Origin of the sequence: Cytobacillus sp. Hz8 (assembly GCF_042263505.1) — a bacterium.
GTDB lineage: Bacteria > Bacillota > Bacilli > Bacillales > Cytobacillaceae > Bacillus_BE.
The window spans coordinates 1-57,671 of the sequence record NZ_JBHKFI010000009.1 but is presented as its reverse complement, the minus strand read 5'-3'; the positions used below and the strand labels follow the sequence as shown (position 1 = coordinate 57,671).

56 protein-coding genes, 16 tRNA genes, 1 riboswitch and 1 other annotated feature (1 of these 74 running past the window's edge) are annotated in these 57,671 nt (G+C 37.6%); of the genes, 21 read left to right on the top strand and 51 right to left on the bottom strand.

What is annotated here, in order from left to right:
• The 4 genes from ACE38V_RS12590 to pepV form a co-directional block, all read right to left on the bottom strand.
• Positions 1-575, bottom strand: partial view of a diacylglycerol/lipid kinase family protein gene (locus ACE38V_RS12590; protein ID WP_375841589.1) — the 5' portion only. The gene continues 358 nt to the left of window position 1, outside the view; the window shows 575 of its 933 coding nt (coding positions 1-575); its start codon is at positions 573-575; its stop codon lies beyond the left edge, outside the window.
• Positions 576-589: 14 nt separating this feature from the next.
• A complete protein-coding gene (locus ACE38V_RS12585; protein WP_375841588.1) occupies positions 590-1,588 on the bottom strand; it encodes a nuclease-related domain-containing protein in 999 nt (332 codons plus the stop codon).
• 80 nt (positions 1,589-1,668) lie between these two features.
• On the bottom strand, positions 1,669-2,250 hold the full coding sequence (gene thpR / locus ACE38V_RS12580; protein ID WP_375841587.1) for an RNA 2',3'-cyclic phosphodiesterase: 582 nt from the start codon (positions 2,248-2,250) through the stop codon (positions 1,669-1,671).
• Between the two features lie 384 nt (positions 2,251-2,634).
• Positions 2,635-4,047, bottom strand: a complete 1,413-nt coding sequence (gene pepV / locus ACE38V_RS12575; protein ID WP_375841586.1) for a dipeptidase PepV — start codon at positions 4,045-4,047, stop codon at positions 2,635-2,637.
• A 511-nt stretch (positions 4,048-4,558) separates the two neighbouring features.
• Between pepV and ACE38V_RS12570 the strand changes: the two genes are divergently transcribed.
• Positions 4,559-4,780, top strand: a complete 222-nt coding sequence (locus ACE38V_RS12570; RefSeq protein WP_375841585.1) for a DeoR family transcriptional regulator — start codon at positions 4,559-4,561, stop codon at positions 4,778-4,780.
• Between the two features lie 145 nt (positions 4,781-4,925).
• On the opposite strand, the gene ACE38V_RS12565 is transcribed toward ACE38V_RS12570, so the two are convergent.
• The gene (locus ACE38V_RS12565; protein WP_375841584.1) at positions 4,926-5,642 is read right to left on the bottom strand and encodes a pseudouridine synthase; all 717 of its coding nucleotides are present in this window, start codon (positions 5,640-5,642) and stop codon (positions 4,926-4,928) included.
• A 111-nt stretch (positions 5,643-5,753) separates the two neighbouring features.
• Between ACE38V_RS12565 and ACE38V_RS12560 the strand changes: the two genes are divergently transcribed.
• Positions 5,754-5,990, top strand: a complete 237-nt coding sequence (locus ACE38V_RS12560; RefSeq protein ID WP_375841583.1) for a hypothetical protein — start codon at positions 5,754-5,756, stop codon at positions 5,988-5,990.
• A 62-nt stretch (positions 5,991-6,052) separates the two neighbouring features.
• On the opposite strand, the gene ACE38V_RS12555 is transcribed toward ACE38V_RS12560, so the two are convergent.
• Positions 6,053-7,669 carry a putative polysaccharide biosynthesis protein gene (locus ACE38V_RS12555; protein ID WP_375841582.1) on the bottom strand — a complete coding sequence of 539 codons (1,617 nt, stop codon included), beginning with the start codon at positions 7,667-7,669 and terminating at the stop codon, positions 6,053-6,055.
• A gap of 567 nt (positions 7,670-8,236) precedes the next feature.
• On the opposite strand from ACE38V_RS12555, the gene ACE38V_RS12550 reads away from it, so the two are divergent.
• Positions 8,237-9,496 carry a BaiN/RdsA family NAD(P)/FAD-dependent oxidoreductase gene (locus ACE38V_RS12550; RefSeq protein ID WP_375841581.1) on the top strand — a complete coding sequence of 420 codons (1,260 nt, stop codon included), beginning with the start codon at positions 8,237-8,239 and terminating at the stop codon, positions 9,494-9,496.
• Between the two features lie 50 nt (positions 9,497-9,546).
• On the opposite strand, the gene ACE38V_RS12545 is transcribed toward ACE38V_RS12550, so the two are convergent.
• The 7 genes from ACE38V_RS12545 to ACE38V_RS12515 form a co-directional block, all read right to left on the bottom strand.
• Positions 9,547-9,729, bottom strand: a complete 183-nt coding sequence (locus tag ACE38V_RS12545; RefSeq protein ID WP_375841580.1) for a sporulation protein Cse60 — start codon at positions 9,727-9,729, stop codon at positions 9,547-9,549.
• A gap of 74 nt (positions 9,730-9,803) precedes the next feature.
• On the bottom strand, positions 9,804-12,221 hold the full coding sequence (gene leuS / locus ACE38V_RS12540; RefSeq protein ID WP_375841579.1) for a leucine--tRNA ligase: 2,418 nt from the start codon (positions 12,219-12,221) through the stop codon (positions 9,804-9,806).
• Between the two features lie 84 nt (positions 12,222-12,305).
• Positions 12,306-12,536, bottom strand: a binding site (T-box leader).
• Between the two features lie 137 nt (positions 12,537-12,673).
• Positions 12,674-13,591: an NAD-dependent epimerase/dehydratase family protein gene (locus ACE38V_RS12535; protein ID WP_375841578.1), complete on the bottom strand. Its 918-nt coding sequence runs from the start codon at positions 13,589-13,591 to the stop codon at positions 12,674-12,676.
• 329 nt (positions 13,592-13,920) lie between these two features.
• Positions 13,921-14,841 (bottom strand): NAD-dependent epimerase/dehydratase family protein, encoded by a 921-nt coding sequence (locus ACE38V_RS12530; protein ID WP_375841577.1) that lies wholly within the window; start codon positions 14,839-14,841, stop codon positions 13,921-13,923.
• Between the two features lie 111 nt (positions 14,842-14,952).
• Entirely contained in the window at positions 14,953-15,852 is a 900-nt protein-coding gene (locus ACE38V_RS12525; protein WP_375841576.1) for a hypothetical protein, read from the bottom strand.
• Positions 15,827-17,080: a glycosyltransferase family 4 protein gene (locus ACE38V_RS12520; RefSeq protein WP_375841575.1), complete on the bottom strand. Its 1,254-nt coding sequence runs from the start codon at positions 17,078-17,080 to the stop codon at positions 15,827-15,829. The genes ACE38V_RS12525 and ACE38V_RS12520 overlap by 26 nt, the downstream gene beginning before the upstream one ends.
• A gap of 126 nt (positions 17,081-17,206) precedes the next feature.
• Complete coding sequence (locus ACE38V_RS12515; protein WP_375841574.1) at positions 17,207-17,569, bottom strand: DUF4183 domain-containing protein; 363 nt, start codon at positions 17,567-17,569, stop codon at positions 17,207-17,209.
• Positions 17,570-17,771: 202 nt separating this feature from the next.
• On the opposite strand from ACE38V_RS12515, the gene ACE38V_RS12510 reads away from it, so the two are divergent.
• The 3 genes from ACE38V_RS12510 (at position 17,772) to ACE38V_RS12500 (ending at position 20,036) form a co-directional block, all read left to right on the top strand.
• Complete coding sequence (locus tag ACE38V_RS12510) at positions 17,772-18,152, top strand: DUF4183 domain-containing protein (RefSeq protein ID WP_375841573.1); 381 nt, start codon at positions 17,772-17,774, stop codon at positions 18,150-18,152.
• Positions 18,153-18,384: 232 nt separating this feature from the next.
• Complete coding sequence (locus ACE38V_RS12505) at positions 18,385-19,011, top strand: DUF1796 family putative cysteine peptidase (protein ID WP_375841572.1); 627 nt, start codon at positions 18,385-18,387, stop codon at positions 19,009-19,011.
• A 59-nt stretch (positions 19,012-19,070) separates the two neighbouring features.
• Complete coding sequence (locus ACE38V_RS12500; protein ID WP_375841571.1) at positions 19,071-20,036, top strand: polysaccharide biosynthesis protein; 966 nt, start codon at positions 19,071-19,073, stop codon at positions 20,034-20,036.
• Positions 20,037-20,128: 92 nt separating this feature from the next.
• Here the strand turns inward: ACE38V_RS12500 and ACE38V_RS12495 are convergent, their stop codons facing one another.
• The 3 genes from ACE38V_RS12495 to ACE38V_RS12485 all read right to left on the bottom strand — a co-directional run bounded on the left by ACE38V_RS12495 (position 20,129) and on the right by ACE38V_RS12485 (position 21,972).
• Positions 20,129-21,316, bottom strand: coding sequence for an MDR family MFS transporter (locus ACE38V_RS12495; RefSeq protein ID WP_375841570.1), 1,188 nt, complete (start codon positions 21,314-21,316; stop codon positions 20,129-20,131).
• Between the two features lie 195 nt (positions 21,317-21,511).
• Positions 21,512-21,694, bottom strand: a complete 183-nt coding sequence (locus tag ACE38V_RS12490; RefSeq protein WP_375841569.1) for a glycogen biosynthesis protein GlgD — start codon at positions 21,692-21,694, stop codon at positions 21,512-21,514.
• Positions 21,695-21,708: 14 nt separating this feature from the next.
• Positions 21,709-21,972, bottom strand: coding sequence for a YtzC family protein (locus tag ACE38V_RS12485; RefSeq protein WP_375841568.1), 264 nt, complete (start codon positions 21,970-21,972; stop codon positions 21,709-21,711).
• A 433-nt stretch (positions 21,973-22,405) separates the two neighbouring features.
• Here ACE38V_RS12485 and mnmL point away from each other — a divergent pair, with 433 nt between their 5' ends.
• Positions 22,406-23,374, top strand: a complete 969-nt coding sequence (mnmL, locus tag ACE38V_RS12480; RefSeq protein ID WP_375841567.1) for a tRNA modification radical SAM protein MnmL/YtqA — start codon at positions 22,406-22,408, stop codon at positions 23,372-23,374.
• Positions 23,371-23,943, top strand: coding sequence for a tRNA 5-(aminomethyl)-2-thiouridylate-methyltransferase MnmM (gene mnmM, locus ACE38V_RS12475; RefSeq protein ID WP_375841566.1), 573 nt, complete (start codon positions 23,371-23,373; stop codon positions 23,941-23,943). The genes mnmL and mnmM overlap by 4 nt, the downstream gene beginning before the upstream one ends.
• A gap of 36 nt (positions 23,944-23,979) precedes the next feature.
• Here the strand turns inward: mnmM and ACE38V_RS12470 are convergent, their stop codons facing one another.
• Positions 23,980-25,074, bottom strand: a complete 1,095-nt coding sequence (locus ACE38V_RS12470; protein WP_375841565.1) for a tetraprenyl-beta-curcumene synthase family protein — start codon at positions 25,072-25,074, stop codon at positions 23,980-23,982.
• Between the two features lie 121 nt (positions 25,075-25,195).
• The gene (locus ACE38V_RS12465) at positions 25,196-25,999 is read right to left on the bottom strand and encodes an alpha/beta hydrolase (RefSeq protein WP_375841564.1); all 804 of its coding nucleotides are present in this window, start codon (positions 25,997-25,999) and stop codon (positions 25,196-25,198) included.
• 161 nt (positions 26,000-26,160) lie between these two features.
• On the opposite strand from ACE38V_RS12465, the gene ACE38V_RS12460 reads away from it, so the two are divergent.
• Positions 26,161-26,676, top strand: coding sequence for a gamma carbonic anhydrase (locus tag ACE38V_RS12460; RefSeq protein WP_375841563.1), 516 nt, complete (start codon positions 26,161-26,163; stop codon positions 26,674-26,676).
• Positions 26,677-26,859: 183 nt separating this feature from the next.
• On the top strand, positions 26,860-27,735 hold the full coding sequence (locus tag ACE38V_RS12455; RefSeq protein ID WP_375841562.1) for a C39 family peptidase: 876 nt from the start codon (positions 26,860-26,862) through the stop codon (positions 27,733-27,735).
• Positions 27,736-28,176: 441 nt separating this feature from the next.
• Here ACE38V_RS12455 and ACE38V_RS12450 read toward each other — a convergent pair whose 3' ends face one another.
• From ACE38V_RS12450 to metK, 3 genes are all read right to left on the bottom strand, one after another.
• The gene (locus ACE38V_RS12450) at positions 28,177-28,359 is read right to left on the bottom strand and encodes a hypothetical protein (protein WP_375841561.1); all 183 of its coding nucleotides are present in this window, start codon (positions 28,357-28,359) and stop codon (positions 28,177-28,179) included.
• A 424-nt stretch (positions 28,360-28,783) separates the two neighbouring features.
• Positions 28,784-30,688: an asparagine synthase (glutamine-hydrolyzing) gene (gene asnB / locus ACE38V_RS12445; protein WP_375841560.1), complete on the bottom strand. Its 1,905-nt coding sequence runs from the start codon at positions 30,686-30,688 to the stop codon at positions 28,784-28,786.
• Positions 30,689-30,952: 264 nt separating this feature from the next.
• Positions 30,953-32,155 (bottom strand): methionine adenosyltransferase, encoded by a 1,203-nt coding sequence (gene metK / locus ACE38V_RS12440; RefSeq protein WP_375841559.1) that lies wholly within the window; start codon positions 32,153-32,155, stop codon positions 30,953-30,955.
• Positions 32,156-32,436: 281 nt separating this feature from the next.
• A riboswitch (SAM riboswitch) is annotated at positions 32,437-32,628 on the bottom strand.
• Positions 32,629-33,018: 390 nt separating this feature from the next.
• Between metK and pckA the strand changes: the two genes are divergently transcribed.
• Entirely contained in the window at positions 33,019-34,605 is a 1,587-nt protein-coding gene (pckA, locus tag ACE38V_RS12435; RefSeq protein WP_375841558.1) for a phosphoenolpyruvate carboxykinase (ATP), read from the top strand.
• A gap of 211 nt (positions 34,606-34,816) precedes the next feature.
• Here the strand turns inward: pckA and ACE38V_RS12430 are convergent, their stop codons facing one another.
• The 4 genes from ACE38V_RS12430 to ACE38V_RS12415 all read right to left on the bottom strand — a co-directional run bounded on the left by ACE38V_RS12430 (position 34,817) and on the right by ACE38V_RS12415 (position 36,641).
• Entirely contained in the window at positions 34,817-34,972 is a 156-nt protein-coding gene (locus tag ACE38V_RS12430; RefSeq protein WP_375841557.1) for a hypothetical protein, read from the bottom strand.
• A gap of 243 nt (positions 34,973-35,215) precedes the next feature.
• Positions 35,216-35,482 (bottom strand): hypothetical protein, encoded by a 267-nt coding sequence (locus ACE38V_RS12425; RefSeq protein ID WP_375841556.1) that lies wholly within the window; start codon positions 35,480-35,482, stop codon positions 35,216-35,218.
• A gap of 99 nt (positions 35,483-35,581) precedes the next feature.
• A complete protein-coding gene (locus ACE38V_RS12420) occupies positions 35,582-35,824 on the bottom strand; it encodes a DUF2584 domain-containing protein (RefSeq protein WP_375841555.1) in 243 nt (80 codons plus the stop codon).
• A 43-nt stretch (positions 35,825-35,867) separates the two neighbouring features.
• Positions 35,868-36,641, bottom strand: coding sequence for an alpha/beta hydrolase family protein (locus ACE38V_RS12415; RefSeq protein WP_375841554.1), 774 nt, complete (start codon positions 36,639-36,641; stop codon positions 35,868-35,870).
• A 160-nt stretch (positions 36,642-36,801) separates the two neighbouring features.
• Here ACE38V_RS12415 and ACE38V_RS12410 point away from each other — a divergent pair, with 160 nt between their 5' ends.
• The 3 genes from ACE38V_RS12410 (at position 36,802) to ACE38V_RS12400 (ending at position 39,529) form a co-directional block, all read left to right on the top strand.
• On the top strand, positions 36,802-37,803 hold the full coding sequence (locus tag ACE38V_RS12410) for an ABC transporter substrate-binding protein (protein ID WP_375841553.1): 1,002 nt from the start codon (positions 36,802-36,804) through the stop codon (positions 37,801-37,803).
• A 153-nt stretch (positions 37,804-37,956) separates the two neighbouring features.
• Positions 37,957-38,721, top strand: a complete 765-nt coding sequence (locus ACE38V_RS12405) for an ABC transporter ATP-binding protein (RefSeq protein ID WP_375841552.1) — start codon at positions 37,957-37,959, stop codon at positions 38,719-38,721.
• The gene (locus ACE38V_RS12400; protein WP_375841551.1) at positions 38,714-39,529 is read left to right on the top strand and encodes an ABC transporter permease; all 816 of its coding nucleotides are present in this window, start codon (positions 38,714-38,716) and stop codon (positions 39,527-39,529) included. Before ACE38V_RS12405 ends, ACE38V_RS12400 begins: the two co-directional genes overlap by 8 nt.
• Positions 39,530-39,560: 31 nt before the next feature.
• Here ACE38V_RS12400 and ytkD read toward each other — a convergent pair whose 3' ends face one another.
• Positions 39,561-40,046: an RNA deprotection pyrophosphohydrolase gene (ytkD, locus tag ACE38V_RS12395; protein WP_375841550.1), complete on the bottom strand. Its 486-nt coding sequence runs from the start codon at positions 40,044-40,046 to the stop codon at positions 39,561-39,563.
• 114 nt (positions 40,047-40,160) lie between these two features.
• Positions 40,161-40,490: a hydrolase gene (locus ACE38V_RS12390; RefSeq protein ID WP_375841549.1), complete on the bottom strand. Its 330-nt coding sequence runs from the start codon at positions 40,488-40,490 to the stop codon at positions 40,161-40,163.
• Positions 40,491-40,740: 250 nt separating this feature from the next.
• On the opposite strand from ACE38V_RS12390, the gene ACE38V_RS12385 reads away from it, so the two are divergent.
• From ACE38V_RS12385 to cls, 3 genes are all read left to right on the top strand, one after another.
• Complete coding sequence (locus tag ACE38V_RS12385; RefSeq protein WP_375841548.1) at positions 40,741-40,998, top strand: DUF6154 family protein; 258 nt, start codon at positions 40,741-40,743, stop codon at positions 40,996-40,998.
• 321 nt (positions 40,999-41,319) lie between these two features.
• A complete protein-coding gene (gene ytzI, locus ACE38V_RS12380) occupies positions 41,320-41,484 on the top strand; it encodes a YtzI protein (RefSeq protein ID WP_375841547.1) in 165 nt (54 codons plus the stop codon).
• An 81-nt stretch (positions 41,485-41,565) separates the two neighbouring features.
• The gene (gene cls / locus ACE38V_RS12375) at positions 41,566-43,014 is read left to right on the top strand and encodes a cardiolipin synthase (protein ID WP_375841546.1); all 1,449 of its coding nucleotides are present in this window, start codon (positions 41,566-41,568) and stop codon (positions 43,012-43,014) included.
• A 238-nt stretch (positions 43,015-43,252) separates the two neighbouring features.
• Here the strand turns inward: cls and ACE38V_RS12370 are convergent, their stop codons facing one another.
• Positions 43,253-43,726 (bottom strand): S-ribosylhomocysteine lyase, encoded by a 474-nt coding sequence (locus ACE38V_RS12370; RefSeq protein WP_375841545.1) that lies wholly within the window; start codon positions 43,724-43,726, stop codon positions 43,253-43,255.
• A gap of 208 nt (positions 43,727-43,934) precedes the next feature.
• Here ACE38V_RS12370 and yidD point away from each other — a divergent pair, with 208 nt between their 5' ends.
• Complete coding sequence (gene yidD / locus ACE38V_RS12365) at positions 43,935-44,183, top strand: membrane protein insertion efficiency factor YidD (RefSeq protein WP_375841795.1); 249 nt, start codon at positions 43,935-43,937, stop codon at positions 44,181-44,183.
• On the opposite strand, the gene ACE38V_RS12360 is transcribed toward yidD, so the two are convergent.
• Positions 44,164-44,727: a beta-class carbonic anhydrase gene (locus ACE38V_RS12360; protein WP_375841544.1), complete on the bottom strand. Its 564-nt coding sequence runs from the start codon at positions 44,725-44,727 to the stop codon at positions 44,164-44,166. The two genes, yidD and ACE38V_RS12360, sit on opposite strands and share 20 nt — an antisense overlap.
• A 409-nt stretch (positions 44,728-45,136) precedes the next feature.
• Between ACE38V_RS12360 and ACE38V_RS12355 the strand changes: the two genes are divergently transcribed.
• Positions 45,137-46,075, top strand: a complete 939-nt coding sequence (locus ACE38V_RS12355; RefSeq protein WP_375841543.1) for a metal ABC transporter solute-binding protein, Zn/Mn family — start codon at positions 45,137-45,139, stop codon at positions 46,073-46,075.
• A 142-nt stretch (positions 46,076-46,217) separates the two neighbouring features.
• Complete coding sequence (locus ACE38V_RS12350) at positions 46,218-46,373, top strand: DUF1540 domain-containing protein (protein ID WP_375841542.1); 156 nt, start codon at positions 46,218-46,220, stop codon at positions 46,371-46,373.
• A gap of 45 nt (positions 46,374-46,418) precedes the next feature.
• On the opposite strand, the gene menC is transcribed toward ACE38V_RS12350, so the two are convergent.
• The 6 genes from menC to ACE38V_RS12320 all read right to left on the bottom strand — a co-directional run bounded on the left by menC (position 46,419) and on the right by ACE38V_RS12320 (position 54,095).
• Positions 46,419-47,525: an o-succinylbenzoate synthase gene (menC, locus tag ACE38V_RS12345; protein WP_375841541.1), complete on the bottom strand. Its 1,107-nt coding sequence runs from the start codon at positions 47,523-47,525 to the stop codon at positions 46,419-46,421.
• The gene (locus ACE38V_RS12340; protein WP_375841540.1) at positions 47,522-49,009 is read right to left on the bottom strand and encodes an o-succinylbenzoate--CoA ligase; all 1,488 of its coding nucleotides are present in this window, start codon (positions 49,007-49,009) and stop codon (positions 47,522-47,524) included. Before ACE38V_RS12340 ends, menC begins: the two co-directional genes overlap by 4 nt.
• 223 nt (positions 49,010-49,232) lie before the next feature.
• Positions 49,233-50,051, bottom strand: a complete 819-nt coding sequence (gene menB / locus ACE38V_RS12335; RefSeq protein ID WP_375841539.1) for a 1,4-dihydroxy-2-naphthoyl-CoA synthase — start codon at positions 50,049-50,051, stop codon at positions 49,233-49,235.
• Between the two features lie 77 nt (positions 50,052-50,128).
• Complete coding sequence (gene menH, locus ACE38V_RS12330; RefSeq protein ID WP_375841538.1) at positions 50,129-50,938, bottom strand: 2-succinyl-6-hydroxy-2,4-cyclohexadiene-1-carboxylate synthase; 810 nt, start codon at positions 50,936-50,938, stop codon at positions 50,129-50,131.
• Positions 50,935-52,695, bottom strand: coding sequence for a 2-succinyl-5-enolpyruvyl-6-hydroxy-3-cyclohexene-1-carboxylic-acid synthase (gene menD, locus ACE38V_RS12325; RefSeq protein WP_375841537.1), 1,761 nt, complete (start codon positions 52,693-52,695; stop codon positions 50,935-50,937). The genes menH and menD overlap by 4 nt, the downstream gene beginning before the upstream one ends.
• Positions 52,692-54,095 (bottom strand): isochorismate synthase, encoded by a 1,404-nt coding sequence (locus ACE38V_RS12320; protein WP_375841536.1) that lies wholly within the window; start codon positions 54,093-54,095, stop codon positions 52,692-52,694. The genes menD and ACE38V_RS12320 overlap by 4 nt, the downstream gene beginning before the upstream one ends.
• 392 nt (positions 54,096-54,487) lie before the next feature.
• On the opposite strand from ACE38V_RS12320, the gene ACE38V_RS12315 reads away from it, so the two are divergent.
• Positions 54,488-55,417, top strand: coding sequence for a 1,4-dihydroxy-2-naphthoate polyprenyltransferase (locus ACE38V_RS12315; protein WP_375841535.1), 930 nt, complete (start codon positions 54,488-54,490; stop codon positions 55,415-55,417).
• 261 nt (positions 55,418-55,678) lie between these two features.
• Here ACE38V_RS12315 and ACE38V_RS12310 read toward each other — a convergent pair.
• From ACE38V_RS12310 to ACE38V_RS12235, 16 genes are all read right to left on the bottom strand, one after another.
• A tRNA-Glu gene (locus tag ACE38V_RS12310) sits at positions 55,679-55,750 on the bottom strand.
• A gap of 13 nt (positions 55,751-55,763) precedes the next feature.
• Positions 55,764-55,854 (bottom strand) — tRNA-Ser (locus ACE38V_RS12305).
• 3 nt (positions 55,855-55,857) lie between these two features.
• Positions 55,858-55,932 (bottom strand) — tRNA-Asn (locus ACE38V_RS12300).
• Positions 55,933-56,088: 156 nt separating this feature from the next.
• A tRNA-Ile gene (locus tag ACE38V_RS12295) sits at positions 56,089-56,165 on the bottom strand.
• Positions 56,166-56,170: 5 nt separating this feature from the next.
• Positions 56,171-56,244: transfer RNA gene (locus tag ACE38V_RS12290), tRNA-Gly, on the bottom strand.
• A 16-nt stretch (positions 56,245-56,260) separates the two neighbouring features.
• Positions 56,261-56,333: transfer RNA gene (locus ACE38V_RS12285), tRNA-Phe, on the bottom strand.
• A gap of 172 nt (positions 56,334-56,505) precedes the next feature.
• Positions 56,506-56,582 (bottom strand) — tRNA-Asp (locus ACE38V_RS12280).
• Between the two features lie 7 nt (positions 56,583-56,589).
• Positions 56,590-56,663 (bottom strand) — tRNA-Met (locus ACE38V_RS12275).
• 166 nt (positions 56,664-56,829) lie between these two features.
• Positions 56,830-56,922, bottom strand: a tRNA-Ser gene (locus tag ACE38V_RS12270).
• A 14-nt stretch (positions 56,923-56,936) separates the two neighbouring features.
• A tRNA-Ile gene (locus ACE38V_RS12265) sits at positions 56,937-57,013 on the bottom strand.
• A gap of 37 nt (positions 57,014-57,050) precedes the next feature.
• A tRNA-Met gene (locus ACE38V_RS12260) sits at positions 57,051-57,127 on the bottom strand.
• Between the two features lie 23 nt (positions 57,128-57,150).
• Positions 57,151-57,226, bottom strand: a tRNA-Ala gene (locus ACE38V_RS12255).
• A gap of 15 nt (positions 57,227-57,241) precedes the next feature.
• Positions 57,242-57,318 (bottom strand) — tRNA-Pro (locus tag ACE38V_RS12250).
• Between the two features lie 7 nt (positions 57,319-57,325).
• Positions 57,326-57,399: transfer RNA gene (locus ACE38V_RS12245), tRNA-Arg, on the bottom strand.
• Between the two features lie 16 nt (positions 57,400-57,415).
• Positions 57,416-57,504 (bottom strand) — tRNA-Leu (locus ACE38V_RS12240).
• A 6-nt stretch (positions 57,505-57,510) separates the two neighbouring features.
• A tRNA-Gly gene (locus tag ACE38V_RS12235) sits at positions 57,511-57,585 on the bottom strand.
• Positions 57,586-57,671: the final 86 nt, after the last annotated feature.

Here is a 57,671-nt window from a genome sequence, read left to right as displayed (position 1 = left end):
ACTTTTGTACATTGAAATGTAAATAAACTTCTTAATAAAATGATTGCATAAACAAAATTCCCTAATGATACGCGATTTAACCATTTTTTTACCCTTGACACTTCAGCCTCTTTGCAAATTAAGGCATCAAATCCTACACCCATATTATTGATAAAAAATATTTTTTCTTCATTTTCATTAACAATAAATCCGACATCAACTTGCCTCCCTTTTGCAGGAAGGGAATCGATGATAGTCTCTAGTGCTTTAAGCGGATTCTTTGGAATCCCGAATCCTCTAGAAAAATCGTTCCCTGAACCGCCGGGAATAAAACCTAAGCGCACACGTTCCTCATTTGAAATACTATTGATAGCTTCATTCAGGGTTCCGTCCCCGCCAATCACCACTATATTAAGGGTCTCCGTTCTTCCTTTAAATAAAGATGCAGCGATTTCCTTCACATGACCTCTATATTGACTTAATTGAGCGGTATAGGAGATATTCTTCGCCTGTAACTCCTTTTCGACCATCTGCCAAACTTTTTGCCCTTTTCCATTACCAGCCTGTGGGTTAATAATAAAATCCAGTCTTACCATTTAATCCATCCTTTTTAAATTAAATCATCCTGATTACTTTCATCTTCAGATTCCCATTCATGTCTTTTAAAGCTGGACGTTTGGCAAAATTGCAATAAAGCCTTAGCTGCTTTTAATTGCACATGCTTTAATGGGGAGCGATTGTTTCTTAAACTTTGAAACCATTCCTCATAATTTCTTTTTTCTACTAAAAACGTCCCATATGGGGCAGAAGGGTAATCTATATAACCATTTCTACTAATCATTACCTGATGAATCGGTAATTCTATATCGTATTTTTTGAATAAGGTTTGGACGATTTTATGGGTACGATTTAAGGCAAGTAAAGGATTTAATATTTTTTTCTCTTGGTTTTGAACTCTTTTCATCCAGAATCGTTCCTTGGAGCCAATATAGACCGCTTGATCTTCTTCCTCTAAAAACGTGATACAAAGAACTTCTGTCGGTGTTATCATGATACTTTCCACTTCAACAGGCGCTTTTTTTAATAGAAAAATCGGGCGATACATAATTAGATAGGTATCTGGAAACCGCTGAAGAAAATAGGCTAATTTCCGATCAAATAAATAGCTATTGTCCACATAGGATTTCTCCATTAAGGTAGAACTCGCCCACTTTAGCTGGAAGCGAATCAGCTGGTCAAGAAATTGCTGCTTCAATTCTAATTTTGTTTGTGGACGAACGGCAAAGATTGGTTGAAATAGGACGGCTGATTCCTCTTCCTGAAGTCCATCATCTCCTTCCAATTCCACTTCCTCTTTATTAGCTTCGTGTCTTTTTCTAATCTTTAAAGCTCCCTTGATCTTTTCAAAAAAGGTCGGACTGTCCTCTTCGAACCAGTCGAGTGCAGATGTATCATCTTGTTGTTCGCTAAACTCTCCTTCATGGTTCTCCCAAGCAAAAACAACCTTTTCCCAATGCTGTTTCTTTAATCGAACATACCTTGCCGGATATAGAAATATATTTTGTTCATAACGTGAAACATAATCTTGTAATTTAATTAATTGTCCCATTATTCTTTGCCCCACTCTTTTTTTCTTGTTCTCTTTGTCATTCAGTGGAAACAATATTTACAATTGTACAAACTGAAATATCAAAAAATGGATGGTTCTTTTAATTTATAAAGCGAAATAGCTTCATATTTTGGAGTTTGATTAAGATTTGTTTGATAAAGGACAACCTCCTTTATTTCGCATTCTACTCGACTCAGCCGATCTTGCTGCAGTTGAATTAGCCTCTCAGGTTCAAAGGGAGTTTCCCCTCCCCATTTTCGAGCAAGAGTGATATGGGGGTTAAAGGGTCTTGTCTCTAATGAAAATCCTGCTTCCGTACATGCTTTATAAACATCCGCTCTTAAATCATCCAGCCTTTGTTCTTTATCTAGTCCAGCCAAAAAAATTCTCGGTGCATCCTTCTTACCGAATACCCCTAAATGATTAATCGCTAAGGGAAATGAAGTGTGGCTATGCAACTTAGAGGCCACATTCTCTTTCGCTCTATCCAAAGTTTCTTGAGGCGCTCCACCCAAAAAAGCTAACGTAATATGATAGTCCTGCTCATGTACCCACCTTTTAAAAGGAAATGGCTCAATTATTCTCTGACACATTAAAGATAATTTTTGTTTTATTTCCAAAGGTAGACGAATGGCAAAAAAATAATGTTGTCTGTTCTCCATCAACAATCCTCCATTTCCATTATTTTATCAAATTCAAAATTAATTTCCTAATAAAAAATAGAGCCCAAATCCATGTTGATGAACGAGAAGTACAAATTTCTTCATCGAATATTCGCTTTAGTCATAGTGCTTTCAACTTATTGATATTTTGTCCATTTGACCAATTCTGATAAAAACTTTTTACTACTTTCTTCTTTTTTACTTTAAATGCACTCTTGAATTTTCCCGTTTCCCCCTTGTAAGTATCTTTTCCAAATATATCATCTTTCAAAAAATACACTAGACGTGCATTTCTCAAAATGGATACAAAAATGCCACAGTACCAAGGACTGTGGCATGAATAATAATAACAAAATAGCAACTATAAAAATGGACTTTCCCCAATTATTTTGCTAATTCATAAATTGCTTGCGCGTATATCGCGGTTGCCTTATAGAGGTCTTCGATGTCCATATATTCATCCTTTTGGTGAGCGACATCAGGACGTCCTGGAAAAAGCGGACCAAATGCAACAGCCGTTTTTAAGGCACGTGCATAAGTGCCTCCTCCAATAGAAATCAACTCCGCTTTTTCCCCCGTTTGTTCCTCGTATACCTTCTTTAATGTTTGAATAAGAAATTCCTTTTCATCAACATGGTGCGGTTTTGAATCCGAATAGTTCTCTAATCTGAAGCCATCTTTTTCAATCGCACTTTCAATTTTCTTTTTTGTTTCATCCATTTCATTTGTAACTGGGTAGCGTAAATTCAATCCTAAAGTACCACCTGTTTCTTGCTCATATCTCATTTTTCCAACATTAATGGTTAAATCCCCAGTAATATCATCTGCATAGGCAACACCTAAGCGTTTTCCTCTTGAGTCCCCTAAAAAATACTTTGAAATAAATTCAAAATACTTTTCGGCCTGAACATCAATCGCAAGAGTTGTGATAAAATCAGCTAAAATGAAGCCAGCGTTCACTCCATGTTCTGGTTCCATACCGTGAGCTGATTTTCCTTCTACTTCCAGATTGATTTCGCCATTATCTAATTGAGCTTGACCCTTCACTGCTTTTTCTTGAAGGAAGTTTTCAAATTTTTGTTTCACTGCATCAAGATCGTCACTAGCAATAGTTGCCTTAGCAAAATCCGGGACCATATTATATCTAAGTCCTGATGAAAAGCTGATTACTTTTGTTTTTCCCTCATGATCCAACCGATCGTTTTTTGTTTGCACAAGATCAAAATCTGAAATTCCTTTTTCAGCAAAGATAATAGGAAAATCCGCATCTGGTGCAAACCCCATTGTTGGCATTTCTTCATTTTCGAAGTAATGATCAACACAACGCCAATCACTTTCTTCATCCGTTCCAATAATCATTCGCACGCGTTTATTTAATGGTAAGCCAAGCTCTTTCACGATTTTCATGGCATAATAAGCAGCCATTGTTGGTCCCTTATCATCAATAGCACCACGGGCATAGATTTTCCCCTCACGAATTTCCGCTTCATATGGATCGCTCGTCCAGCCATCACCTTCTGGAACCACATCTACATGACACAAAATCCCGATTAATTCTTCTCCATGTCCAAACTCTAAATGTCCAGCTAAGTTGCCTACATTTTTAGCCGTAAAACCATCCTTCTCTCCAAGCTTTAACATAAAGTCTAAAGCTTCCTTAACTCCTTTTCCGAGGGGAGCTTCAGGCGTCATATGTTCTTCATTTAGAACACTTTTAATTTTTAAGAGTTTTTTTGCATCCTCTATTAAGGATTCCTTTCTTGAATCTACTTCTTGCATCCAATCAATGCTCATCATAATCCTCCTCATTTGTATGTATTCATTCTGTAAATTATCCCTTATACCCATTAAGAAGCGTAATGAGGAATTTTCTTCAGTGAAGCCTTATTACCCGTAAAAATCAAAATAGCGAGCGCTTCTCCTAATTTTGAGAATATCGATTTAATCCTGATTTTGCAAGCGATTGCCCTATGCAATCCGATATACTTATCATAGTTGAAAAATTCCAAAAAATGAATTTTTTATCATAATTTCCTTGTCCTATTCATTATTGTATAGTACAACAACTATAGGAGGTGGTTTTCATCGATCCACTGTTGGAATAAATTTCGACTAAATCAGTACGAAGGTCTAGAAATTTTTTGCAAATAAAGCTACAATAATAGTGTAGTGAAACATCTAGAATTCTTAGACGATTTTAAAAAAAGGGGTTGTCTGGGGAAAAGAAAATTACATAATTCTATATCTTCATGAAGCTGTCGTTGCTGGATTTTGCCCCAGGTTTGAAAAATGGATAGGGAGTGGTTTTTTGAAACCTTCGACTAACCGGATGTTAAACCGTATTAAATCAGTCTACATGTTTATTAGTAAGCATGGTACCGTTACAACTCAGGAGCTTGTAGATGAATTTGGTATTACCCCTCGTACGATTCAAAGGGATTTGAATGTTCTAGCGTATAATGACCTAGTGGAAAGCCCTAGCAGGGGAAAATGGACAACAACAGAGAAGAAAGTGAAAATATCATCTTAAGAATAGCAATAAATACAATTTTCCTTATTGAGATGGCTCTCAAAGTTAGGGTAACATTAGAAACAAATGATCGTTCATTCTGAACCAAAATCTTTTTCACATTGTCAAAATGAGAACCCTTTTTTGAGAGAACATCTCTTTTTATTTATTTTTCATAATCCCGTAGCAGTTGTATTTCTTCTTCCGTCAACTCTCGATATTCTCCAAGCTCTAAATCCTCATCTAAAACGCAAGGCCCCATTGATAGTCTTTTTAAGTAAATCACCCGTTTTCCAACCGCCTCAAACATTCGTTTCACTTGATGAAATTTTCCTTCCGTGATGGTTAATTCAATCTCTGAACGAATCCCTGAATGGAGAATAGTTAATTCGCCTGCCTTTGTTACATATCCGTCTTCCAATACAACTCCTGCTTTAAAACTTGAAATATCCTGATCTGTCACAACTCCATCAATAATAGCAAAATAGGTTTTGGGAACATGTTTTTTGGGCGAAAGCAAGCGATGGGCAAGCTGACCATCATTGGTTAATAATAAAAGCCCTTCCGTATCTTTATCTAGTCTACCCACAGGAAAAGGCGCAAAGACTCGATCCTCTTCTTCTAATAAATCAATAACCGTTTCCATCTCCATATCCTCTGTTGCTGAGATTACTCCAGGAGGTTTATTCATCATTAAATAAATAAACTCTTTATATTCAACGATCTCTCCGTTTACCATCACCACATCTATCTGCGGGTTAACATGCTGTTTTGCATCCTTGATGGCCATATCATTTACCATAATCTGACCATCCTTTAAAAGCTTTTTAACTTCCTTCCTACTTCCAAAGCCTAGATTGGCAAGCATTTTATCAATTCTCATATTTTTTATTTCCTCCATTTTCACAAAAAACTGGGCGAATATCCGTTACCTAAGTTTTAAAAGAGCATAGACTGCTAACATGGTTTAGAAAAATGCTAAGGAGATGGTGTGATGTATTACCCTCAACAACAACAACAAGGATATGAATTTTATCCGCCTGCTGATCCAAGAACACAAAGCTTTCCTGGTGGTGTCTTCCCAGGAGGGGGATTTGGAAATATCAATCGACGTTTAGATCAGCTTGATCGTCGTGTAGAGCGTTTAGACAATCAAGTTGACCGTATTAACAGGAGATTGGATCGTATTGAAAGACGATTAGGAATTAGGGATGAATACGCACAATATTAACAAAAGAAGGAGGCTGTCTGATTCTTCAGGGCCTCCTTTTTATATCAACAGACTTTTCTAGTTTAACCAAATATTCTTAACTTCTTCTTTAACCGATCTGCTCTTTCACCGAATAAGAAATTAATCAATTTCGTCTTATACCCTAAGTAAAAGTAAACCAAGACTCCGACCGCTGCGCAAGTACCAATAATAATCAGGGACTGCATCCGCAATTCAGATGATAAAAACATGGTAAGAATAATATAAACCGCTTTAACCAAGGCATACATAATAGCCGTAAAAATAATAATAAGCAGGCTTCTTCTCCAAACCAAGCGAAATTGGTATTTCGAGAATATTTTAATCACAATCAAGTTAATGATGATAGCAGCTAAATATCCTGTAGAAGTGGCCATAATCGCTCCATCTGTCTGAAATAATTTGATTAAAGGGATATTCAAACTCAATTTAAGCAGAATGCCAACTAATAAGCTTAATATCGTAAATCTCTGTTCATTAATTCCTTGAAGAATGGCTGCTGTAACAGAGTAAAGTGAAAATAATATAGCAACAGGGGCATAATGCCCAAGAACCACTCCCCCCATTGGGTCATATCCATAGAAAGCGGTATAAATAGGTTCAGCTAGCATAGATAATCCAATGGAAGCCGGTAAAGTTAGAAATAACATGACCTGAAAAGTTTGATTTAATTGACGATTTAACTCTTTAAATTCCCCAGCAATAAAGGATTTTGTTACACTTGGAACAAGTGTTAATGAAAAGGCCGTTGCTAAAGATACCGGAATGATCACTAGCTTATGTGATTGATAATTTAGAATAGACAGAGCATCCTCTGACAGCTTCTCTAAACCAATCTCTACCATCGCTCTATTAAAGGTGAGCTGATCGATAAATTGGAATAATGGATTGGCGATTCCCACCAGCACAAAAGGTGCTGCATAAAGAATAATTTCCTTATACATTTCACGAAGAGAGATCTCCATGTCGCCATGATTCTCAAGTAAAAGTTCATCGAGATATGGTTTCCGCTTATACCAATACCAAATAAGGACAGCAAGACTTCCAATTCCTCCGATAAAAGCAGCAAATGTTGCAACACTTACAGCAGAAATTAGACTTCCCTTCATCACCTTTAAGACAATGAAAGCTCCTGCAAGCAGGAAGATGATTCGAACAAGCTGCTCAATCACCTGCGAGACTGCGGAAGGTCCCATTGATTGATGTCCTTGGAAGAAACCGCGAATTAAACTCATGAACGGAATGATAATCAAAGCGAAACTGACGGCACGAATCACGGTTGCCACATCATCCACACTTGAGGTTAAATCCTTATCATTAATCGTCATCCCTGCAAGGATTGGTGCTGCAAAATAAAGGATTAAAAATGAAACAATCCCGCTGATCATCATTATAATCAGCCCTGATTTAAATAGCTTACGTCCTACAGCATATTCTCCCATTGCATTGTATTTCGAGATAAATTTCGATACCGCTAGCGGTACACCAGCTGTCGCAATACTGATAAATATCGTATATGGGACATATGAATATTGATATAATACGGTCCCATGCTTACCGACAATTGCATAAAAAGGTATGACATAAAAGAGCCCGAGAAATTTTGATAAAAAAGTCCCCAATGTTAGAATGAAAGTTCCTCTCAAAAGCTTCGATGACATAAAATCCCTTCCTAACCTAAAATGCATAAAGTAAACACTTTATGCTTAAAGTACCAAAAACTTTATCAGAAAAGAATAATGCTACCATCATCTCATCTGAAATCTTTATCATAATTATTCATAAAATAGCATTTCAAATAAACATTTTAACATAGATATTTATACAAAATCTGTGAACTATTTTCTACATGTTTTTGATACACACTATTTGTAGTTTACCCTTCTTTCCTCCAATTCGCCAGTTTGACTTAAAGAAGAATTTCTTTATATTGGATTTTCAAATAAGCTATTTTACTATGGCTTATCAAAATCCAAATCTGAATAACTTCACTTTCTGCTAGCATGCAGCGAACCTCCCTCAGGTCGCGTACGCTCCTAATGGATTTTTCTTTTCTCGCAAATCCCTTAGGAGTTTACGTGTATTCAAACGTAAGAATTTTTTTAATAAACTGCAATATTTGAGAATATTACCTTCAAATAAAGGATCAATAAACTTTTTATCGGCTTGCATTTGTTTTATAATAATTGAACACGTTTAGTAATGAAAAATATGAAGTTGGTGAATCTATGTTTGATGTGATTGTTATCGGTGGTGGCCCTGCAGGATTAATGGCTTCCATCGCAGCTGGTGAGCAAGGAGCAAAAGTGCTTCTTATCGATAAAGGAGACAAGCTAGGACGGAAGCTAGCTATTTCAGGAGGTGGTCGCTGCAATGTAACCAATCGATTGCCGATTGATGAAATAGTCAAGCATATTCCAGGGAATGGTCGATTCCTCTATAGCGCCTTTTCCATCTTTAACAATGAAGATATTATTACATTTTTTGAAAATCTCGGAATCAAGTTGAAGGAAGAAGATCATGGCCGGATGTTCCCTGTTTCCAATAAGGCTCAATCAGTCATTGATGCACTCATCAATCGAATAAAAGAGCTACAGGTGAAATTGATGACAAACGCTCCAGTTATGGATATTGATTATGATAGCCATATAACAGTCAAACTACAAAATGGTCAAAGTTTTAAAAGTCATGCCGTCGTTATTGCCGTTGGTGGAAAATCGGTTCCCCATACCGGATCCACAGGAGATGGATATGCTTGGGCCCAAAAAGCTGGACATATGATCACAGATTTATTCCCTACTGAAGTGCCGCTTACTTCAAATGAACCGTTCATCCACAATAAAATATTGCAGGGGTTATCTTTAAGGGATATCAATTTAAGTGTACTAAATCCAAAAGGAAAACCCTTAATCACTCATCAAATGGATATGCTTTTTACCCATTTTGGCATAAGCGGTCCAGCCGTCTTACGCTGCAGTCAATTTGTCGTGAAAGCGATGAAAAAATGGAATATAGCAAATGTAACCATGAATATTGATGCGATTCCTTCCAAAAAAGAAGACGAGCTTTTTCAGGAAGTCTTAAAAATGGTCAAGACAGAACCAAAAAAGAGCATTAAAAATATTTTTAAAGGGTTGCTTCCTGAACGTTATCTTCTATTTCTCTTTGAAAAAAGCGAAATGGATCCGCTCACGATCGGAGCCAACCTTTCCAATGAAAAAATCAGGGGATTTGTTCATTTATGCAAACAATTTCAATTTCAAGTAAATGGTACATTGCCTTTAGAGAAAGCATTTGTAACAGGTGGAGGTGTTTCTGTGAAGGAAATAGAGCCACAAACAATGGCTTCTAAATTCATGAACGGCTTATATTTCTGTGGAGAAATCTTAGACATCCATGGCTATACAGGTGGTTACAACATTACCTCTGCTCTTGTAACCGGCAGACTTGCAGGGATAAATGCAGCGAAATATGCTTTACATGAATGATCCTAAGCCATGCTTCATCATAAAAAAGAGCTTGATTCCATCAAACCGAATCAAGCTCTATAAATGATCATAGCAGAAAAACAATAAATTTGATCATCTTCATCTTCCTGCATTGCTGCAATATTATATTTAATATCTAATAGCTTTTTCTCTTCGATCGTCTCTAAAAAACGATTCATTTCGATTTCAAGGTCTTTTTCGTGCTCTTGGTCGAACAGTTTTACTTGAATCATTTTTTCCCTCTCCCTCTCTTTTTCACATTCCTACCCAAAATGGAAGGATTTTATTCAGGAAAGGGATAATTTTTTTAGTTTGCCACAATATTAACAAGTTTACCTGGTACAGCAATCACCTTACGAATCGTTTTCCCATCAATCTGTTCTTTGACCTTATGATCATCCATCGCTAATTGCTCTAATTCTTCCTTTTTCATACCGGTTGGAACCATCATTTTGGCTTTTACTTTTCCATTAATCTGAACAACGATTTCCACTTCATTATCGACTAGCTTCGCTTCATCATAGGCTGGCCATGCTTGATAAGAAACAGTTCCACTATACCCAAGCTTCTCCCATAATTCTTCTGCTACATGAGGGCAAATTGGAGATAGCATTTTAACAAATCCTTCAATATAGGATTTAGGAAGTATAGTTGCTTTATAGGCTTCATTAATAAAGACCATCATTTGCGAAATCGCGGTATTAAAGCGAAGTCCTTCAAAATCCTCTGTCACCTTTTTCACAGTTTGATGATAGATCTTTTCCAGACTATTTGCTTCATCTGTATCTTGAATCTTTGGACTTAAGTTTCCATCCTCTTCCACTAATAATCGCCAAATGCGATCTAGGAAACGGCGAGAACCATCAAGCCCATTGGTAGACCATGCAATAGAAGCATCTAGTGGTCCCATGAACATTTCATATAATCGTAATGTATCAGCACCATGAGTATTGACAATTTCATCAGGATTCACGACATTGCCTTTTGATTTACTCATTTTTTCATTATTTTCACCAAGAATCATACCTTGATTAAATAATCGTTGGAATGGTTCTTTTGTCGTCACAGCCCCAATGTCATAAAGGAATTTATGCCAGAAACGAGCATATAACAAGTGAAGAACCGCATGCTCTGCACCACCAATATAAATATCGACAGGGAGCCATTCCTTTAACTTTTCAAGATCAGCGAGCGCTTGCTCGTTTTTCGGGTCAATATAACGTAGATAATACCAGCAGCTTCCTGCCCATTGTGGCATCGTATTCGTTTCACGACGACCTTTTTTCCCCGTAACAGGATCCACAACATGCACCCAATCCTCGATATTGGCTAATGGAGATTCTCCTGTACCTGATGGCTTGATTTCTTTTGTTTTTGGAAGCATTAATGGCAGCTCTTCCTCTGGTGCAGCTGTCATTGTCCCATCTTCCCAGTGAATAATTGGAATAGGTTCACCCCAATATCTTTGACGGCTAAATAACCAATCACGAAGACGATAGGTCACCTTTTTCGTTCCAATACCTTTTTCCTCGAGCCAAGATATGATTTTTTGAATCGCTTCTTCTTTATTTAATCCATTCAAGAAATCAGAGTTCACATGTAGGCCTTCTCCAGTATATGCTTCTTTGATGACATCTCCACCTGCAACAACCTCTTTAATTGGCAAGTCAAATTTAAGTGCAAATTCATGATCGCGTTCATCATGACCTGGAACCGCCATAATAGCTCCTGTTCCATAACTTACTAATACATAATCAGCAATCCAAATCGGCATTTTTTCACCGTTTACTGGATTAATCGCAAATGCTCCAGTGAAGACTCCTGTTTTTTCTTTCGCTAAATCTGTACGCTCAAGATCGCTTTTAGATTTTATTTGATCTAAGTAAGCTTCTACGGCATCTTTTTGCTCTGTTGTTGTAATTTTTTCAACTAGGGCATGCTCTGGTGCAAGTACAGTGTATGTCGCACCAAATAAGGTATCTGGTCTCGTAGTAAATACTGTGAATGTATCGTCTAATCCGTCAATATGGAATGTAACCTCGGCACCCTCAGAGCGGCCAATCCAATTTCGTTGCATATCCTTTAAGCTTTCAGGCCAATCTAACTCTTCAAGATCCTCTAATAAACGATCCGCATAAGCAGTAATTCTTAACATCCACTGCTTCATTGGGCGGCGTTCAACTGGATGCCCACCGCGTTCACTTTTTCCATCAATGACTTCTTCATTGGCAAGCACGGTGCCAAGTGCTGGACACCAATTAACAGCTACTTCATCAATATAGGCTAAATCTTTTTCAAATAACTTTAAAAAAATCCATTGCGTCCATTTATAATAATCTGGGTCTGTTGTATTGACCTCCCTGTCCCAATCATAGGAGAAACCTAATGATTTAATTTGGCGACGGAATGTTTCAATATTTAACTTAGTGAAATCAGCTGGGTCATTCCCTGTATCTAATGCATATTGTTCTGCAGGAAGCCCAAATGCATCCCATCCCATTGGATGAAGAACATTATAGCCTTGCATTCGTTTCATTCTTGATAAAATATCTGTTGCCGTATATCCCTCAGGATGCCCCACATGAAGACCGGCACCAGATGGATATGGGAACATATCTAATGCATAGAATTTACGTTTCCCTTTATCTTCTGTTGTTTTAAAGGTTTTGGATTCTTCCCAATATTTTTGCCATTTTGTTTCAATTTCTTGATGATTGAAGCTCATCGTTTTTTTCCTCCTAAATTCTAAATATAGCCAAATATATTTGTTCATTTTATTGAGCTTTTTAAATAAAAAAACTCTCATCCCTATAGGGACGAGAGTTTATGTATCTTCTCCCGCGGTACCACCCACATTAGTGACGAATTTAAGTCACTCGCTTCATTCATCCTTAACGCGGTAAACGGCAAGCATTACTATGTTAGGGTTCATACTTGCAACTCAAGAGGTGAGTTCATAATGGGCCTGATTGACTCTCACCAGCCGTCAATTCTCTAAAACAGGCTTTTCACTATTACTATTCCTCGTCATAGTCATTTTTTATAAAATATAGTCATATTGTATTAAATTTAATTTGAATATGCAAGTCGTCAAAAAATTGTTGTCAAGTTCTTTTATTCACTTTCTTCGATTCTATTTTTTTGAAAGAAAAAGCCAGCTCATCGATGAGTTGGCTTTTAAGATGGAAGAGATGATACTATATTTCGCTTTTCTGTTAAAATATCGTTTAGAGATTGCTTTAATTGTATTTTCTGACTCCAGCCTATATTTTGTAACTCTAGAGGCTTAATGGACTCAAGCTTTTCATTCTCATCTTGTAAACCCTTAAACTGAAAATTGACTGTTGCCATGGAATGAAAAACGTTTATGATTTCCTTTAAGGTTCTCGGGTTCCCCGAACAAACATCATATATTTTTCCCGCTTCTCCCTTTGCAAACATATAATCATAGGCTAAAACTGCATCTCGCACATCAAGGAAATCCCGCTTTGCCAATAAGTTACTAACCTCTAAAAATTTACTTACGTCACAAAACTCCATCTTTGCAATTTTTTCAGCAAGAATAGAGCAGACTCCTTTTGATGGACCTGGACCGATTAAATTGGAAGGTTTAGCAATCATAATATTCATATGAAAGAGGGTTTGCCAAGCTTGGGCTGCTAACACCTGAATCGATTTACTAAAACTATAGGGATGAGTTGGAGTGGATATTTGATTAAGATCAGATTGTAGAGCAGAGCCTACGACGATGATTTTACAAAATGGAAAATGAACGCGAATGGATTCAATGAGATAGGCGGTCGAAACAACGTTGTTTTCAAAAGTCGCAAGCGGTTCCTTCCACGAAGTAGGGACATGATTTTGACCTGCAAGATGAAGGAGAAAATGTGGCTTAGTTTTGTGAATAAGTGCATCAACCCCTTGTTTATTGGTTAAATCACATTTCTCAATCAGCATTCCCTGATGTTCAAATGAAAGTGTCTTCCTTCTAACTACCCCTATTACTTGATAACCTTTGTTTAAAAAATGCTCACATGCATGAATGCCAGTAAAACCACTAGCTCCAGTAATCATGATTCTTTGCTGTCGACTCATTTTAAGTCTCTACCTTTCTTGAAATATGGTGACAGATGGAATCATCTAGTATCTGTTTTATCCCACTCTTAACGGACAGGAGGTCCTAGTCAGGCGAAGCCACAGGATGTGGCGTCCCTTGAGCGTGATAAGTGAAATAAGATTTTTCTTTGGGATTCAGCCCTTAGAAAAATCAATCAGGCTCTGCGTAACTAACCATCAGTGGGGGATGAATGGCAGACTAAAAGCGCGACGTCAACACATAAGTCTGCACACTTCACGTCCTGTGCGTCGAAAACCCCCACTGATGGAAGTTTCACTTTATATGAAGCACAACCGGAATGAAAAACTCAATTTACTTTTTGGAGTTGATAAGCATACGTTTTCGATAAACCTTCTAAAATATCTATTTGAGGAACCCATTTCAATGTTTGAACTATCTTGTGATTATCTAAGCAACTATGCTTTATATCTCCGATTCTCTCTTTTGTTCGAGCGGAATCAATTTTCACTCCATGAAGATCCGATAATATATCCACAACCTGATTGATTGATGTCTTTTTAGCTGTACTTGCATGAAAAATTTGTTGATTCTCATTATCCAATGCAGCTAAATTAGCGGTAACAATATCCTTTACAAAGATAAAATCTCTTGACTGCTCGCCATCCCCGTGAATGCTTAATGATTTTTTGTTTTGAATATGGTCAAGAAATACTGCGATAACGCCCCCTTCTCCTTTTGGCAATTGCCTTGGTCCATAAACATTGGCATATCTGAGAATGGTAAAAGGAAGCTGGTAAAGCTCATAAAATATCCGAATATAGTTTTCTGCCGCCAGTTTAGATAACCCATAATAGGAAGCTGGATGGACTGGATCATCCTCTCTGATGATTTCTTTTTGCAGATTTCCATAGACCGCAGAAGTAGAGGCAAAAATGAATTTCTTTACAGATGCATCTCTGCATGCCTCAAGAATATTGATTGTGCCAATTAAATTAACCTCTGCATCATATTTAGGATCAAGGATAGATTTACTAACATCTGCCTGTGCGGCCAAATGGAAAACCGCATCAGGCTTGAGCTGGATAATAATTTTCTTTGCTGTTTCACTACAAATATTGACAAGATGTAGCGATGCTTGCGGATTCTTAAATTGGAGTTTTCCAGTGCTTAAATTATCCAAAACATGAACCTCATCCCCTCTAGCTATGAGCGCATCTACAAGATGAGAACCTATAAATCCTGCTCCACCTGTAACGATAACCTTCATCATATAGTCTCCCTTTTATTTTTTACCAGTGTATGTCTTAGGAATAGATATGCTATAAGTCAGTTGACTAAAATCCCATTACTGGCCATAAGAAAGTACAAAGGGAGAATCTTAATTTGAAGGATCATTATGAATCACAGACGAAACAGGCAATTTATAGTCTTCTGGCAAGGATTGAATGATTTCATTCCACACTTCATCATCAACAAATACTTCTTCCCCAACTGCTGTATAATCAAATAAAGAATCAAAGGAATGGCCAGACATCGGTTTAAAGATTCCCATGGAATCTGGATTAGGAAGAATATAATCTTCTGGAAGGATTTCTTTGATTGGCTCCCAAGTAGTTGGATCCACGAACACCTCAACAGATGCAACATCTTCTGTAAAGAGCTCACTGAAATTCATGCTGCTCATTGGTTTAAAGGTTTCTAAGGCAAAAGGATTGGGGATGACATAGTAATCAGGAAGAGCCTTTTCGATCACTCCCCAAATTTCCGGATCAACAAACACCCCATTAATACTCGTCGGATTTGAGAATAAGGCATTGTAGTGATTGGCATTCATTTTTCGCATCACAATGCCAATGCTTTCATTTGGAAGGGAGTATCTATCTGGTAAACTGTTTGAAATTTTCCCCCAAATATCGGCATCAACAACCAAATTCGTAAGCGGAGTTTTCTCTGAAAATAACAGATTGTAATGATCCCCAACAAATGGTTTAAGAATTAAGATTGTTTGCGGATTGGGCATAATAAATCCCTTAGGAAGATTGGCTGATAACCTCTTCCATAGCTTTTCTGAAATAATAATCTCCGGATTCAGAATCGTTTGAGAGAAATACGGATTCAGGCGATTGCTATTGACATATGGGAATTCAGGGCTCTCTTCTAGTGGCTCCACCACCGCTGGCTTTGGCTCAGGCTTACGCCATAAACTGTTCCATATATTTCTCCCCCATGAGACAGAATTTACTAACCAGACTTTAATCGATTGTAATATCGTCGTCATTCTCTAAGACCTTCTCCCGCTTTGTAATCGCCTCATTGTACACATCCAATAATGATCTAATCCCTTTTTCAAGAGACCAGTGGGTCATTCCCCATTTCTTGGCATTTGAACCTAATGTTTTTCTTAAGCGATCATTTTGAAGGAGCCGTTCTATTTTTTCAGATAATGCATCAGGATCTTCAGGGGGAGCAAGCAATCCTGTCACTCCGTCCTCAACCATTTCTGGAAGACCACCCACTGCACTCACGATGGCAGCTTTTCCTGAAATCTGAGCTTCAATTAAAGACAAAGGCTGATTTTCGATAAGACTAGGAAGAACATAAATATCTGCATTTGCTAAAAGGCTTGGAATATCATCCCTTTTTCCAAAGAAAAAGACATCATCCTCGATTCCAAGAACCTTACTTTGTATCTTTAATTCTGCTTGTTTTTCACCGGACCCAACAATCCAACAAACCCAATCATTACGTTTTTCTTTTAATTTTCCTAAAGCCTTTAATAAATGCTGAACCCCTTTCAGCTCTACAAGTCTACCTGTAAAAATAATAACCTTTTTATCCTTAGGTCGGACAATAGCGGATTTCTGTTTCGCTTTCCTAATGAAATTCTCTGTATCAAAGCCATAATGGAGTACTTTAATTTGTTCCGGATTGACTTGAAACTCATTGGTTAATACATTCTTCAGCCAGTTATTTGCTACTATGGTCACTTCTGCTGTCGATGCACCTATATGCTCCAAATCATCATAATAAGCCCTCGCCATATATGAGTTATTAGATTTGTGGTAGGAATCAATTTGATGTCTAATTTCATGAGCAACAGAACCGTGGAGAGTGGAGACTAAAGGTGTGGATTTAGGGCGTATCCGATTAATACAGGCTGTTGAAATTACATCCTGTGTATGAATCAAATCATATTTATCTAATCCTAAATAAGCTGCTCCTAGTTCAAATACATACCGTTGGAATTCAGTATATTCCACCAATTTATTAGCATAAATGGCAGGATAGTTTTGGGGATTTATTTTTGCTTGTAACAAAGGGAGAATCTTTTCTTTTGAAATTTTTCTCCCCTCGTTGACAATATGGACACTGTTATTTTCATCTCCATATCCAAGCAAATCCACCTCATGACCTAGCTGCTCCAATTTATTCTTGAGCTGAACCATATAATTCCAAACACCACCCAAATGTGGCACATCCCAATATGTGGCTAACAAGATTTTCATTCATGCATCTCTCCTAATGATTGTCGTATACATACACAATATTTAATGAGGTACAAGAATGTATAGACCACTATCTTAGGACAAAAGGAATTTTTTCTACCATTTTCACTAATATTTCGACCTTTCTTAGTAAATTCGCACCATTTGAAGAATGATTGGGGTTCCCAGAAGGGGAAAATCATCCGTTTTTAAAATCAGTTTCCCTTTCTTGACTTCATAATTTATTTTGGGTTGCAGCACCCCATTGATAAAAAGATTGACATAAGAATAATCCTTAGGATCATGTATCGATTGTTGTCCGTAGCCATCGACAGCATCTTGTTCGGAAAAGATTCTTTTTTTGCCGTCAGCTACCACAAAAAATTCATGTGTAATCACTTTTTTAGGAGAAGAAACACGAATTTCTTCAAGAGGAAGTTTTGGAATTTTGATAAACGGAGAGGACATCTTTGTCGAGATACTAAGGATATAAGAACCTTGTTTATTCATTTTTTCATTATCCCCCCAAAAGCCGCCTTTCTATGAATAATTAGCTTTAGGTTTTTTTCTTATTGCATTATATAAGTAAACCTTTAAATAAGTGTGAAAAAATAGGTCAATTCCTTAATTTTTACTAGACTACTTGTCCTTCCCAATCTCCCCGGCACAAATTACATATATTGTATGGAAATTGAAAAGGAGGATTTAGTAAATGGGACTAAAGATTATTAAACTTGCTGTTACAGCCAATAACGAAATTACGACTTCACCGACGGTAACACGTTTATTTCATGTCACTCCAGAATCCATTTTAGTTGAAGGTACACATAAAATTTCTTGCAATCAATTCTTCGATGATACGGGTGAAGTTGTCACCAGTCTTCCAAGTCTAAATATGAATAATAGCTACTTTAATGTATACATTAACGGGGTTCTGCAAATGGACGATCATTTTGCTTATACTGCTGGAGGAGAGGGGATTGGTTCATTGTTAATCTCAGTAAGTGAAGAAACAACAATTGAACAAGGAACCCCTATTATTTTAGAAATTGTTAACTTTAATCCAACTATTAAAACCACTTATACTACTTAAAAATCATCTGCACTTTTCCTTCCATGAGGGGCCTTTATGGCACCCTCCTTAATTTAGGTTAAGCCTGCACACATTTTTTCTAAATATGGCAAACCGCACTTTCATTTTCAACTTTATTGCATTTACTATTCTGAAGGATATAAAGGAAATAGAAAAAAGTACAAGTTTCTAGAATAAAACACTCTTTCCTCCTTTATATAGCCTCATACTTTATACAAGGGGAGTTGAGAAAATGAATTTGAATGAGTTGAAAGGAAAATACGATGCCGTTTTTAGCCTCGGTGATCTATGCTTAGCCTCAATCCAACTTAAAAAGCACAACCTTAGACCTTTTTCAGGAGTTCTTGATTGGATGGCTTCACCGTCATTATCTGATGTTAATCGACTCTTGACCAATCGCTTCGTTGGCTTTATGGACTACGATAACCTTCGAATCATAGGCTACGCAGGTCCAGAAATGATATGTGTTTCAGATGATGGATATCAATTTGTTTCTAACCATGATTTTGGATCTGATAAAAACTCTCTCCAATATCTAGGTTCCTATCATGAGGTTCGTGCAAAATATGACCGAAGAATTAAAAGATTCCTAAAAACCATGTCAAGTGCTAAAAGAATTCTATTTGTCAGAACAGAGGGCTCCTTTGAGGAAGCTTTAGAACTGCAGACTGTACTTTCCAAACTTGTAAAGCGGGACTTCCGTGTTCTACTTATCAATCATAATAGCGTTGAAGGCATTGTTGAAAAAAACTGGCCGCTTGAAAAAGTCTGCGCTGTAGAATTTCCGAATAAAGACAAATGGGAAGGAAACCATCACCTTTGGGAGCAGGTTTTAAGCGGAATCCAATTAAGTAAATAAGAATTGCCTTCACATAAAAGATTCTTAATCAACACAACAAGATACAGGAGGAAACCAAATTGTTTAAGAATACAACTGTACTCGTTACAGGGGGGACAGGCTCTTGGGGAACAGAGCTTATCCATCAACTATTAGCTCAAGAGCCCAATAAAATCATCGTTTACTCGAGAAATGAAAATAACCAAGTTGAAATGAGAAGAAAAATAGAAGACCCCAGACTTCATTTTTTTATTGGAGATATTCGGGACAAGGACTCACTCAATCAGGCATTCATAGGAGTTGATTATGTTTTTCATCTCGCCGCTCTCAAACATGTCCCCGTCTGTGAAGAAAACCCCCTGGAAGCTCTAAAGACGAACGTGATTGGAACACAGAATATCATTGAAGCCGCTATCTCAAATAAAATAAAGAAAGTCGTATATGTTTCAACCGACAAAGCCGCTGATCCCGTCAATTCCTATGGAATGACAAAGGCATTAGGTGAAAGGCTGATGATCCATGCCAATCAAACCAACTCTTTAACTAAATTTTTTTGTGTCCGTGGCGGAAATGTACTCGGAAGCAGCGGAAGTGTTGTCCCATTATTTAAAAAACAAATACAGGAAAAAGCGGAAGTTCACATTACTGATATGCGAATGACCCGCTATTTTGTCACACCACAACAAGCCATTAAATCTTTACTTAAAGCAGCGGAGTTAGGAAACGGCGGAGAAATATTCGTGTTAAGAATGGATGCCTGTCGGATCATCGATTTAGCCGAAATCCTAATAGAACATTCCGACAAAGAAGATGTGAAAATTACTGAAATCGGTGCACGACCTGGCGAAAAGCTTGAAGAAGTTCTAGTTGGCGAAATCGAAAAATCTGCCACGTATGTATATGATCAAGACTTACTTGTTATCTTATCACCGCAGAATAGAACCGATTCCTCTGAATTAAATTCCTTAGCAATCATCGATTCTCATCATCTTATGCCAAAAGAAGCATTAAAACAAATTCTCTCTGAAGGTGGGTTCCTGGACTAATCCATCCAGCGAAACTATTATTTAGAAAAAATACCCCTCCAGTACTAGAATGTCAATCTAGTATTAGAGGGGCATTTTTATTTTCTAAAACATTAGGAAGCCTTTTTCATCATTGTATGTCTATCCTTAAGTCGACGATCATAAAAAATAGTTGTAAGAATAGAGAAGATAAATAACGACGTTACAAGAATAAACAAAACCATCATTCCATATAAATCAACAAGCAGACCACCTAAAACAGGTCCAATCATTCTTCCGCCTGTCGCCGTACTATTCACAATTCCTTGAAATAGGCCCGATTTCCCTTTTGGAGCTAATTGATTGGCAATCGTTGGGACTGCTGGCCATACTAACATTTCTCCCAAGGTCAATATCATCATTGCAAGTAAAAACCCAAAGAATCCATTCGCAAATGAAGCTGTCACAAAGGAGAGAATAAAAATAACCATTCCAGCAATCATTAAATGTTTCAATGGTTTCTTAAATGCATGAATGATACCATTTAGAAGCGGTTGACCAAGAACAATCATGGCACCGTTAATCGTCCAAAGTAAGCTATATTGCTTTAAGCTAATGCCAATTTCTTGTGTATAGGTAGAGATAGTGGATTGCCATTGAACATAAGCAACCCAGCAAAGTAAATATCCAAGGCATAGGATAAATAACGCCTGCAAATTACGACGATGTTTCTGCCATTCATGTTCTTTTTCCTTAGATACCTTTCTTTCTTCCATTGTCTGCAAGTTTCGATAACCGAAGCCTGCAATAAATAGAAAGATAACATACATAAGGGCATTAGCAATAAAGATAAATTGAAAGGAGTAAGAAGCAACAAAGCCTCCTAAAGCAGCACCTATTGCTACTCCTAGGTTCTGAGCAACATATATGGCATTAAATGCCCTTCTTCCTCCCTCTTTCCAGACGGTTCCAGCCATGGCAAACATCGATGGAAAAACAATGCCTGATCCAAATCCAAGAACGGTTAAAAATAAAACGTAATACGGCCATCCACTCCAGAAAATGAGCGCAATTACCGATACAAGGGAGATTCCAATTCCAAGGAGAATCGATTTATATCCCCCGATTTTATCAAATAGAGACCCTCCAACTAAATTGCCAATCACGCTTGCCGCTGCATTGCACATAAGAACGAATCCTGCAACAGAGAGGGATTTGCCTAAATGGTCATGAATATAAATTGCGTTTAACGGCCATAAAAGAGAAGAGCCTGTTACATTCACTGCCATACCAATCACCAATAACCAAACGGCTCGTGGCATGATAACCGCCCCTTTTCACATCTATACTATTTCGAATTCATACCAAAAAATATTAAAGCTTTTTCAGGCAAACCGCAATAAAATTGTTTCGATTTCTGAAATAAATTCATAAATGTAACAAGTTAGTCAAAAATTTGTTGATTTTATTTTTCAAAGCAAAATGAAAAGCCCTCACCATAGCGTGAGAGCCTGTCACTAAGAAGATTGTTCCGGTTCTTGATGCATTTTGGATTTCACGGGTTGTCCGCCACGATTTTCATACTTTTTTTTCGATAACTTCACTTGATCATATTCTCTTCCTAATTCAATATCCTGATTATTTATACCATTTCGTGTTTTTTGTTCCGGATTATTTTGCTTCGATCTTTTTTGTACCATCTCATTTCTCTCCTCTAATGATCATGTAAAATCATTCTATTTTGGAGCTGTTGAAGTTGTAAGCGCATTCGATGCAATTGTTCTCGTTGTTGCTCATTTGCGCTATGTGCCATTTGACTTAAATCATTATAGGCATTTTCAAGTTTTTGTAGGGCAAGGGAATACTCATCATAGTTGTAATGCTCTTGTTTACTACTTATTTCAAGCTGTTTCTCCGCAAATTGAATGGTATTTGAGCACTCATCCATAAATTGCCCCATTGATTCCCGAGTTGCCATATTTACCCTCCTAAATCGAAAGACATGAGAAGCTACTTGCTTCTGTATTATCTTGTTCAATTATTGATTTTTTTACCACCTTAAATGAACTCAAAAATCCTACCAATTATTTTATCCCACTCTTAACGGACAGTAAGACTCCCACTTCAAGATTCTGAGAATACGAAGAAGATAAGTGGGAGATCAACTGTCCGTAAAGGTCCGATAAGTTCAACTAACCATCAGTGGGGGATGAATGGCAGACTAAAATCGCGACGTCCTGTCGCAACGCCTGCACTAGCACGTCCTGTACGTCGAAAACCCCCACTGATGGAAGTTTCACTTTATTTGCAGGAATTACAATTGGATTCCTCCGATACTTCATGATAAAATTCATTTTATGTAAAAAAATATTCACATTGTATAATCAATGTTTTTAAAGGAGGTTGCTGAATTGAATCAGACAAACCCTTTTCCATATGCCACAGACCATAAACGTTACCACACTTGGAATTATCATCTTCGCAATCAGTTTGGCGAAAAAGTTTTTAAAGTTGCCTTAGATGGCGGCTTTGATTGTCCCAATCGTGATGGCACAGTCGCTCATGGCGGATGTACATTTTGTAGTGCTGCTGGATCTGGGGACTTTGCCGGAAACGCACTCGACGATTTAGAAGTTCAATTTAATGACATCAAAGAAAAGATGCACACAAAATGGAAGAATGGAAAATATATGGCTTATTTTCAGGCCTATACCAATACCCATGCACCAGTGGATGTTCTAAGAGAAAAATATGAGCAGGTTTTAAAACAAGAGGGAGTCATTGGATTATCCATTGCCACACGTCCCGATTGTTTACCGGATGATGTCGTGGAATATTTAGCTGAGCTAAATCAAAGAACTTATTTATGGGTGGAACTAGGTCTGCAAACCGTTCATGAGAAGACGGCAAATCTAATTAACCGCGCTCATAATTATCAATGCTATATTGAAGGTGTCGAAAAGCTGCGCAAACACAATATTCGTATTTGCTCACATATTATTAACGGCCTGCCGCTTGAAACTCCGAAAATGATGATGGAGACTGCTCGAGAGGTTGCTAAACTAGATGTACAAGGAATCAAAATCCATTTATTGCATCTTCTAAAAGGCACACCAATGGTTAAACAATATGAAAAAGGAATGCTTAAATTCTTAACATTTGATGATTATGTAAAATTAGTATGTGACCAATTAGAAATTTTACCCCCTGAAATGATCATTCACCGTATCACTGGGGATGGTCCGATTGATTTAATGATTGGACCAATATGGAGTGTCAATAAATGGGAAGTATTGAATGCTATTGACGATGAATTAAAACGCCGCGATAGTTGGCAAGGAAAATATTTTCATAAAGACCAAGTGGGTGTTCAAGTATGATTCTCGACCGGGTTTTACCCTTTGCACGAACGATTATGGAAAAAGCAGCTGGTCCAAATGATATTGTGGTTGATGCAACTTTAGGAAATGGACATGATACTGTATTTCTTGCAAACCTTGTTGGCCCAAGAGGTCATGTATATGGGTTTGATATTCAAAAACAAGCGATCATCAACACAAGAGCACGGTTAAAGGAGCATAATCTAGAGGAGCGCGTAACCATTTTTCATTCAGGACATGAGCATGTAGCTGAATTAATTCCAACGCTACATCATGGCGAAATTAAAGGGGCCATTTTCAACTTGGGCTATTTGCCAGGTGGTGATAAATCAATCGTAACCACTCCGAAAACAACCCTTCAGGCTGTACAATCCTTATTCGATATCCTTGCGCCTGAGGGAGTGATTGTGCTCGTGATTTATCATGGTCATGAGGAAGGGGCGGTTGAACGCGATCAATTACTGTCCTATTTAACAGAAATTGACCAAAAAACAGCTCATGTTTTGCAATATCAATTTATTAATCAAAAAAATCATCCACCTTTTATTGTAGCCATAGAAAAAAAGTAGCCCAACCTTGAGCTACTTTTTTTCTATTTATCTATTTTATTTACTAAATGTTCTCAAAACATGGTTAGGCACCCATTTTTGCACCTTCCGATAGGCCAATCCGTTAATATAGAAAAAGTAACTAATTGGCCCTCCCTTTTTAATGATCCCCTTTGCGAGTTTCTTCACATTCTTCTGTTTTCTAACCTTCTCATCTGACAAATATACCCCAATTAATCCTCGATTGATCAACTTATGAAATTTTCGATGGGGAAGCTTTTCGGTATGTCGATCTGCTTCCTTTAAAAAATACTTTAGGCGATTAAATAATGTTTCTTCATTTTCATAATAAAAGCAAAAATTTAAATCTCCGCCTTCTCGATCTTCCTCTTGATCGATAAAATAATCAAGCAAAATATGAAGCCCCTGTATATAAGGAAAATACCCTTTCATAATACTATCGGCATGCTGAGGGGAAAAATCATCTCGCATCGCATAAGATACTAAGCAAAAAATACCCAATGTAGAACCGGAGCAAGCAGAAAATTCATACCACTCCATCTCTGGAATTTCCTTTTTATAATGATTAAACCATGCTTTTAAGCGAGGAATGCGCTGATCAACTTTGACATGCTTATGTACTTGTAGATCGCAATAATATTTGCATAGCTCAAGCAACGGTTCTTGTATGAGGTGGTAATGATCCATCCTCGTTAAAACATCACGGCATGTTTTGGCAAGATCATTTAAGTAATGTCCATCATCTTGATCCTCGCGAAAGCGATAATACTCCTTCGGCTCTGACTTGATTGTCAAAGCAACAACCATTGAATCATGGAGCGCTCTAAAATCCTTCGGGTCCAAGGATGTACTGCGGTCACACAGGTTATCAAGATAATCGCTAATGGTTTGATAGGCGACAATAAATTTAATCGCTTCTTTATATTGTTCATTTGCTAAGAGGGCGATAATCGCACCACCTTCGCAATGAAAAGTTTTGCTTTCAATACTTGCTAAAGCCTGTTTTCTTAGCTCTTGATTCGGGATTGAATTTGCTCTTTCCTTCCAATAAGCCAATTCTTTATGAACGACTGGAAATACCTTTCGATAAACCTTAGACATCAGACTAATCGGCATGGTTGGTATAACCATACATTAACACCTCTTTTTACCATAATAAATGACAGAAAACTCCAAGCATTTTCAGCTCAAAGCTTTTGTTTAAAGCTTGTCTATCGTTTTCCAGTACAAATCATTATGGTTTTTCACTCAATCAAACAATATAGCCTATAGCTTTTAGCTGACTATCCACAAAATCCTTAGCATAGACAAAAATTTCATCTCGCTCTGGTTCATTAAATATCTCATGGTAACACTTCGCCCATTCCTTATATCGCTTCTCAGATAATGGAGCTAGATTAAACCATTCCTTAACGAATTGCTTATTGACAATCCGATCATCCCCACCTTGCATCACAAGCATAGGAATATCTTGTATTTGATTGATATTAGCAAAGGAAAGCTTAATGGACGCCATAAGTTCACGATACCACCTAACAGAGACTTTTGTCACATACAGGGTATCGTTCATATCCGCTTCTTGTACATCTAGATTTCGCGTTGCTTTATCAATCGTTAATCTAGGATTAATTCGCAAACTTGGAAAAATTGTATTTAGAGGATAAGAAAGTAAATTAAGCCATTTTGGTGGAGTAGCAATAAGCCCTAAACATGGGGAAGATAAAATGACTCCTGCTATATTTATTTTCTCCTCCTGTAATAATCGAATCGCAATTAACCCACCCATACTATGCCCCAGCAAAAACACCGGCAGCTCAAACTGATAGGCTGCTTGAATCCAATCCTTCACTTCAATTAGATAATCCTCAAAAGAATCAATATGACCTCGCCTTGACCTTGTTGTCATTCCCTGTCCTGGAAGGTCGCCCATGATTATATGAAAGCCAGATAATCGCCACATCTCAATTAACCAACCATAGCGGCGATGATGCTCGAATGCGCCATGAATCATGACAATAACGCCCTTTGCATCACCTTCTGCTTCCCATTTCCACATCAATATCCCTCCAATGACTTTTGTAGCTCTCTATAATATACAATAAAATTGGCTATCATGCCTAAAACAAGATGTCCAACCATTGACATATTAATAGTAGGGCTCAACATACAAAAAAACATGTTAAAATAGTACTATTACGAACGGAAGGGAAGAAAAATATGCTATATCCATACCATAACAAACAACCCAAAATTGCTGATAGTGCCTTTATTGCTGATTACGTAACCATTACTGGAGATGTTACAATAGGGGAAGAGTCCAGTATCTGGTTTAATTCTGTCATTCGGGGTGACGTCGCCCCCACAGTCATTGGAAACAAGGTGAATGTCCAAGATAATTCAGTTTTGCATCAAAGCCCAAATAATCCTTTAATAATTGAAGATGAAGTAACAATTGGTCATCAGGTCATTCTACATAGCTGTATTATTCGTAAAAAAGCACTTATTGGTATGGGATCCATCATCCTCGATAATGCTGAAATTGGCGAAGGTGCCTTCATCGGTGCAGGAAGTCTTGTCCCTCAAGGAAAAAAGATTCCACCCCATTCACTTGCTTTTGGCAGACCAGCTAAAGTCGTGCGCGAATTAAATGCGGAAGATATTCAAGATATGAAACGAATTACTCGAGAATATGTCGAAAAGGGACAATTTTATAAATCCTTGCAGGAAAAATAAACATATTGGATTAGCTTTCCCTGCAAAAAAGGTTCTCTATTCTTGGATAACATTTCCACCTTAAATGACCAAAAATATAGCCGATATATGACAGGAATAATTTCAAACACAAGTTAACTATAATTCGATAAAAACAATCTTTTAACCTTTTTTATCGATTTTTTTCAATTTTAAGGTGGTGCCATGAACATATTATTAATTATTATCATTCTATTAATCCTATTATTTGCTTATTTAGTGGTTAAATTAAAAAAAGGTTCTGGAGTATTCAGTTCTTTTTCCTTATTTTTTATCGTTTTCATTATCATTATCTTTGCGTTTATTTTTGATAATCAAAAAACAGGAAGCCTAGCAGACGCAATTGATCGGATAAAAAATATGATTCATTCTCCCATTGTTGAAACGAATTCATTCTTACAAGATAATTTTCATATGTCCATTATCAAAATTGAAGATAAAGTACTGATTGATGCAGACGTGATTTCTCAATTGCCTGAGCTTCCCCGTGGTTGCGAGGTAACCTCACTCGCAATGCTGCTTAACCACGCAGGAGTGAATGTCAATAAAATGACACTAGCACAAAAAATTGAAAAAAATCCGGCAACTTATAAGGAGAAAGACGGGAAAATATATTTTGGCGATCCCAATGATGGATTTGTTGGGAATATGTATACTTTTGATGATCCTGGTCTTGGAGTCTACCATTCTCCTATTAAAAGACTAGCTGAAAAATATTTACCCCATCGCATAAAGGATTTAACGGGTTCCGATTTTGATGAGTTGAAAATCCATCTTTCTGATGGAAGACCTGTTTGGGTGATTATTAACACCAATTATCAAAAACTTCCCGATTCTTTATTTGAAACGTGGAATACGCCAAGTGGAACAATTAAAATTACCTATAAAGAACATTCCGTCCTTATTACAGGCTACGATCAGCAATACGTTTATTTTAACGACCCTTTAACAGGGGAGAAAAATCAAAAGGCTCCGATTCAGGATTTCAAAGATGCTTGGATTCAAATGGGCAGTCAAGCCATTACTTACCTGCCAAAATAAAGTGAAACTTCCATCAGTGGGGGTTTTCGACGCACAGGACGTGAAGTGTGCAGACGTCGCGATTGACGTCGCGCTTTTAGTCTGCCATTCATCCCCCACTGATGGTTAGTCACGCAGAGCCTGATTGATTTTTCTAAGGGCTGAAGCCCAAAGAAAAATCTTATTTCACTTCTCACGCTCAAGGGACGCCACATCCTGTGGCTTCGCCTGACTAGGACCTTAATCCCTCGTCGGACCTTTACGGACAGTTGATCTCCCACTTATCTTCTTCGTATTCTCATAATCTTAAAGTGGGAGTCAAAATGTCCGTTAAGAATGGGATAAATCAATTTGTATTTGTAGAAAAAATATCCGCATAAGAGTGAGTTTATTTAATTAGCGGAAACTAATAGGAGATCACCATAAGGAAGGATAGGCTCGAATTTATTTCGAGTCTTTTTCTTATGATCTAGGGCAAGTTGTATCATTAATTAGAGCATCTGATTTGAACATTTCGGTTGGTTCTCTGCTAAATGCGTTACCTACCGAGTGATTCAGTATATTATCAAGATATTCAAGCGGCTTCTGCTCGAATTCACCTTGTTTTCGAACTCCTTTTGGCTGTTTTCTTTGATTCCTGTCCATTACCGCCTCGCATTTGGACTCCTTTGGGCTGTTTTCCTTGATTTCTGTCCATTACCGCCTCGCTTTTGGACTCCTTTGGGCTGTTTTCCTTGATTTCTGTCCATTACCTCCTCGCTTTTGGACTCCTTTTGACTCTTTTCTTTGATTTCTGTCCATTACCGCCTCGCTTTTGGACTCCTTTGGGCTAGTTTCCTTGATTCCTGTCCATTACTGCCTTGCTTTCGGACTTATTTTTGATATTTCCGTGGCTCCTGTCCGAATACCTCCTCTAGCTATCATACTGCTTTTAATTTGCCCACGCCCCCTATCCACCCCATCCAAAATTATTTTCCCCCCAAACATCTTATCCAACAAAAAAAGCTGACTCTCAAAAATCTTCTACAAAGATTCTTAAAGTCAGCTTCTACACAAAATTGATTTAAGCTTAATTTTTCATTGGTTCAAGTGTTTTGTCTTGAAAAAAATCCTTTTCAAAGGAGTATTTCTTCTCGATGTATACTTGATGCCATACCATAAACATAAGCACAGTCCAAATTTTGCGGCTGTTATCTATCTTACCTTGGCAATGGTCCTCTAAAAGCCTTAAAACATATGATTTATTGATTAAATGATCGGTATTGCTTTCACGAATAATTTCTTTTGCCCAACCATTCATTTCATCCTTTAACCAATGTCGAATTGGGACAGGGAATCCTAACTTTTTCCGATTTAATACATGATCCGGGACAATGCCTTCTGCTGCTTTTCTCAAGACATATTTTGTTGTGCCATTCGCCGTTTTTAAGCTAGTTGGGATTTTCGATGCGACCTTAAATACTTCTTTATCTAAAAATGGTACACGCAGCTCTAATGAATGAGCCATAGTCATTTTATCCGCTTTTAACAAAATATCTCCACGCATCCAAGTATGGATATCAATATATTGCATCCGGTCAACTGGATCATAGCCAAGGCTTTCTTCATATAATTTTTTCGTAATATCTGTATAATTCAACTCATTTTTATATACATTTAATAATTGCTGCTTTTCAGACTCTAAGAACATTTTCGCATTTCCAATATATCTTTCTTCCATTGAAGTTAAGCCTCGTTCAATAAAGCTTTTCCCTTTCATTCCTTCAGGCATCATTTTTGCAATTAGGCGTAGAAAACCTTTGAAAATGGATGGAATTTTATTAAATACCTCTAAATCCTGTGGCTCACGGTAAATATTATAGCCTCCAAAAAGCTCATCAGCGCCTTCTCCTGATAATACGACCGTCACATGCTTCCTTGCTTCACGGGCAACAAAGTATAGTGGAACACAGGCAGGATCCGCTAATGGATCATCCATATGCCACATGATTTTTGGCACTTCATTCATATATTCCTCTGGTGAAATGACATAGCTAATATTCTCAACCCCTAATTTTTCAGCTGTTTCCTTTGCTACGTCAATTTCGCTGAATCCGTTGCGTTCAAAGCCAACAGAAAAGGTTTTTATCGCAGGATGAAATTCCTTTGCAATCGATGCAATGATGGAAGAATCAATTCCTCCAGAAAGGAATGAACCTACAGGAACGTCCGCACGCATATGCATTTTCACTGAATCAATAAGAACATCCTTAATTTCTTTGATGAAATCCTGCTCAGATTTATGAACCGGGTGGAAAGCAGCCTTCCAGTAACAGTGAATATCCATTGGCGCTCCGATTTTTTTAGTAAAATAATGTCCAGGTTCAAGCTTTGAAATACCTTCTGACATTGTCATAGGTTCAGGAACAAATTGATAAGTTAAATAATGCTGCAAAGAGTCATAATTGATGACATCATTTTCAAGGGCAAGCAAAATACTTTTCTTTTCAGATGCAAAAAAGGTTTGCTCTCCATTGTCATAATAGAAAAATGGTTTAATTCCAAATGGATCCCTTGCTCCATATAAGCTTTGCTCCTTTTTATCCCAAATGATAAAAGAAAACATTCCTCTTAGCTTTTCTGCCGTTTTTTCTTTAACATGGCTATATAAAGCGATAATGACCTCTGTATCTGAGCTAGTCTCAAAGGTTAAACCCTCTTTTAAAAGCTCTTCTCTAAGTTCAACATAGTTATAAATTTCTCCGTTAAAAATAATCCAATACCGTTCATTTTCATAAGTAAGCGGCTGATGTCCGCTCTCAATATCAATAATGCTCAAACGGCGGAAACCAAACTGAATGTGATCATCATAGAAATATCCGTCATCATCAGGGCCACGGTGAGTAATAATCGTATTCATATTTTCAAATAATTGTTTTTGTTCATCACGATAGTCTTGTGCCTTCTCGTGCACACATCCAATAAAACCGCACATATGTAATACCTACTCCATTTCTTACTATATTAAAGAAGGAATTACTCCCTCTTAACATATTGCTTTTTTAAAAATATACTCTCTAATACTACCACTATTTATTTTAAAATGGCACTAGGAATGCAGAAAAGACAGTGGAAAATTAATGGAATTATTATGGGATATAACCAATTCTTTTGAAAAATAAACCTTTTGTCATATTTTAGACGAAAAAGGAAAATGGGAGTTACACGATTCTGTAACTCCCATTAATATTATAGGAAATTATTGATTTAATGCTTGTGCTTTTAACGCATCGGCTTTATCTGTTCTTTCCCAAGGTAGATCAAGATCATGACGTCCGAAATGACCATATGCAGCAGTTTGCTTATAAATTGGTCTGCGTAAATCTAGCATCTTGATAATTCCAGCTGGGCGAAGATCAAAGTTTTTGTTTACCACATCAATTAATACATCTTCCGTTACTTTACCCGTTCCAAATGTATCAATTGAAATCGATACAGGCTTCGCAACCCCAATGGCATAAGCAAGTTGAACCTCAACCTTATCAGCAAGTCCAGCAGCTACGATGTTTTTCGCAACATAACGTGCAGCATACGCAGCTGAGCGGTCTACTTTTGTTGGATCCTTACCAGAGAATGCGCCACCGCCATGACGAGCATAACCACCGTATGTATCAACTATGATTTTGCGTCCTGTTAAGCCAGCATCTCCTTGAGGTCCACCAATGACAAAACGACCAGTCGGGTTAATGAAGTATTTTGTATTTTCATCAATGAGTTCTTTTGGAACGACAGGATTGATGACATGTTCTTTAATATTGCGTTGAATTTGTTCTAAACTAATTTCAGGATGATGCTGAGTAGAAATAACAATTGTATCGATTCGAACTGGTTTGTTATTTTCATCATACTCAACTGTCACTTGTGTTTTTCCATCAGGACGTAAATATGGAAGAATATCATCTTTACGAACCTCAGTTAAACGATGAGATAATTTGTGAGCAAGGGAAATTGGAATTGGCATAAGCTCTTTTGTTTCATTACATGCAAAACCAAACATTAATCCTTGGTCTCCAGCGCCAATCGCTTCGATTTCCTCATCTGTCATTTGACCTTCACGAGCTTCTAAAGCTTTATCCACTCCCATGGCAATATCAGGTGATTGTTCATCAATAGAGGTAAGGACCGCACAAGTTTCAGAGTCAAAACCATATTTTGCACGAGTATAACCAATCTCTTTGATTGTTTCACGAACAATTTTGGGGATATCTACATATGTAGAGGTTGTAATTTCACCTGCAACTAGTACTAAACCAGTTGTAACAGATGTTTCAGCAGCGACACGAGCATTTGCATCCTTCGCTAAAATCGCATCTAAAATCGCATCAGAAATTTGGTCACAGATTTTATCCGGATGACCTTCAGTAACTGATTCAGAAGTAAACAAACGACGTTTTGTTGACATCTGATTTCCTCCTTATTTATCAAAAATAGAGCCTTTCATCCGCTCTTTCTTTCTTTGATACGGTACTCATTCCCTAAGTAGTATGGAATAAACAGGGAGTTTTTATTATCGAATCATAAGAAATGGATAGGACTATTCCAGTATGCCTGATGTATACCCATTCTACCTTATATGAATAAGGAACTCCCATTTAGTTGTTAAAAGATCGCGTTTCAAATGCAATATAAAAAACCTTCCCATATTGAGGAAAGGTTTGAAAGCAAAGTGATTTGCGCCTTTCACTCTTATCGTTCAAGGACTGAATCCTTGCCTCAGGTTAGCACCTTTGCTTAAAATGCCCTAAAAAATAACGATTCATTTACACATTTTTCATCCCGTAAACAAAAGGTTCAGTATCATTTTTGGACAATTTAATCGTTAAGCAGGTTGCTGGGTTTCATTGGGCCTGTCCCTCCACCAGCTCAGGATAAGAGAGTATCCGTTCAATTCAAAATGATATCCTATTGTAATAAGCTATGTCAATGAATTTCTTAATAAAAAAACAGATTGATTATCTCCTTTTTAAGAGTTTCGCTTTAAATCTTCAATGTTAAATGAAAGTAAACCTCCTCAGGCCTTGATATAACTAGTTCTCCCTTTAAAATAATTCATTTTTCCTTAAAAAAGTTAGTTTTGATTATCAGTTTAAAAAACGTGAAAAAAGGGTTATTTTTTTAAATATTTTAAACAAAACAAATTGTTACAATTTTGTAACAATACACGAAAAGTTCAATAAATTAGTATAGATTATTTGTTTAAATGTGTTATACTATTTACGAGATGCATTCACTTTCAAATAAATGGAAAAGGAAGGTATTCATCATATGAATTCAGTCAAATTATCTAACCAATTAAATGAATTGTTAAAGGGGAGTAACATTCAGATTCAGTTATCCGTTCCACAATTAGTGGAAAAAGTTTTAAGCCGAAAAGAGGGATCATTATCATCAACAGGAGCCATTTGTGCTACTACTGGAAAATATACAGGGCGCTCTCCTAAAGATAAATTTATTGTTGAGGAACCTTCTGTAAAAGATAAAGTGGATTGGGGAAGTGTAAACCAACCTGTATCTGAAGAGGTATTTGATCGCCTTTATAATAAAGTCATTAATTACTTAAAAACGAAGGAAGAGGTGTTTGTCTTTAAAGGCTTTGCAGGTGCTGATAAAGAATTCCAACTTCCAATTCAAGTCATTAATGAATATGCTTGGCATAATCTATTTGTTCATCAATTATTTATTCGCCCAACAGAAGAAGAATTGTTGACACATACTCCAGAATTTACGGTTATTACAGCACCAAACTTTAAGGCTGATCCTCAAGTTGATGGCACGAAATCAGAAACCTTTATTATGATTTCTTTCGAACGCCGTACGGTCATCATCGGTGGTACCGAATATGCTGGTGAAATGAAAAAATGTATTTTCTCAGTGATGAACTATCTCCTACCTGAACGTGGGGTACTTTCTATGCATTGCTCTGCAAATGTTGGACGAGAAGGCGATGTCGCTTTATTCTTTGGTTTATCCGGCACAGGTAAAACCACTTTATCAACAGATCCAAATCGCCGATTGATTGGGGATGATGAACATGGCTGGTCATCTAATGGCGTGTTTAATATCGAGGGCGGCTGCTATGCAAAATGCATCAATCTATCTCGTGAAAAAGAACCACAAATCTTCGATGCTATTCGTTTTGGTTCCGTTTTAGAAAACGTCATCATTAATACAGAATCTCGCGTAGCCGATTTTGATGATAGCACACTAACAGAAAATACTCGTGTCGCTTATCCAATTCAGGCAATTGGAAATATCGTTGATCCAAGTGTTGCGGGTCATCCAAATACTATTGTCTTTTTAACAGCTGATGCCTTTGGAGTTCTCCCTCCAATCTCTAAATTAACGAAAGAACAAGCTATGTACCATTTCTTAAGTGGCTACACTTCTAAGCTTGCAGGAACGGAACGTGGAGTAACAACACCTGAAGCTACTTTCTCTACATGCTATGGCTCACCATTCCTACCACTCCCAGCAACTCGTTATGCTGAAATGCTTGGTAATAAAATTGATGAGCATCATGCAAAAGTATATCTTGTTAATACGGGCTGGACAGGCGGAGAATATGGTGTTGGAAACCGTATGAAGCTTTCCTTTACCCGGGCAATGATTCAAGCTGCACTTGAAGGGGAATTAAATCATGTAGAAACCGTCAAGGATGAGATTTTCGGTTTAGATATTCCTGTTCATGTTCCAGGTGTGCCTGATGAAGTGCTTCAACCAAATAAAACTTGGGCAGATGCAAAAGCTTATGAAGAGAAGGCTAAAGACTTAGCAAATAAATTCCGTCAGAACTTTAAGAAATTTGCAAGCGTTACCGTTGAGATTGATAAAAAGGGCGGTCCGATCGCATAAAATAGATGAATCAAAAAAAGCGATTGTGAAGGCAGTCGCTTTTTTTGATTTAAGCTTTATTAAATTTTAATGTTGATAAATCCATAAAATTAAAGGAAACCCATTTAGTTGAGTTTCCTCTGTTCTTCTTAAACTCCATTGTTTTAAGTTAAATTTTTTCGCACTTCACCTTAAAAAATTTAACTTACCGACTTGGTATAAGAAGTAATATCTAATTTTTAAGTTTTTTCTCTTGCTGTCTTAACAAGAATAATGAACCTGCGATGATGGAAAAAAATGAAGCTATTTGTACTGTTGAAGCGTTTTCTACAATCATAGTGACAATACCTAAACCACATAGAATTGTAGCAATTTTTCGACTAAACATCATTAAACCTCCTCCATAAAATATTAGCGTACTGTATTATATTTCCATTATAACATACATTTTGCACTAAAAATTCTATGAGATTGATTACATTATCTTGAAAGTTAGTTAAAGTATCACAATGTCTTGAATTTAGACAGACGCAAACTATCGTAAGTTTCTGTAATTTCAAATACAAATGATGTTCTCTTCGATTGGCTTTCAGAAATATGGGTTGTATATGGAAGGACTCCCCACACATCTTCATTCCCCTGTATAGTATTTCATCTCATTATAGAAAATGATATTTTGAATAATGACGATCACAAAGATTCCCATAAAGATCATCAATCTTGTAGCAAAGATAGAAAAACCAAATAAAGCGGGAATTACCATTGCCATGAATGTATATACCTTTTTCGTTGCACTCATGGTGACTTGCTTAAACATTTCGTCATCTTCTATATATTCATTTGGGCAATAGCTAAATGGATTGACTTTTTGTCTCGGATGATCTTTATTAAATTTCATAACTAATTCTCTTTTTCAAATTTCAACAAAAGAGCACTCACATAATGAAAAATTCATCATTTCCCCTAACAAATGAAAAGGCAGAGAAATACTCTCTGCCTAATTTGTTGATTTCAAAGATATTAATTGATACGTAATTTTTGTTAACTTGTCTTCCCACTCAATCTTTTTGATATATGCGGTTCCCTTTACTTCACCATCAATCGCTCGTTTAACCTCAATCGGAATTTCAATGGGGTATAAGCGATACCCCTCTTTGACTAGTAAAAATAAATTTTCCTCTAGTCGCTCTTCCCTATCCTTTGTCACAATCATCGTATTTAGTTCTAAAGGCATTCCCATGAGCATCACTCCTATTTCAATCTTATTCGTTATTTTATCATGACTATCTTTGCTTTTTCATCCATTTCGTTAATTTTATCAGGACTTCCCTATTAGTAGCCGGTGGAAAATAATGTGTAAAGTCTTGAAAATACCAGCATTCCACTTTTTTATGTAAATCCTTTAATCCTTTTTCCAGACGGTAGGAATGTTCAACAGATACATTTAGATCCTTCACCCCATGAATAATTAAAGTTGGAGCTAATAAATCCTCTAAATAAAATAACGGCGTTCGATATTGAAACCGCTCAGGATATTTATGAGGTGTTCCTCCGATTACTCTTTTCATCATTTTCCGTAAATCTTCTCTTTCCTCATAGGTTAGAAACATATCTGTTACTCCACCCCAAGAAACAAGTGAAGCTACTTCCTCCCGAAAATGAATCGCTGTTAATAGAGCCATCACCCCACCTCTTGAAAATCCAAAAACATGAATATATTTAACTCGAACATGCTCCTGTAAGAGACGAAAGGCAGAAAACGCATCCTCTCTATCCTCCCCAGCAAAATCTTCATTCCCCTCTCCCCCGTGATTTCCTCGATAAAATGGGGCAAACACCACAAAACCCTCAGAAGCAAATTGAACAATCCTCCCCGGTCTTACCATTCCAACCCGCTTGATTCCACCGCGCAAATAAAGAAGACCATCAGAAATCCTTTCATCCTTTGGCTCAGCCAAAAGTCCCTTGACCTTTAATCCACCTGAAATATACGTGACAATGGATAGCTCAATTTGTGGATTTGGTGAAGGAAATCGTTGTTTTTTAATGAGGCTCATGATTCTTCGCTCCTTTATGTATAGATATTTTCTATATATGACGTGCTTTTAAGCAATTATCAAAATGTGATATAGGCATTCACACAATTTTATTGTTGTTCATACGATATTTTAAACGTACACAGAAATGCAAATGATTCAAAAGCAAGGAGGAGTAGCCATGGAAAAATGGTTAAAAATTAGTCTTTCGTTTCTTATCATTACCATTCTTATTATACCTATTGCGGCCTGTAGTAAGGAGGAAAAAGAATTACAAAATGTTCGGATTGCTGAAGTTACTCGTTCCATCTTTTATGCTCCACAATATGTTGCTGTGGAAAAAGGATTCTTTAAGGATGAAGGTCTGAACGTCAAAGTTACAACGGTTCCTGGTGGAGACAAAACAATGACTGCTCTTTTGTCAGATGGAGCAGATGTTGCCCTTGTCGGATCTGAAACTTCCATTTATGTTCATGCCCAAGGCTCTAATGATACGGTTATCAATTTTGCTCAGTTAACACAAACAGATGGAACCTTCCTTGTTTCCAGGAAGGAAGTCGAGCACTTTTCATGGGAGCAATTAAAGGGAACAACATTCCTTGGTCAAAGGAAGGGGGGAATGCCTCAAATGGTTGGGGAATACGTATTAAAACAACATGGTATCGACCCACATAAGGATTTAAAGCTCATTCAAAATATTGACTTTGCCAATGTTGCCACAGCATTTGCCTCCGGTACTGGAGATTATGTCCAATTATTTGAGCCAACTGCTTCTGTTTTTGAACAAGAAGGCAAAGGCCATATTGTTGCATCCTTTGGAACGGAGTCTGGCCATGTCCCTTATACCACCTTTATGACAAAAAGCAGTTATATAAAAGAACATAAAGATACCGTCGAGAAATTTACTCATGCTATCTACAAAGCCGAGCAATGGGTGGATTCTCATAGCGCTAAAGAAATCGCCGAAGTGATTCAGCCATTCTTTGAAGATACGAAGCTCGATTTGATTGAAAAGGTTGTAGATCGTTACAAGAGTCAAGGGTCTTATGCCACAAATCCGATTCTTGATGAGGAAGAGTGGGATAACCTGCAAAATATTATGGATGAAGCCGGTGACCTTCCTAAGCGTGTTGATTATGAAACATTAGTTAATACTGAAATTGCTAAGGGGGCAATTAAATAACTTTTCTGATACAAAATAGCTAGCATACTGCTTGCAAACCATCTTTTTATCTTTAAACAAAAAGGTCGATGCTCCCATTCATCCATGGATTTCTTCAGGATTTCCATGGATGATAAAGAACCATAACATTCATTATTTTAAGGAGGCCGTGACATGAATTTTTTAAAACTAGAAGGAATTCACCACTCCTATTTTTCAAAAAGCACAGCAACAACGGCTCTCTCCGATATTTCACTTGAAGTGGGAGAAGGAGAATTCATCTCCTTTCTCGGACCCAGCGGTTGTGGGAAAACAACTTTGCTTTCGATTATTGCTGGAATAATTAAACCAACAGAAGGAATTGTTACATTAGAAAATAAGCCGATTCGGAAGACAGGAAATTCAATCGGTTATATGCTTCAGCAGGATTATCTTTTCCCATGGAAAACCATCGAAGAAAATATACTTTTAGGCCTAAAGCTTGGAAAAAACTTAAATAGTCGCAATAAGGCATATACTCTTGATTTACTACATCAAATGGGGCTCAAAGGATTTGAAGCTCAATATCCTAAGCAATTATCAGGAGGTATGAGACAAAGAGTAGCACTTGTAAGAACCCTTTCAACCGAACCGAAGCTCTTACTGTTAGATGAGCCCTTTTCAGCTTTAGATTATCAAACGAAATTAAATTTAGAGGATTTAGTATCCAATACACTTAAATCATTTAAAAAAACAGCCATTCTCGTCACACATGATATTGGCGAAGCGATTGCGATGAGTAATCGAATTTATCTTTTCTCTGCTCGTCCAGGAAGGATTTTTCAAATTTTCACAGTGCCTCGTGAACTGCGTGAGCTTTCTCCTTTTCATGCCCGAAACCACGAGAGTTTTTCGGAAATTTTTCAAACTATTTGGAAGGAGCTGGATTCCATTGAATAAGTCTCCTGTAACCAATATTAAACTCCTTCACGAGAGGTATATCCAAACATTAAAACGTGAAAAACGGTGGGTTCGTTTTTACCAATTCATCATTTTTATTGTATTTTTTGCAGGTTGGGAGCTTTTTAGTCAGCAAAAGTGGATTGACCCGCTCATCTTCAGTTCTCCTTCAAAGATTTGGAGCTTATTAATCAATAAACTCCAGGATGGCACACTCATGATCCATTTAGGGGCGACCTTGTTTGAAACAATTCTTGGTTTTCTATTAGGTACACTACTAGGTACATTACTTGCTGCCATTTTGTGGTGGTCACCTTTTATACAAAAAATATTAGATCCCTATTTAGTGATTCTAAATGCCATGCCCAAGGTTGCCCTTGGCCCCATTTTAATTGTTGCCTTAGGACCAACCTTTACATCCATCATTGCAATGGGTGCGATCATCTCCGTTATCATTACGACCATCGTCGTTTATACATCCTTTAGAGAAGTCGATCCAAATTATTTAAAAGTACTGCAAACCTTTGGAGCCAATCGATTTCAAAGCTTCAAGGAAGCGGTCTTACCTGCTTCCTTTCCCACGATCATTTCCACCTTAAAGGTTAATGTCGGATTATCCTGGGTTGGCGTCATTGTGGGTGAATTTCTTGTTTCTGAAAGAGGGCTAGGTTATTTAATCATCTATGGATTCCAAGTCTTTAATTTTACCCTTGTTCTCATGTCACTCTTAATCATCGCTATTTTCGCTACTATTATGTATCAATTAGTGGAGTTTCTAGAAAAAAAACTAATTAAAAACGGTGGGTAATAACGATAATACAAACAGAGGTCCATTCATACTAGACCTCTGTTTTCATTTCTTCTATGCTCATAATGTATTCAATCACACTTGGGACGACTTCATCCTGCATGATAAAACTATATTTTGAAGAAAACCGTTCAATTAACAGTTGTTCTCCAACTTGAACTGGACCATTTGTCTCATAATATGTTTTTGTTTTTTCAAGCCGATCTACCTCTGCAAAAAAGATGGCCTTAACAAATGAGTTTGATGGACTTTTCACTTCATATTCCCCTACGAAATGCAAATTACGAATACGTGCACCAGTTTCTTCAAACACTTCACGAATTGCGGCCTGTTCAATAGATTCCCCAGGTTCTAGCTTTCCTCCAGGAAATTCTAGTCCTCGCTCTTTATGATTCGTAAGCAGCCATTTCCCTTTATATCGACAAATAATAAAAACATGCAATGGTCGCTCTTTAAACGAATTTCTTTGAAAAGAAAGATGAACCTCTCCACCATTTGCATCCTTAAAATACTTCATATGTATCTCTACTCCCTAACTTGTCATGCCTCTATTATATAGCGAATGATACTCCATAACAAAAAATCAACATTATCCGCATCTTAATCGTTATCAACAACTATTTTTTTATTTTTATTCCATCTCGTTTTGCTCTAATATCCCCATGCTTTTAATATGTTGTTTCGCTTCTTCATCCCCCAACTGATAAATCATCCGATATATTCCAATTAACGTCCGATCATAAATGTCATTTTCACGATCATAATGATATTGAATATAAGGAACGTGAGCTCTGAAAAAATTTTGCCACTCTGTTGAATAGTTTTGATCAAAATATTCTCTTAATGTCGTAATTTCATCATCTGTTGCCTGTATTTTAAAATTCCAGGGTGAATCTGTACGGCTCTGCGAAATTTCACCTGAGCCGACTTCTATATAGTACGTTTTTTTCTGATCAGCCATACTTTACACCTCTCATAATTTCTTATTATTGTTTCCCACAAAAAGCAGGCTTTTATTCTTATGTCCTTTTTCTCTAAGAACCGAGTTATTTTTGAATAAAACTTCTAATCAAGGGGATTGACTAAATATAATGAAAATAAATGCATTTTGTTAAATGTTTTTACTTGAAAAAAATTAAAATTTGCTTCATTATTTCTGTAACAGAAGTTCAAAAATAATCCCCTAGAAGTATAAAAAGGAGGAGAATCTTATGAAAATTATTGATGATTTATACGAGCTTTATCGTAATAAGCTAACTGGTGATGAAGAGGATATTGATTTATTAGCGTTTGCTTTTTTAGAAGAAATGACAAGAGAAGATTTAATAAAAATGATTCAGGATCTAAATGACCAAGAATTATATAATCTTGTTGGAATATATTTAATTGAAAGCTTAAAAGGCAAGTTTGCTCAAGAAGAATATGGTCAAGGAAGAGCTTCCTATAACAAACAAAGACACTTACATTAATACATAATTCAGTAATATCTTCCCTAAAACGGGTAGTACTATTGTACTACCCGTTTTCATATATAAAGTGAAACTTCCATCAGTGGGGGTTTTCATTCATCCCCCACTGATGGTTAGTTGAACTTATCGGACCTTTACGGACAGTTGATCTCCCACTTATCTTCTTCGTATTCTCAGAATCTTGAAGTGGGAGTCTTACTGTCCGTTAAGAGTGGGATAAATTTTCAAAAGGAAACGATTGTAGATTCTGGGTTCTATTTCATAAAAGTCCATCTAGAAACCCCATAATGTGATAAAATATTGGCAAGTGGGGGGAGATAAATGAAAATTATTTTAATCATTTCGATTATTATTGTTCTTGTTGTATTATTGTTAGCCGTACTTACAACATCAAAGGCATATACCTATAAGCATACGGTTGATCCTTTAGAGGATAATCCGAATATCCAAAAAGATTCAAACAAAAAGGATACCATTCAATCCTAATAAAGATTAGCATGATTTAGATTTATCCATGGGGGAATTTTTTCTTCCCCTATAGGAGTCTAATAGAGCGGGGAATTATTCATGAACATTTTTTCAATATTAATTGGAGTCGTTTTCATATTGAACGTCCTCCTAGCAGCCATTGTTATATTTTTAGAAAGAAGGGATGCAGGGTCAACCTGGGCTTGGCTTTTAGTCCTTTTTTTCATTCCTGGCTTAGGATTTATTTTATATTTATTACTATGTCAAAACTTAACAAGAAGTCGATTGTTTCAGTGGGAGGATAAGCAGAAGGTTGGCATCGAGCAGCTGATATCGACGCAAATTCAGCAATTAGAAAATGATGAGTTTGTCTTTCGCAGCGACACAGCGCGGAGCAGCCGTAATATGGTGCATATGCTTCTTATGAATAACGATGCTGTTTTAACAGAGGATAATCGAGTCAAAATTTTTACAGACGGAAAAGAAAAATTTACAGCCCTTTTAAAAGATATTAATCAAGCGAAAAATCATATTCATTTACAATACTATATATTCAAAAATGATCAGATTGGAAAAAAAATAATAAAGGCATTAACGAAAAAAGCGAATGAAGGAGTCACAGTAAGAATCCTTTATGATGAACTGGGATCCCGTAGAATTCCCAAAAAGGCATTTGAAGAACTACGTAAGGCTGGTGGCGAAGTGGAAGCCTTTTTCCCCTCTCGACTCCGCTTTTTTAATTTACGAATGAATTATCGAAACCATCGCAAGCTAGCCATTATTGACGGGAAAATTGGCTATGTGGGTGGTTTTAATGTTGGTGATGAGTACCTTGGCTTAAATTCGAAATTTGGTTATTGGCGTGATACCCATCTACGAATTACTGGAAGAGCTGTCCATGCCATTCAAACTCGATTTATTCTTGATTGGAATCAAGCATCCGAACGGCATGATATTAACTACCAAACACGCTATTTTCCCGAAGAGCTTTCGAAGGGAACGGTTAGCATGCAAATTGTTACCAGCGGTCCGGATTCAGAATGGGAACAAATCAAGAATGGCTACATCAAAATGATCTCTTCTGCAAGGAGATCCATTCTTATACAAACACCCTATTTTATTCCAGACACAAGCTTACTTGATGCACTTCGAATTGCCGCCCTATCAGGAGTAGATGTTCGGATTATGATTCCTGACAAACCAGATCATTTATTTGTTTACTGGGCGACGTACTCCTATATCGGAGAAATGCTAAAAGCCGGTGCGAGAGTATACGTCTATAATAATGGCTTTATTCATTCCAAAACGATGGTCGTGGATGGGAAAATCTCCTCTGTCGGAACGGCCAATATTGACGTTAGAAGCTTTCGCCTAAACTTTGAGGTCAATGCCTTTATTTATCATAAAACCATCGCAAGAAGACTTAGCGATAGCTTTCGAAAGGATGTAGCGTTGTCTTCAGAACTTACCTTATCCAAATATGTTCAACGGCCTATTATTATTCGGATTAAAGAATCGATTTCAAGATTACTTTCACCCATATTATAAAGAAAACTCGCCGATTGGCGAGCCCCTAAGGACGAAGACAGAGGCGTAGTTCACAGAAAAAAGAAAAGCACTTTTTTCGGCTGCGAAGCGTCTCTCAGAAACTTTCCTTGTGCCCTTATACTAAATTCCTAAAATTGGCCACTACATCAATCTTCATCACTGCTGCCAATTCTTCATGTAAAAAAAGAAGGCTGTCAAGAGCTTATTTCTCTTGACAGCCTTCTTTACATAAATTCATTTAAGCAAATATCTGTTTTAAATCTTCCTTGCTTTGTTCAAGCCAATAACGCATTAAGCGTTTAGCCCCTTCAAGATCATGAAGCTTAGCTTGCCCACATTGCTTTTCATTCGCAGCTGGAATATCAGTAATTTCCAATGCATCTTTCATTGTAGCATCCAATAAATCAATAATTTCTTCGACTGTAGGTTCTCCACTTACCACTAAGTAAAAACCTGTTTGACATCCCATTGGAGAGATATCAATGATGTCAAAATGATCGTATTTCGCACTATGCTTTCTTATATTAAAAGCTAATAAATGCTCAAGTGTATGAATGGAATCTGGTTTCATCGCTTGTTTATTTGGTTGACAAAAACGGATATCGAATTTATTAACAACACCGTCTGTACCGACTTTATGAACACCACAATGTCTCACATAGGGTGCTTTCACCAAATTATGATCTAATTCAAAGCTTTCAACTGAAGGCATGTATCATCACTCCTATAAAAAATATGCTCAAATCTTCCTGGAGATTTATATTCGATAAACCCAGCTAGATTGAACAACTTAAAAATCTACAATTAATTATAGCGCAAATTCCTAGTAAATTCATCAAAATAATACGAATTTCCATTTTTAGACGAAATTCAAGAGATATGATATGGTGTACTTAACAAAGGAAAGTGAGTTGTTTCAAATGATTCAAAAATTAATGGTGGGAATCATTCGCTTTTATCAAATCGTCATTTCGCCATTAAAGCCACCAACTTGTCGTTTTTATCCAACCTGCTCCCATTATGGCATTGAAGCAATCAAACGTTTTGGCCCGATAAAAGGAGGATGGCTCACAATCAAAAGAATCTTAAAATGCCACCCATTTCATCCAGGTGGATTCGATCCTGTACCTGAAAAGTCAGATTCAAAGCTTAATGGTCATAACCATTAATAACTAAATCTAATTTTCCTGTATCCGGATTGATCACCAATCCATGGACCGGAACATTCTTAGGGAAAAGGGGATGATTTCTAATCATATCGACACTATGAGCGACACTTTCTTTTACATTATCGAAACCATGAAGCCATTGATGAATATCAATCCCTGAATTATTTAAAGTATTTAGGATATCCGCATCAATCCCCCGATCTATCATTTTTTCAATGACATCTCCAGATTTCATTCCACACATCCCACAATCATGATGCCCAACCACCATGACCTCATGGGCCTGTAATTGATAAACCGCAACTAAAATACTGCGCATGATACTTCCAAAGGGATGCGAAACAAGGGCACCTGCATTTTTAATTAATTTTACATCCCCATTGCTTAAGTTTAACGCCTTTGGTAGAAGCTCTACAAGCCGTGTATCCATACAAGATAAAATGACCATCTTCTTTTGCGGATATTTCGGCCTTGCAAACTGTTCATACTTCTTTTCTTCAACAAAATGCTGATTATACTCTAAGATATCCTCTAAGAGACTCATCCTATCACCTTCTTAAATTTTTTTCCCTTCTATTAGGATACATAATTAAGACAAAAATAGACAATCTTTAACCCTTGATTTTTTAAATAATATTTTGTAAGATTAGGTTTGTTAAATCGTAATGATTACGGATTATCTTTTTAATTAGATGAGTTGGGGAATTTTATCCCACTCTTAACGGACAGTAAGACTCCCACTTCAAGATTCTGAGAATACGAAGAAGATAGGTGGGAGATCAACTGTCCGTAAAGGTCCGATAAGTGAAATAAGATTTTTCTTTGGGCTTCAGCCCTTAGAAAAATCAATCAGGCTCTGCGTGACTAACCATCAGTGGGGGATGAATGAAAACCCCCACTGATGGAAGTTTCACTTTATAAAAAAAGAGAGAGAATTTCGAGAGGAGATCTACATGAATAAAAGAATATCTGCTTTTTTTCTGCTTTTCTTTAGCTTCAGCCTCATTCTGGCTGGCTGTAGCAGCAGTAATGAAACTAAGAAAAATAAGGATAAACTATCCATCTATACAACTGTATATCCGCTTCAATATTTTACAGAAAGAATTGGCGGAAAATATGTACAGATTGATACCATTTATCCACCAGGTGCTGATGAACACACCTTTGAACCAACACAAAAAGATATGATGAAGCTTGCCGATTCCGATCTTTTCATCTACATTGGTTTGGGTCTCGAGGGCTTTGTAAATAGCGCCAAGGATACTTTAAAAAATGAAAATGTCCGCTTGGTCGCAGCAGGAGATCAGCTTCCTATTGATAAAGCCACTGCCCCTAAAGATGAAGAAGAAGGCGATCACGACCATGGAGATATCAATCCACATGTTTGGCTCGATCCTGTTTATTCAAAGGATATGGTGGCCATCATTGAAAAAGAACTGATAAAAGCTATGCCGGAGCATAAAAAAGAGTTTACCGCCAATAGTCAAAAACTAACAGCGGAATTAGACCAATTAAATACAAAATTTGAAAAAGTTATTAGCCACTCAGCCCATAAAGAAATCATCGTGTCGCACGCTGCCTTCGGTTACTGGGAACAACGCTATCATATAAAACAAATCAGTATTTCTGGTCTTTCAACTTCTAATGAACCAACACAAAAAGAATTGAAAAGCATTATTGTAACTGCTAAAAAAGAAAAGTTAAAATATATTTTCTTTGAACAAAACGTCTCTTCAAAGCTTACGAAAATTGTTGAAAAAGAAATTGGGGCTAAGCCATTGACTTTGCATAATTTAGCTGTCCGAACAGATAAGGATATCAAGCAAAATCGCGATTATATGAGCATCATGGAAGATAATCTTGCCGCATTAAAAATAGCTCTTAATGAATAATAGGAATCATTCGCCGCTATTCTTTGGATAGCGGTATTTTGCTAAAAGCACAAGATTTTTCTCCTTCCATCCATTCACTAGTATGCATGGATTCCTTTCATCAAAAACTAGTGTGGTATTTAATCTTAAAGGGGGGATTGCTTTGGCAAAAGATGTGTTATGTGAAGTCCATAATTGTACCTTTTGGGAACAAGGAAACTTATGTGTGGCAGATCAAATCTATGTCGTAAGTCATACAGGTTCGCAAGCTGATACCTCAAAAGAGACTGACTGCAAAACCTTCGAGCCTGCTGAGTAATAAAAAGGCTAAGACGGATTCTTTTGATTCGGTCTTAGCCTTCATCTATAAAACAAAGCTTTCTTCTGATAATAATACATCTTGAATTCTTTTTTTATTAGGCAGATAACCAATTCCATGCCCTGTAGGAACTTCAATCATACCTTGCTTCACAAACACCTCAGGAATCGTAATATCTTCCTCCCAATAACGACTGGAAGCCGAAATATCTCCAGCAATTGAAAAGCCTGGAAGGGATGCCAGTGCGATATTATGAGCCCTTGATATCCCATATTCAAGCATTCCCCCACACCAAACAGGAATGTGATGACGATAGCAATAATCATGGATCCTCTTTGCCGTTGTAAGCCCACCAACCCGGCCAATTTTAATATTTATTACTCGACAGCTTCCAAGCTCCACCGCTCTTCTAGCATCATCAAACGTAACGATGCTTTCATCTAAACAAATAGGCGTTTTTAACTCCCTTTGCAATTTAGCATGGTCCACAATATCATCATATGCAAGTGGCTGTTCAATCATTAGCAGACCAAATTCATCTAAAGCCTGTAAACGTGCTATTTCACTTAATGAATAGGCCGAATTGGCATCTGCCATTAATTGAAGCTTGGGAAACTGCTTCCGAATTTCTGAGACGAGCATTAAGTCATTTTCCGGGCTAATTTTAATCTTCACTCTTTGATACCCATCATTTAAAAATTGTTCGATTTGTGTGAGTGATTCAGCAATCGTTTTTGCCCCCACTACTACTCCGGATGGGATGGTCGATTGTGTGCCACCGAGTAATACAGAAAGAGATTTTTGCTGTTCCTTCGCATACAAATCCCAAATAGCTGTTTCTAAGCCGGCCTTTGCCATCTGATTTCGTCTAAATTTAGAGAGTAGGGCCGTCAATTCATTTGGATGGGCAATGCGCGTTTTTTGGAGCAATGGGATAAAGAAATCCTTTAGCATATGATAAGATGTTTTCACGGTTTCCTCTGTGTACCAAGGAGAAGAAAAAGCAACAACCTCACCATAGCCATTTAAGCCATCGGAATCGATGATCTCAACTATAATGGCTTCCCGATTCGTCACAGTTTCTAAATGGGTGGTGAATGGTTTTTTCATTCTCATGCTAATGACCTTTAAATTGATTCCTTTAATCTTCATATGATTCCCTTCTCTAGCATTTCTCTTAGCTCTCTTCTTAATAGTTTTTTCGCAGCATTTCTCGGTATTTGATCGACAAAATAAATCTGTTTTGGTACCTTATAACCTGCTAGCTTTTCACGGCAAAAATCGAGTAATTCCGCTCCATTTCGTTCTTTTTTTACTTGAACAAAGGCAATGGGCACTTGTCCCCATTTTTCATCCTCAATTCCAATCACTCCCGCATCATGAACATCAGGATGGGAAGTTAATACTCCTTCTATTTCCGCAGGATAAATATTTTCTCCTCCGGAAATAATCAAGTCAGACCGACGATCCAACACATAAAGAAATCCCTCTTCATCTAAATAGCCGATATCTCCCGTAGAGAGCCATCCATCAACGAATTTTTCTTTTGTTGCCTCGGGATTATTTAAATAACCAATAGTAACATTAGGTCCCTTAACCATAATTTCTCCTGGCTCATTCTGCTCAGCCAATTCGTGATGATTATCAACAATTTTTAATTGGGAAGGAAAAAGCGGCTTCCCAGCAGAACCAAGCTTTTGAATACTATCCTCAGGTGATAATGTTACAATTTGTGAGGAAGTCTCTGTCATACCATAAGTTTGAAAGATGGGGATGTTTTTCGCTACACACTCTTCCAGCAATGAAAGGGAAGCAGGTCCTCCACCAAGCAGCATGCAACGAAAGGTAGAAGGAAAGTTTTCATTTCCTAATCTCTCAACTATTCTTGTTGCCATCGTACTGACTACTGACATAATCGTTACATTTTGAGCTTGAATTTCCTCAATAACCCTCTCCTCATGAAAGGCCTCAAATAAAAGCATCTCCATTCCATAAATAAGGCTCTTCATGAGGATAGAATAACCACTAATATGAAATAATGGAACAGCGCATAACCAGCAGTCATTTTCCGTAATTCCTAAATTGAGTGCAGAACCAATCGCACTCCACCAGTGATTGCCATACGTTTGGATTACACCTTTTGGATGCCCAGTCGTACCAGATGTATACATAATGGAACATATATCATGACTATTCACCACTTCATTAATTTTTGGCGATTGATATGGACTTGAAAAAAGCTCCTCCTTAGTTAGGATAACAAAATCAGAATTAAACTTAGCTATATCCATGATGATATCCTCAAATTTCTGTTCCGTTATAAGAAGTACTGCGCCCGAATCCTGAACTTGCCATGTTATTTCCGCAGCCGTTAGTCGGGCATTCAAAATAACTGCCCTTGCACCAAGAAGCTGTAGGGCAAGAAAAATAAAAATAGTATCTTCATGATTTCTTAATAAAACCGCAACAAAGTCATCTTTTTTAATATTTTTGTTTGCCAATTGACCGGCAATTCGAAGAGCCTTCTCGTAAAGTTCTTTAAAAGAATATTCTTCCGTGTTAAATCCTAAAGCTCTTCTATTCGGTGTTAAAAATGCGCGTTTGACCAAGAAATTTGGTAGCTGTTGAACGTCCAATTTGATTCTCCTCTTTTAAAAAACATATGTCTCACAAAGCCCTAACTTGCTTCCTTATAAAGAAAACCCGCCGATTAGTGAGCCTTCAGTTGAAGATTAGGCATACTTCTAAAATTAGCCACTACGTCGATCTTCATCAGGCTGTTTTTATACTTTAGAAAGTATAAAAACAGCCTGATGAGCTAACCTCATCAAGCCATTTTCAACATGAAATTCTTTAGTATTAAGGGAAACGAGGAAATTTGCCAAAGTCAGGACTGCGTTTTTCCTTAAACGAATCTCGACCTTCTTTTGCTTCGTCCGTTGTGTAATAAAGCAAAGTGGCATCTCCGGCAAATTGCTGCAATCCAGCTAAACCATCCGTATCTGCATTCATTGCAGCTTTTAAGAAACGAATTGCGGTTGGACTCTTTTCCAAAATCTCTTCACACCATTTAATCGTTTCATCCTCCACTTGATCAAGTGGAACAACTGTATTAACTAAGCCCATATCTAAAGCCTCTTGTGCATTATATTGACGACATAGATACCAAATTTCACGTGCCTTTTTATGTCCGACAATTCTAGCTAAATACCCAGAACCATAACCAGCATCAAAGCTTCCGACTTTTGGTCCTGTTTGTCCGAAAATCGCGTTATCTGCTGCAATCGTTAAGTCACATACAATATGAAGAACATGTCCGCCACCAATTGCATAGCCTTTAACCATTGCAATCACTGGTTTTGGAATCACACGAATTAAGCGCTGTAAATCTAATACATTTAAGCGAGGAATTTGGTCATCCCCCACATAACCACCATGTCCACGAACCTTTTGATCTCCGCCTGAACAGAAAGCTTTATCTCCAGCTCCTGTTAAAATGATTACACCAATATTGGAATCATCGCGTGCATAGGCAAATGCATCAATTAATTCCATCACGGTCTTAGGTGTAAATGCATTATGTACATGAGGTCGATTAATTGTAATTTTTGCAATCCCGTGGTATGTTTCATAAATAATTTCTTCATACTGACGGCCAGCAACCCATTCTACTGCCATAAAAAGCTACCTCCTTATGAAAATTTTATATAAGGTTTGTTGAAATAAAAGCCTATCCCCTAATTTCACCATTATCCCTATAGATTTGACAAAAACTCACTTACTATTGTACCAAATTTTTCAGGTTTCTCCACATGAATTGCATGTCCGCAATTTTCAACTGTTATCCATTTGGCATTTTTCATCTTGGCTCGCATTTGTTCAGCAATCATGCAAAATTTCTTGTCGATAGATCCTGTTATCAACAGTGTTGAATTTGGCAATTTTCCTAACTGCTCCCACCAGGATGGCTGAGAACCTGTCCCCATTCCTAGCAAGCTATTAGCAAGGCCATGTGGCAAATTGGTTAAACGTTGCCTTCTAAGTTCCCGTTGTTTTTCAGTCGATAACAATTTTTGACTAGCAAATAACGGGATATTCTCCCAATATTCCACAAAAGCTTCTATGCCCTCATTTCTAATAAACAATGCCAATTGCTCATCCTTTTGCACGCGCTCATGTCTTTCCTCAGCCGTTTCTAGCCCTGGAGAAGCACTTTCAAGAATCAATCTTCGAACCTTCTCAGGATATTGAATAGCAAAGGTGAGTGCAAGCCTGCCTCCCATAGAATATCCCAGAACATCTGTTTTTTCGATCTGATTTTGCTCCAAAAAGCGATGCAAATCTTCAGCAGCTCGCAGTATTTGATAATCCTCCACATCTGCTGGAGAATCTGTTTTCCCATGTCCTACTATATCAAGGGCATACAAAGTGGAGTGTTGTGCCCATTGCTTGTAAAATGGGGTCCATGTTGAATGATCCCCTGTAAAACCATGCAATACTAAAAGGGGATGCCCTTTTCCGCAGGTTTCAACAAAATAGCGAATGCCGTCGATAACAAAATTCATTCTAAATCACTAGTCAAAAACTGACTTATTTCCCAGGAAACATTTTTCCACAAATTTCGATGTTCTTTTAAATTTTCCTCTCTATTTGTCGGAATTTCCAATACGTGTAAACCAGGATTCTCCAAATTTTGCATCAATGCAGATGAAAAGTGGTTCCAATCCGTAATTCTTTCAAAATGGCCATTAAACATTTTAACAGCATGCTGAAAATCTAAATCTAGTGGCGTTCCAAATAATAATTCAAAATGCTCAGGATGATTAGACTGTGGAAGAAATGAAAAAATCCCCCCACCATTATTGTTAATTACAATAATCTTAATATCGATTTGATGTAGCTTTGAAGCAATCAGTCCATTTAAATCATGGAAAAAGGTTAGATCCCCGAGAACTAAATAAAGTGGTTTAGACTTTGTTGCAGCTCCAAGTGCCGTTGAAACCGTACCATCAATACCGTTTGCACCGCGATTAGCCAAAATCCGAATCGACTTATGATTGGCAAAGAAAAAAGTATCCAAATCCCTAATTGGCATGCTGTTCCCAACAAACAAAGTTGCCCCATCAGGCAGCAATTCTGCTAATTTTAAAAATACTTTTCCTTCATTCAGTTCGGAGATATCATTCATTTTCATTAAATGGTTTTTCGTCAATGAATTAATCTGTCTCCATTGTTTGAGGAATTCCGAGTTCCTATCTTTCAAAGAGACATACTTCGAAACTATCTGACAAAATAAAACTTCATCACAATAAACCATATTTGAGGATAACAAAGAAGGATCCTGCCATCCCCCACCACCATCTACAACTACTATCTTTGATAATGGATTTTCTTTTATAAAAATAGTCAAAGCTTTTGATACAGGCATAGCACCAAATCGAATGATGATCTCAGGCATTAAAGCACCTTTTGCATCCTCATTTCGCAAAAACGTGTCATAGGTATCTATGATGTTTTCATCTAAATGCTTGCTACTTCTAAGCTGGGATAATGGATCCGCAATAATGGGATATTTCACTTTTTGCGAAAACTTAATGACTTCCTCAGGGAAATTACCTTCCCTATCTAATGATCCGCAAACAATAATTCCATTTTCATATCGCTCGATAAGCTTTGCATAATGTTGAGCTTGTTGATCCGTCATCGTTAACTTTGTATCTTCAATATGTACATAGTGCTCAGTACGTTCAGCAAATGTAAATAAATCCTCCTGCTCAAGATTAGGAATCAGTGGTTCCCGTAATGGAAAATTCAAATGAACCGGACCGGCTGGTGCACGTAAAGCCGTAGCAGCTGCCCGAGCACATGAGATCCTCGCATATCGAATCATTTCAGTTGTGTTTTCAGGTGGAGCCATCTCCACAAACCATTTTACATGTTTGCCATATAGATCGATTTGATCAATGGCCTGCGGTGCGCCTACATCTCTTAGTTCATGAGGGCGATCTGCTGTTAAAACAATCAATGGCACCCGTGAATAATGGGCTTCAACTATAGCCGGATAATAATTAGCTGTTGCCGTACCTGAAGTACAGAGAATTGCGACCGGCTTATAAGTGGCCTTTGCCATTCCTAGTGCAAAAAAGGCAGCTGAGCGTTCATCCACATGAATGTGAACTTTAAGATCCTTATGTTCAGCCATAACCATAGCAATAGGAGTGGAACGTGAGCCTGGGCTCACCACCACATCCTTTACCCCACAATTCACTAACTCCGCTACAAAGGCGGAAATATATGATGTTAAAGCTTCTTGATGATTCATAAATTTACTCCTCCAAGAGCTGAGAGCATCGGCTTAAATTTAATATTTGTCTCTAAATATTCGCTCTCAGCGTTTGAATCTTTCACAATGCCACATCCCGCAAATAGAGAAGCCTCATTTCCCTGAATTAAAGCAGAACGAATCGCAACGGCAAACTCACCATTTTCCTTATAATCCATCCACCCAATGGGTCCAGCATAGAAGCCCCGATCTAATTCTTCGATTTCTCTAATCATTTTGACTGCCTCTTGTTTAGGCAATCCTCCTAATGCAGGTGTAGGATGTAATTTCTCTACCAATTTTAAAATGGAAGTATTTTTATCAGATATTCCTCGAACAGGTGTATACAAATGTTGAATATCCCGAATGGTAAGTAATTTTGGGTGATTAGGGATTTCAACTGTTTCACAAACCGATTCCATGGCATCTCGAATCATTTCAACTACATATTGATGTTCCTTCAAATTCTTCGAATCATTTAAAAGTGCTTGTCCAAGCTCTTCATCTTCAGCTTGACTCTTTCCTCTGCCAATTGAACCTGCCAAGCATGTTGACAGAAAAGTTGAACCAGTCTTTTTAATCAATCTTTCAGGGGAAGCACCAATAAAACAATCCCCACCTGTTTCAAAGGCAAAAATAAAGCTATCTCTTTGCTCACCTAAAAGATGCTCTAACACCATTTCAATTGATACATCTTTATCAAAATAAAGCCTTAGCTCTCTTGCTAAAACCGTTTTTTTCAAAGTTCCCTCATTTAACCGTTGAACAAGATTTGTAACTGCCTGCTTCCATTCCGCTGGATTAATTTCTTTTTTTTCAACAATCCTTGCATTTTCTACCGTTGAATTTTGGGAAATGAAATGGATTAGTGCTTGTCTTTCAATCATAGTTTTTTCATATAACTGAAAATCATCATGCTGAGTACATAATATATTTGTTGTAAGATACCCTTGCCCATCCACGATTGTTAATAAATATTTAGGAATATGAAATTGGGTATCATCAAACTTAGACCATAATTCTGTCTTCTTCTTCAAAGGATCAAAAGAAAAACCACCAAACATGATAGGTCCGACACTATTCACGCTATATTCATTGTAAATAAGTGCTTGTTCTATTAAGCGCTTCCGTTCTCTCTCAACATGAAAAAAGCGGTCAGTACCCTGATCCGATTGTATTTTCTTACATATTCCAATTCCAACTAAATACGTTTGGCTCTCCGTATCTTTCCAAAAAAAGCGTTCTCCTAAATTCATTTTATTTCCTGATGTAAAAAACTTTAGAGGATTAATCAAATCAATCTTCTGTACTTCACTAACTAAAACAGATTTAAGAGAACTAGCTCTTTTGATGGCTTCTTGGATCCCTTCCTTTAAATCCGTATCATGCATGGTAACCAAAAAAATCCCTCCAAATAACAGTATCTCAACTGTTATCGTACCTTTTAGACTTATTTTAATTTACACCTCAATACAAGGCTATGTCAATCTTCACAACTAGTTCAACCCTAGTTTTTTCATTATTATATATCATTCCATTTTTGCCTATTCTTTTATCGGCGAAACAAATAATAAGATAATAATGATGTAAAGTTTATTCTTTCACATATTTTATAATAAAAAATCGTACAGACATTGAGGTTCAAAAATTGTCATTGACACCTCTTATTATATTACCTAAACTTAAAATTGTAACCAAATAGTCAAAAATATATTTCTATATCATTTTGATTATTTCGCTATTATATAATAAATTTTTTTGATTTGAATACAAATCTAAAGGGGAGAGTTATATGCAAATACAAGTGCAGACAAGTTCTTCACCTGTAGTAAGCAAAGGCTGGAAAGTATGGTGGAAAATGACCCGACCACATACATTAACAGCTGCATTTGTGCCTGTACTACTTGGAACTGCATTAGCACTTTATTATACGAAGATAAATATTGGCTTATTTCTTGCCATGTTATTCGCGAGCTTACTCATTCAAATTGCCACCAATTTATTCAACGAATATTACGACTTTGTTAGAGGACTAGATCATGAAGAATCTGTTGGAATTGGTGGAACCATCGTCCGTGACGGGTTTAAGCCGAAAACGGTCATGATAATTGCACTAGGTCTGTATGGAATATCCATCTTAATTGGAGTTTTTATTTGTATGAACTCCAGCTGGTGGTTAGCCTTAGTTGGTCTTATTGCCATGGCCATTGGCTATCTATATACCGGAGGTCCAATGCCCATTGCTTATACTCCTTTTGGAGAACTGATGGCAGGATTTTTTATGGGAATGCTCATTATTTTGATTTCTTTCTTTATCCAAACCGGAAATGTCACTACTTTTAGTATCCTCATTTCTGTCCCGATTTTCATTCTTGTCGGCGCGATTCTACTTGCTAACAATATTCGAGATTTAGATGGAGATAAAGAATTTGGACGAAAAACCGTGGCAATCCTATTAGGAAGAAAAAAAGCCATTTATTTATTAGCTGGAATGTTTGGTATATCCTATTTATTCGTTTTAACTTTAATCTTATTAGGCGTTGCTTCACCTTGGCTTCTTATTGTCATACTAAGCGTTCCTAAGGCTGTTAAAGCAATTAAAGGATTTATAGGAAAAACCATGCCAATTCAAATGATTCCTGCCATGAAAGCCACAGCACAAACCAATACATTCTTTGGTTTACTTCTATCCGTTGGATTATTAATCGGCACATTTATTTGAATTAAAAACGAGGGTAACGATTATGTTATCCTCGTTTTTACTGCTATCTGATTGAGGATTATTGTTTACCTGTAATATGGCTTTATTTCCTTGTTCTTAAATCATTTCCATGGATAAAGGAGTACTTTTCACCTTTATCCATGGAAAGTTTCTTAATAATGATCAGCACTTCATGAATTAGAGTATACCTTGTAAAATGATTTTCTCAATCTATAAAAAATACAAAAAAACTGCTGAAATAAATTCAACAGTTTTTTTGTATGACCCGTATGGGAATCGAACCCATGTTACCGCCGTGAAAGGGCGGTGTCTTAACCGCTTGACCAACGGGCCGATAAAATTCATATGGCGGAGAAGGAGGGATTTGAACCCTCGCGCCGGTCACCCGACCTACACCCTTAGCAGGGGCGCCTCTTCAGCCTCTTGAGTACTTCCCCATATGGCTCCGCAGGTAGGATTCGAACCTACGACCGTTCGGTTAACAGCCGAATGCTCTACCACTGAGCTACTGCGGAATAACTAGTACACGTTCCTAAGCCTTGATTAACTTTGCCGAATGTCCTCATCTCAGAAAGCCTATCCAAGGAGCGGCTCGATGAGTACAACTCGAAGCATATTCATTGAAGAATCGCTCGTTGCTCTACCACTGAGCTACTGCAGAATAATATATATGGTGGGCCTAAATGGACTCGAACCATCGACCTCACGCTTATCAGGCGTGCGCTCTAACCAGCTGAGCTATAGGCCCCTAAATGGAGCGGGTGATGAGAATCGAACTCACGACAACAGCTTGGAAGGCTGTGGTTTTACCACTAAACTACACCCGCTTATTTATATTAAAGATGGCTCAGGACGGAATCGAACCGCCGACACAAGGATTTTCAGTCCTTTGCTCTACCGACTGAGCTACTGAGCCATATAAAATTATTCACCTACAGGTATTTCCTCTTTGTCCTTCGCCCAAAACTCAGGAAGTCCATTCAGGGAGCTGTTCGTTTTGTGCGCTGATGCTTTTGCTTCGTAGCTTATTCGGTCGTGCTCTACCGACTGAGCTACTGAGCCATATTCTTACCTATAGAAGATATAAATGGCGGTCCGGACGGGACTCGAACCCGCGACCTCCTGCGTGACAGGCAGGCATTCTAACCAGCTGAACTACCGGACCATTGCGATTGCGGAGGCAGGATTTGAACCTGCGACCTTCGGGTTATGAGCCCGACGAGCTACCAGACTGCTCCACCCCGCGATAATAGTATTAAATATTATTTTACTTATGCATAATGTTCCTGCAAGATATGACCGCCCTGATTTCAGTATGCTTATTCAAGATGCTACTCAATCAGTGCGCTGTTGTGGATTCGATGAGGATTATTCAACGTGCTCCACCCCGCGATAATAATACTTATGATAAGTGGCGGAGGAAGAGGGATTCGAACCCCCGCGCGGTTTAACCCGCCTGTCGGTTTTCAAGACCGATCCCTTCAGCCAGACTTGGGTATTCCTCCACTTATAATAAAATTGGTGGACCTTGTAGGACTCGAACCTACGACCGGACGGTTATGAGCCGTCTGCTCTAACCAGCTGAGCTAAAGGTCCAGATTGCTTGATATCTGTTTAAATTATATAAAATATTTGGTAGCGGCGGAGGGGATCGAACCCACGACCTCACGGGTATGAACCGTACGCTCTAGCCAGCTGAGCTACGCCGCTAAATATAATTATTCTGAATTGAATGGTGGAGACTAGCGGGATCGAACCGCTGACCTCCTGCGTGCAAAGCAGGCGCTCTCCCAGCTGAGCTAAGCCCCCATACGAGAAGAAAAATGGTCGGGAAGACAGGATTCGAACCTGCGACCCCTTGGTCCCAAACCAAGTGCTCTACCAAGCTGAGCTACTTCCCGAAATAAACGCGCCCAGTAGGAGTCGAACCCGCAACCTTCTGATCCGTAGTCAGACGCTCTATCCAATTGAGCTATGGGCGCATTATCAATTTAAAAGTGGTGCCGAGGACCGGAATCGAACCGGTACGGTAGTCACCTACCGCAGGATTTTAAGTCCTGTGCGTCTGCCAGTTCCGCCACCCCGGCATTACATGGAGCGGAAGACGGGGTTCGAACCCGCGACCCTCACCTTGGCAAGGTGATGTTCTACCACTGAACTACTTCCGCGCGCTTAATGGTGCGGGTGAAGGGAGTCGAACCCCCACGCCTTGCGGCGCCAGATCCTAAGTCTGGTGCGTCTGCCAATTCCGCCA

Coding starts and splice junctions, on each gene's coding strand:
- ACE38V_RS12585 (WP_375841588.1), bottom strand. CDS start 1,588: ATGGGACAATTAATTAAATTACAAGATTATGTTTCACGTTATGAACAA.
- thpR (WP_375841587.1), bottom strand. CDS start 2,250: ATGGAGAACAGACAACATTATTTTTTTGCCATTCGTCTACCTTTGGAA.
- pepV (WP_375841586.1), bottom strand. CDS start 4,047: ATGATGAGCATTGATTGGATGCAAGAAGTAGATTCAAGAAAGGAATCC.
- ACE38V_RS12565 (WP_375841584.1), bottom strand. CDS start 5,642: ATGAGAATTGATAAAATGCTTGCCAATCTAGGCTTTGGAAGTAGGAAG.
- ACE38V_RS12560 (WP_375841583.1), top strand. CDS start 5,754: ATGTATTACCCTCAACAACAACAACAAGGATATGAATTTTATCCGCCT.
- ACE38V_RS12555 (WP_375841582.1), bottom strand. CDS start 7,669: ATGTCATCGAAGCTTTTGAGAGGAACTTTCATTCTAACATTGGGGACT.
- ACE38V_RS12550 (WP_375841581.1), top strand. CDS start 8,237: ATGTTTGATGTGATTGTTATCGGTGGTGGCCCTGCAGGATTAATGGCT.
- ACE38V_RS12545 (WP_375841580.1), bottom strand. CDS start 9,729: ATGATTCAAGTAAAACTGTTCGACCAAGAGCACGAAAAAGACCTTGAA.
- leuS (WP_375841579.1), bottom strand. CDS start 12,221: ATGAGCTTCAATCATCAAGAAATTGAAACAAAATGGCAAAAATATTGG.
- ACE38V_RS12535 (WP_375841578.1), bottom strand. CDS start 13,591: ATGAGTCGACAGCAAAGAATCATGATTACTGGAGCTAGTGGTTTTACT.
- ACE38V_RS12530 (WP_375841577.1), bottom strand. CDS start 14,841: ATGAAGGTTATCGTTACAGGTGGAGCAGGATTTATAGGTTCTCATCTT.
- ACE38V_RS12525 (WP_375841576.1), bottom strand. CDS start 15,852: ATGACGACGATATTACAATCGATTAAAGTCTGGTTAGTAAATTCTGTC.
- ACE38V_RS12520 (WP_375841575.1), bottom strand. CDS start 17,080: ATGAAAATCTTGTTAGCCACATATTGGGATGTGCCACATTTGGGTGGT.
- ACE38V_RS12515 (WP_375841574.1), bottom strand. CDS start 17,569: ATGAATAAACAAGGTTCTTATATCCTTAGTATCTCGACAAAGATGTCC.
- ACE38V_RS12510 (WP_375841573.1), top strand. CDS start 17,772: ATGGGACTAAAGATTATTAAACTTGCTGTTACAGCCAATAACGAAATT.
- ACE38V_RS12505 (WP_375841572.1), top strand. CDS start 18,385: ATGAATTTGAATGAGTTGAAAGGAAAATACGATGCCGTTTTTAGCCTC.
- ACE38V_RS12495 (WP_375841570.1), bottom strand. CDS start 21,316: ATGCCACGAGCCGTTTGGTTATTGGTGATTGGTATGGCAGTGAATGTA.
- ACE38V_RS12490 (WP_375841569.1), bottom strand. CDS start 21,694: ATGGTACAAAAAAGATCGAAGCAAAATAATCCGGAACAAAAAACACGA.
- ACE38V_RS12485 (WP_375841568.1), bottom strand. CDS start 21,972: ATGGCAACTCGGGAATCAATGGGGCAATTTATGGATGAGTGCTCAAAT.
- mnmM (WP_375841566.1), top strand. CDS start 23,371: ATGATTCTCGACCGGGTTTTACCCTTTGCACGAACGATTATGGAAAAA.
- ACE38V_RS12470 (WP_375841565.1), bottom strand. CDS start 25,074: ATGGTTATACCAACCATGCCGATTAGTCTGATGTCTAAGGTTTATCGA.
- ACE38V_RS12465 (WP_375841564.1), bottom strand. CDS start 25,999: ATGTGGAAATGGGAAGCAGAAGGTGATGCAAAGGGCGTTATTGTCATG.
- ACE38V_RS12460 (WP_375841563.1), top strand. CDS start 26,161: ATGCTATATCCATACCATAACAAACAACCCAAAATTGCTGATAGTGCC.
- ACE38V_RS12455 (WP_375841562.1), top strand. CDS start 26,860: ATGAACATATTATTAATTATTATCATTCTATTAATCCTATTATTTGCT.
- ACE38V_RS12450 (WP_375841561.1), bottom strand. CDS start 28,359: ATGGACAGGAATCAAAGAAAACAGCCAAAAGGAGTTCGAAAACAAGGT.
- asnB (WP_375841560.1), bottom strand. CDS start 30,688: ATGTGCGGTTTTATTGGATGTGTGCACGAGAAGGCACAAGACTATCGT.
- metK (WP_375841559.1), bottom strand. CDS start 32,155: ATGTCAACAAAACGTCGTTTGTTTACTTCTGAATCAGTTACTGAAGGT.
- pckA (WP_375841558.1), top strand. CDS start 33,019: ATGAATTCAGTCAAATTATCTAACCAATTAAATGAATTGTTAAAGGGG.
- ACE38V_RS12430 (WP_375841557.1), bottom strand. CDS start 34,972: ATGTTTAGTCGAAAAATTGCTACAATTCTATGTGGTTTAGGTATTGTC.
- ACE38V_RS12425 (WP_375841556.1), bottom strand. CDS start 35,482: ATGAAATTTAATAAAGATCATCCGAGACAAAAAGTCAATCCATTTAGC.
- ACE38V_RS12420 (WP_375841555.1), bottom strand. CDS start 35,824: ATGGGAATGCCTTTAGAACTAAATACGATGATTGTGACAAAGGATAGG.
- ACE38V_RS12415 (WP_375841554.1), bottom strand. CDS start 36,641: ATGAGCCTCATTAAAAAACAACGATTTCCTTCACCAAATCCACAAATT.
- ACE38V_RS12410 (WP_375841553.1), top strand. CDS start 36,802: ATGGAAAAATGGTTAAAAATTAGTCTTTCGTTTCTTATCATTACCATT.
- ACE38V_RS12405 (WP_375841552.1), top strand. CDS start 37,957: ATGAATTTTTTAAAACTAGAAGGAATTCACCACTCCTATTTTTCAAAA.
- ytkD (WP_375841550.1), bottom strand. CDS start 40,046: ATGAAGTATTTTAAGGATGCAAATGGTGGAGAGGTTCATCTTTCTTTT.
- ACE38V_RS12390 (WP_375841549.1), bottom strand. CDS start 40,490: ATGGCTGATCAGAAAAAAACGTACTATATAGAAGTCGGCTCAGGTGAA.
- ACE38V_RS12385 (WP_375841548.1), top strand. CDS start 40,741: ATGAAAATTATTGATGATTTATACGAGCTTTATCGTAATAAGCTAACT.
- ytzI (WP_375841547.1), top strand. CDS start 41,320: ATGAAAATTATTTTAATCATTTCGATTATTATTGTTCTTGTTGTATTA.
- cls (WP_375841546.1), top strand. CDS start 41,566: ATGAACATTTTTTCAATATTAATTGGAGTCGTTTTCATATTGAACGTC.
- ACE38V_RS12370 (WP_375841545.1), bottom strand. CDS start 43,726: ATGCCTTCAGTTGAAAGCTTTGAATTAGATCATAATTTGGTGAAAGCA.
- yidD (WP_375841795.1), top strand. CDS start 43,935: ATGATTCAAAAATTAATGGTGGGAATCATTCGCTTTTATCAAATCGTC.
- ACE38V_RS12360 (WP_375841544.1), bottom strand. CDS start 44,727: ATGAGTCTCTTAGAGGATATCTTAGAGTATAATCAGCATTTTGTTGAA.
- ACE38V_RS12355 (WP_375841543.1), top strand. CDS start 45,137: ATGAATAAAAGAATATCTGCTTTTTTTCTGCTTTTCTTTAGCTTCAGC.
- menC (WP_375841541.1), bottom strand. CDS start 47,525: ATGAAGATTAAAGGAATCAATTTAAAGGTCATTAGCATGAGAATGAAA.
- menB (WP_375841539.1), bottom strand. CDS start 50,051: ATGGCAGTAGAATGGGTTGCTGGCCGTCAGTATGAAGAAATTATTTAT.
- menH (WP_375841538.1), bottom strand. CDS start 50,938: ATGAATTTTGTTATCGACGGCATTCGCTATTTTGTTGAAACCTGCGGA.
- menD (WP_375841537.1), bottom strand. CDS start 52,695: ATGAATCATCAAGAAGCTTTAACATCATATATTTCCGCCTTTGTAGCG.
- ACE38V_RS12315 (WP_375841535.1), top strand. CDS start 54,488: ATGCAAATACAAGTGCAGACAAGTTCTTCACCTGTAGTAAGCAAAGGC.